This is a genomic window from Sphingomonas metalli (genome assembly GCF_014641735.1).
GTDB lineage: Bacteria > Pseudomonadota > Alphaproteobacteria > Sphingomonadales > Sphingomonadaceae > Sphingomonas > Sphingomonas metalli.
Window position 1 is genome coordinate 979,262 of sequence record NZ_BMIH01000001.1, and the last position, 54,664, is coordinate 1,033,925.

A 54,664-nucleotide genomic window follows, 5' to 3' on the forward strand; every position below is an offset into this window, starting at 1 on the left:
GCGATGCCCGACGTGACGGTGGTGGTCGTGTCGGATCACGGCTTCCACGCGGTGACGACCGACGTCAATCTCGTCCGCCCCTTTGTCGAGGCGGGGCTGGTGACGCTGGACGCCGCGGGCAAGATCACCGGCTGGGAGGCCGAACCCTGGCTGGCGGGCGGCACCGCCGCGATCCGCCTCGCCCGACCCGACGACGCGGCGCTCGTCGCGCGGGTGAAGGCGCTGCTCGACCGGCTGGCGCGCGACCCCGCCTATCACATCGCCGCGGTGCTGGACCGCGCCGCGGTGGCGAAGGCGGGCGGGGCGACCGAGGCGAGCTTCTTCGTCGCGCTGGAGCCCGGCTATGAAACCGGTCGCGACCCGGCCGCGCCGGTGACGCAGCCGTCGAGCTACAAGGGCATGCACGGCTATATGCCCGGCGACCCGGCGATGCGCTCGACCCTGATCGTCGCCGGTCCCGGCATCCGCCACCGCGATCTGGGCGTGGTGGACATGCGCGCCATCGCCCCCTCGATCGCGCGGGTGCTGGGCGCAAACATGCCGAGCGCCATGGTGAAGCCGGTCTTCTGACCCGTTCCGGCGCGGGAGCGTTGATCGCTTCGCTCGCCCGGGCCATCGTCGCCCCTTGGTCGGCAGGGGCGGGCGACATGAGGGATTGGAACGCGGTGGTCGCAGCGGGTCTCGACCTGCCGGGCGTGGAGACGGGGACCGCCTATGGCCGGCCCGCCCTGCGCTTCCGCGGCAAGGTGCTCGCAGCCGCGACCGCGCCGAGCGCCGACAGCTTCGTCCTTCAGGTCGCCGAGGCGGAGAAGGAGATGTTGCTGGAGACCGACCCGGACACCTTCTGGCAGACCGACCATTATCGCGGCTGGCCGGCGGTGCTCGTCCGCTACGGGACGCAGGCCGAAGAGCGGATCGCGACGCTGCTCGCAAGGACGTGGTGGGATCGCGCCACGCTCCGCCAGCGGCAGGACTATGGCGACCGGCCCTGAGCGGGCGGACAACCGACTCCAGTGGCGGGGCGGCGACTTGAGCTTCCCCTCACCCGCCCAGCAACCGGTCGCGGTGCTGGTCCACCACCTCCTCCAGCCAGGTCTGGAAGGCGCGGATGCGTTTCAGCTGGCGGGTGTCGCGATGGGTGACGATCCAGAAGGAACGCAGGATCTGGCGATCCGGCAGGATCGGCACGAGCCCCGGATCGGCGTCGCCGATGAAGCGGGGCAGCACCCCGATCCCGAGGCCGGACGCGATCAGCCGATGCTGGGCGTTGATGCTGGAGCTGCGGATGGTCGCCGTCAGCGCCGGGTCGAGCTCGTCGAGATACCGCAGCTCGGGCGCGTAGAGCAGGTCGGGGACATAGCCGACCAGCGTGTGCGCCGACAGGTCGCCGACCTCGCGGACCGGCGGCCCGGCATAGCCGGCCGCGGCATAGAGGCGCAGCGCATAGTCGGACAGCTTGCGGCTGACCACCGGACCCGATCGCGGACGGGCGAGGAGGACGGCGAGGTCCGCCTCGCGCCGCGAGGGGTTGAGGAAGCCGCTGGTCGCGGCGAGGTCGATCACGAGCTGCGGGTGCCGGGCGTGAAAGCCGGCGAGCAGCGGCGCGACGAACCAGCTGCCGAACCCCTCAGACACGCTGACCCGGAGCAGCCCCGACAGCCCCGTCCCGCCCCCGCCGCCGGGCAGTTCGGCGATCCGCTCGGCGGCGCGCTGCATCGCTTCGACATGGGCGAGCAGTGCCTCGCCCGCCTCGGTCAGGGCATGGCCCTCGCGCGTCTGCTCGAACAGGGTCTGGCCGAGCTGCGCCTCCAATCGCCGGAGGCGCCGACCCATGGTGGAGGCGTCGACGCCCAGCAGTTGCGCAGCGCGGGCGAGCTGGCCTGCATGGGCGATGGCGGCGAAGTCCTGCAGCGCGCTCCACGGCAGGCGAAGACTGGGTTGCATCGATGCAAGGTCCTGTTGCGCAATCGCCTGTTGCCTGCATCGATGCATCGGCGCAATCCTCGCCGCCAAATAGGAGAGGCGAGATGCGGCAGATCGATCATGTGATCGCAGGCGGAGCCGGCGGCGGCGGCAGCGTGCGGACCGGTGAGGTGTTCGATCCCAATAGCGGCGAGATCCAGGCGCATGTCGCGCTCGGCTCGGCGGCCGAGCTCGAGCGCGCCGTCGCGGCGGCGCAGGCGGCGCAGCCCGGCTGGGCCGCCACCAACCCGCAGAGGCGCGCACGCGTGATGTTCCGCTTCAAGGAGCTGGTCGAGCGCGAGATGGATGCGCTGGCGCACCTCCTCTCCTCCGAGCACGGCAAGGTGATCGCCGACGCCAAGGGGGACATTCAGCGCGGGCTGGAGGTGATCGAGTTCGCCTGCGGCATCCCGCATGTGCTGAAGGGCGAGTATACGCAGGGCGCAGGACCCGGCATCGACGTCTATTCGATGCGGCTGCCGGTCGGCATCGGCGCGGGCATCACGCCGTTCAACTTTCCGGCGATGATCCCGATGTGGATGTTCGGCGTCGCCATCGCCTGCGGCAACGCCTTCATCCTCAAGCCGTCCGAGCGCGATCCCTCGGTGCCGGTGCGCCTCGCCGAACTGATGCTGGAGGCGGGCGCGCCCGAGGGCGTGTTGCAGGTCGTGCATGGCGACAAGGAGATGGTCGACGCGATCCTCGACCATCCGGCGATCGGCGCGATCAGCTTCGTCGGCTCGTCCGATATCGCGCACTATGTCTACCGGCGCGGGGTCGAGGCGGGCAAGCGCGTGCAGGCGATGGGCGGAGCCAAGAACCATGGCATCGTCATGCCCGACGCCGATCTGGATCAGGTGGTCGCCGACCTGTCCGGCGCGGCCTTCGGCTCGGCGGGGGAGCGGTGCATGGCGCTGCCGGTGGTGGTGCCGGTGGGGGATGAGACCGCGGACCGGCTGCGCGAGAAGCTGATCCCGGCGATCGCCGCCCTGCGCGTCGGCGTCTCGACCGATGCGGACGCGCATTACGGCCCGGTGGTCAACGCCGCGCACAAGGCCCGCGTCGAACAGTGGATCCAGACCGGCGTCGACGAGGGCGCGGAGCTGGTCGTCGACGGGCGCGGCTTCGCGTTGCAGGGGCATGAGCGGGGCTTCTTCATCGGCCCCAGCCTGTTCGACCGCGTGACGCCGCAGATGCAGAGCTACAAGGAGGAGATTTTCGGCCCCGTCCTCCAAATCGTGCGCGCACCCGATTTCGAGACGGCGCTGCGCCTGCCCAGCGAGCATCAGTACGGCAACGGCGTCGCGATCTTCACCCGCAACGGCCATGCCGCGCGCGAGTTCGCGGCGCGGGTCAATGTCGGCATGGTCGGGATCAACGTGCCGATTCCGGTGCCGGTCGCCTATCACACCTTCGGCGGGTGGAAGCGCTCGGCGTTCGGCGACGTGAACCAGCACGGCACGGAGGGCGTTCGCTTCTGGACCCGGGTGAAGACGGTGACGCAGCGCTGGCCCGATGGCGGCGTGGGCGAGGCCGCCAACGCCTTCGTCATTCCGACCATGGGGTGAAGCCGATGATCCTGCGCCACGTTCCCGTCCTGCTGCCGCTGCTCGCGCTCGCCGCCTGTGGCGGGGGGAGCGACATGCCCGCCAACAACGACAGCGCTCAGGACAGCGCGGTGGTGGAGGAAGCGCCCTCGCAATTGCAGGACGATCCGGCCAACACGGTCGTGCCGCTGGGCAATGTCGCGCAGCCGCAACCGGTCGCCGCCATCCCGCAGGCTTTTCGCGGGCGCTGGGGCCTCGTGCCCAACGACTGCGATCCGAAGCGCGCCGACAACAAGGGGCTGATGACGGTGGAGGCGACGATGCTCCGCTTCTACGAATCGCGGGCCACGGCGTCGAAGGTGGCGGCGACCGACGCGGTGATGACCGCCGATCTCGCCTTCTCGGGCGAGGGGCAGACATGGACGCAGCAGGCCCGCTTCACCTTGCAGAATGACGGGCGCACGCTGGTGCGCGAAGGGGGCGAGGAAGGCACGCTCACCTATAGCAAATGCCCTGCCCTGACGGACCCTGCCGCATGACGAACCAGTTCGACCTGACCGATGATCAGCGCGAGATCCAGGAGCTGGCGCGCCGCTTCACCGCCGACCGCATCACGCCCTTTGCGGGCGAGTGGGACGAGACGCATCATTATCCGGTCGATGTCTGGAAGGCGGCCGGCGCGCTGGGCTTCGGCGCCATCTATGTCAGCGAGGAGTCGGGTGGCATCGCGCTCGGCCGGCTCGAGGCGGCGCTGGTGATGGAAGCGATGGCCTATGGCTGTCCCGCGACCAGCGCCTTCATCTCGATCCACAATATGGCGGCGTGGATGATCGACCGGTTCGGATCGGCCGAGATCAAGCAGCGCCTCCTTCCCGGCCTCGTCACGATGGAGACGATCGGCAGCTACTGCCTGACCGAGCCCGGCTCAGGCTCCGACGCCGCGGCGCTGAAGACGAGTGCGCGGCGCGACGGCGACCATTATGTGCTGAACGGCACCAAGCAGTTCATTTCCGGCGCGGGCTATAACGACCTCTATGTCTGCATGGTGCGGACGGGCGCGGAGAAGAGCCGCGGGATCAGCGCCATCGTGGTCGAGAAGGACACGCCCGGCCTGTCCTTCGGCGCGCCGGAACGGAAGCTCGGCTGGAACGCCAGTCCGACCGCGCAGGTGATCTTCGAGGATTGCCGCGTGCCGGTCGCCAATCTGGTCGGCGGCGAGGGCGAGGGATTCCGGATCGCGATGGCGGGGCTCGACGGCGGACGGCTGAACATCGGCGCCTGCTCGCTGGGCGGGGCGCAGCGATGCCTCGACGAATCGATCCGCTACACCCGGGAGCGCCAGCAGTTCGGCCAGCCGATCGCGGATTTCCAGAACACGCAGTTCACCCTTGCCGACATGGCCACCGATCTGGAGGCGGCACGCGCGCTCCTGTACCTGGCCGCGGCGAAGGTGGGGGCGGATGCGCCGGACAAGTCGCGCTTCTCCGCCATGGCCAAGCGGCTGGCGACGGACAGCGGCTCGTCCATCGTCGACCGGGCGCTGCAGCTGCATGGCGGCTATGGCTATCTGAAGGACTATCCGATCGAGCGCTTCTGGCGCGACCTGCGGGTGCATTCGATCCTGGAGGGGACCAACCAGGTGATGCGGATGATCGTCGGCCGGGAGCTGACGCGGCAGTGAGGGGGGAAGCATTTCAAGATCCTCCCCGCTCGCGGGGAGGGGGACCGCGCCGCGCAGCGGCGTGGTGGAGGGGGATCGCCCCAAGCGAGTCGTGCGTGGAGACCCCCCTCCACCATGCTGCGCATGGTCCCCCTCCCCGTGCCGGGGAGGATCTATGACCGACGAACTCATCGCCACCGTCGAGGGCCACACAGGCCGGCTGCGGCTCAACCGGCCCAGGGCGCTCCACGCGCTCACCGTCGCGATGTGCGAGGGGGTGCTGGCCGCGCTGGAGGACTGGCGCGGCGACGACGGCGTGCGCGCGATCATCCTCGACCATGCCGAGGGCCGCGGCTTCTGCGCGGGTGGGGACATCCGGCTGCTGGCGGAGAGCGGCGCGGGGGATGGCTCGGCGGCGCGGCACTTCTTCGCGACCGAGTACCGGATGAACCACCGGCTGTTCACCTATGCCAAGCCGATCGTCGCGGTGATGGACGGGGTGACGATGGGCGGCGGCGTCGGCATCGCCCTGCCCTGCCGCTATCGCGTCGCGACCGAGAATACGCGGCTGGCGATGCCGGAGACGGGGATCGGCCTGTTCCCCGATGTCGGCGGCGGCTGGTATCTGTCGCGGCTGCCGGGACGGATCGGGCAGTATCTGGCGCTGACCGGGCATCGGCTCGACGGGGCGGAGGCGGCGGCGCTGGAGCTGGCGACGCATTATGTGCCGGCCGCGCGGGTCGAGGCACTGAAGGCGCGGATCGTGGCCGCGCCCGAGGATGTGGCGGCGGCGCTCAATGCGCTGGCGGAGGCGCCGCCCGCGGCACCGATCCTGCAGCATCGCGTGGCGATCGACCGGCTGTTCGCGTCCGACACGCTGGAAGAGGTGTTCGCGGCGCTGGCCGCGGACGGCGGCGAATGGGCGACCGCGCAGCTGGCGACGCTGCGGACCAAGTCGCCGCAGACGATGAAGGTGTCGCTCCGCCTGCTGAAGGACGGCGCGCGGATGGCGAGCTTCGCCGACGAGATGACGCAGGAATATGCCGTCGCGAGCCGGGTGGTGCAGCGCCACGACTTCCTCGAAGGCGTGCGCGCGGTGATCGTCGACAAGGACAATGCGCCGCGCTGGAACCCGGCGACACCCGAGGGGGTGAGCGATCATGTCATCGACCAGATCTTCGCGCCGTTGCCGGAGGACGAGGCGTGGCGGCCGTGATGCAGTCCGTCACCCCGGCGCAGGCCGGGGTCTTTTGCGGCGAGGCGCGCGGCATGTAACGGGGAGACCCCGGCCTGCGCCGGGGTGACGGACAGGAGACGAAGGGCAAGCGCATGAGCTACGAAACCATCATCGTCGAACAGCGCGGGGCGGTGACGCTGGTCACGCTCAACCGGCCCAAGGCGCTCAACGCGCTGAACGGGCAGGTGCTGGACGAGCTGCTCGCCGCCATGGCCGCGTTCGATGCCGATCCTGCGCAAGGCTGTGCGGTGATCACCGGCAGCGAGAAGGCGTTCGCCGCCGGCGCGGACATCAAGGAGATGCAGGCGCAGGGCTTTGCGACCATGTACGGCCACGACTTCTTCGCCGGCTGGGATCGCTTCACCCGCACGCGCAAGCCGATCATCGCGGCGGTCGCGGGCTATGCGCTGGGCGGCGGGTGCGAGCTGGCGATGATGTGCGACTTCATCCTCGCCGCCGATACCGCGAATTTCGGCCAGCCCGAGATCAAGCTCGCCGTCTCGCCGGGCATGGGCGGATCGCAGCGGCTGGCGCGCGCGGTGGGCAAGGCCAAGGCGATGGAAATGTGCCTGACCGGGCGGATGATGGACGCCCAAGAGGCCGAGCGCGCCGGGCTGGTCAGCCGCATCGTCCCTGCCGCCGAGCTGGTCGAGGAGGCGGTGAAAACCGCCGCGACGATCGCCGGCATGGCGCCGCTGGCGGTGCTGGCGAACAAGGAGATGGTCAACACGGCCTTCGAGACGGGGCTGGCCGCGGGCGTCCAGTTCGAGCGCCGGCTGTTCCACGGGCTGTTCGGCACCGAGGACCAGAAGGAAGGCATGGCCGCCTTTGTCGAGAAGCGCGCCGGGGTGTGGACCGGCCGGTAATGCCTGCCGCACGGCCGGCGGCAGACCGGCCGCGGCGACGACGATCGAGAGGATGAACGACCATGGCACGCATCGCCTTTATCGGACTGGGCAATATGGGCGGCGGCATGGCCGCCAATCTGGCGCGGGCGGGGCACGACGTGCGCGCCTTCGACCTCTCCGCCGAGGCGCTGGAGCGGGCGCGCGAGGCGGGTTGCTCGCCGGCGGACAGTGCCGTCGCCGCGGCGGAGGGAGCGGAAGCGGTCGTGACGATGCTGCCGGCGGGGCGACATGTGGCCGAGGTGCATGAGGCGCTGCGCGAGGTGCTGCCGGCGGGAGCGTTGCTGATCGACTGCTCGACGATCGACGTGACCACCGCGCGCGCCGTCGGCGAAGCCGCCGCGGCGCAGGGACTGACGGCCGTCGACGCGCCGGTCTCGGGCGGGATCGCCGCGGCGCAGGCGGGCACGCTGACCTTCATGGTCGGCGGGACGGCGGAGGGCTTCGCCCGCGCACAGCCGATCCTGGCGGCGATGGGCAAGGCGGTGATCCATGCCGGTGGTGCGGGCGCGGGCCAGGCGGCCAAGATCTGCAACAACATGATCCTGGGCGCGACGATGATCGCGACCTGCGAGGCCTTCGCCCTGGCGGAGAGACTGGGGCTGGAGGCGCAGGCCTTCTACGACATCGCCAGCGTCTCGTCGGGGCAGAGCTGGTCGATGACGAGCTATTGCCCGGTGCCGGGCGTGGGGCCGGTGACCCCGGCGGACAACGGCTATCGCGGCGGGTTCGCGAGTGCGCTGATGCTCAAGGACCTGCGGCTGGCGATGGAAGCCGCGGCGGAGGCCGGGGCGGAGGTGCCGATGGGGTCGCGCGCGGCGGAACGCTATGAGGCGTTCGCGGCGGAGCATGGGGGGACGGACTTTTCGGGGATTATCGAGAGCTTTCGGTGAGGGGCGGGTTGGTGGCGGCCCTGCCCCACTTCCGCTCGCCCTGAGCTTGTCGAAGGGCTGCCTTTTTCTCGAGCGGAGCGCTCGCGGCTCGGAGAAGGGCAGTGCTTCGACAGGCTCAGCACGAACGGGAGAGGAGCGGGACGAGACATGCCCGCCCCCGCGCTCCCCCCTACAGCGCTTTCACCGCGACCGTCTTCACCTCCGCCTGCGCCAGCGGGTTGCGCAGCGGCAGGGTGAAGGGCGCCGCCTCGATCTCGAAAATGTCGCCAATCTCGGTGCGGATGCCGTCACTGAATGACAGGGTCGCCGTGCCGAAGAAGTGGACATGGACGTCGCCGGGCCGGCGGAACAAATCGTATTTGAAGTGATGCGCCTCGAGGTTCGAGAGATAGTGCGACATGTTCGCCTCTCCCGACAGGAAGGGCTTTTCCCACAGGGTCTCGCCGCCGCGCAGGATGCGGCTGGTGCCCTCGACATGCTCGGGCGCGGGGCCGACAAGCAGCTCGGGGCCGAGCGCGGCCTGGCGCAGCTTGCTGTGCGCGAGCCAGAGGTAATTGTGCCGCTCGGTCACATGGTCGCTGAACTCGTTGGCGAGGCACAGGCCGAGCCGCCACGGCGTCCCGTCCGGGCCGATGATGTAGATGCCGGCCAGTTCCGGCTCCTCGCCGCCGTCCTGCGCGAAGGCGGGCATGGTCAGCGCGTCGCCGGGGCCGACGGTGCCGGTGCCGTCGCCCTTGTAGAACCATTCGGGCTGCTGGCCGGTCTGCCCGGCCGCGGGCTTGCCGCCCTCGACGCCTTCCAGGAACATGCGCATCGAGTCGGTCTGCGCCTCTGGCGCGGCGGCGGCGGCGTGCATCTTGGCGCGGCCTTCCGCCGAGCCGAGATGGGTGAGGCCCGTGCCGGTCATGATGAGGTGTGCGGGATCGGGATGCGCGATCGGCGCGGCGAGCCGGCCGGCGGCGTGCTCCGCGGCAGGATCGACCGCGTCGCCCCGGCCCGCTGCCTCGACCGCGGCGGCGAGGGTGTGCCCGGCGGCGATCGCGCGGCTGGCGAGGTCGTAGACGGTCTCGACGCCCGGCACGATCCAGGCCGCGTCGCCCTCTGCGGCGATCACCGCGCGGCCGCCATCCTCGCGCCGCTGCTGCAACAGGCGTAGCGCCATCGATCCTCTCCCTCGTCGTTCCGGGCCGCATCTGCGGCGATGATTTGTCCGACTATATCCGGCGGGAGAGCACGTCAACGGCGCTGTATCGCCCTCCCCTCACCCCGCCGCGAGCGCAGCGAGGAGCAGCAGAGCGACGATATTGGTGATCTTGATCATCGGGTTGACCGCGGGACCGGCGGTGTCCTTGTACGGATCGCCGACCGTGTCGCCGGTGACCGCGGCCTTGTGCGCCTCCGACCCCTTGCCGCCGTGATTGCCGTCCTCGATGAACTTCTTGGCATTGTCCCACGCGCCGCCGCCACTGGTCATCGAGATGGCGACGAACAGCCCCGAGACGATCACGCCGAGCAGCATCGCGCCCAGCGCCGCGAAGCCCGAGGCCTGTCCCGCCACCTGCTTGATGACGAAATAGAGGATGATCGGCGAGGCGACCGGGAGCAGCGAGGGCACGATCATCTCGCGGATCGCGGCGCGGGTGACGAGGTCGACGGTGCGGCCGTAATTGGGGCGGCTGGTCCCCTCCATGATGCCCGGATTGTCGCGGAACTGGCCGCGCACCTCCTCCACCACCGCACCCGCCGCGCGGCCGACCGCGGTCATGCCGAAGGCGCCGAACAGATAGGGGAGCAGCGCGCCGAGCAGCAGGCCGACGATCACATAGGGGTTGGACAGGCTGAAATCGACCGTCACGTCCGGGAAATAGGTGCGCAGGTCGGTGGTATAGGCGCCGAACAGCACCAGTGCGGCGAGCGCGGCGGAGCCGATCGCATAGCCCTTGGTCACCGCCTTGGTCGTGTTGCCCACCGCATCAAGCGCGTCGGTGCGGCTGCGCACGTCATCGGGCAGGCCCGCCATCTCGGCGATGCCGCCGGCATTGTCGGTGACCGGTCCGTAAGCATCCAGCGCGACGACCATCCCGGCCAGCGCCAGCATCGCCGTGGCGGCGAAGCCGATGCCGATGATCCCGGCGAGCTGATAGGTCGCGACCACCGCGATCACGATGACGAGCGTCGGCAGCGCGGTCGATTCGAGGCTGATCGCGAGGCCCTGGATCACGTTGGTGCCATGTCCGGTCTCGCTGGCGCGCGCGATCGACTTGACCGGACGATAGGCGGTGCCGGTGTAATATTCGGTGATCCACACGATCAGTCCGGTCACGGCGAGGCCGATCGCCATGCACCAGAACAGATCGGTGCCGGTGAAGCCCGCCGCGGCGGTGGCGGGCGCACCCGCGGTCACCGCATCGGTGGCGGGATCGAGGAAGCCGGCGCCGCCGATCACCGCGTGCATGTCGCCCAGCGTCCAGCTGGTCGCCAGCCAGATCAGCGGCAGCGACAGGATCGCCGAGGTCCAGAAGCCCTTGTAGAGCGCACCCATGATGCTGCCCCGCCCCAGCCGCACCGCGTAGGTTCCGGCGATCGAGGCGAGGATGCACACCCCGCCCACCGCGAGCGGCAGGGTCATCAGCCGCATCAGCTCCTCGCCCGAGGCGCGGATCAGCAGCGCGATCGACACCATCGTCACGCCGAGCGTGACGACATAGGTCTCGAACAGGTCGGCGGCCATGCCCGCGCAGTCGCCGACATTGTCGCCGACATTGTCGGCGATGACCGCGGGGTTGCGGGGATCGTCCTCGGGAATGCCCGCCTCGACCTTGCCGACCAGATCGGCGCCGACATCGGCCGCCTTGGTGAAGATGCCGCCGCCGAGGCGCGCGAAGATCGAGATGAGGCTGGCGCCGAAGGCGAGCGCGGTGAGCGCCTCGACGATCGCGCGGTCGTTGGGCGCGCGGCCGCCCGGGCCCGTCAGGTACCAGAAGAAGCCGGCGATCGCGAGCAGGCCGAGCCCTGCGACCAGCATGCCGGTCACCGCGCCCGAGCGGAAGGCGGTGGTGAGGCCCCCTTGCAGCGAGCCGCGCGCGGCCTCTGCGGTGCGGACGTTGGCGCGGACGGAGATGGTCATGCCGACATAGCCGGCCACGCCCGACAGCACCGCACCGATCACGAACCCGACGGTCGACAGCGTGCCCAATGTTGCCAGCAGGATCACCGCGACGACCACGCCGACGATGGCGATGGTGGTATATTGCCGCCCCAGATAGGCCTTGGCCCCTTCCTGGATGGCGGCGGCGATATCCTGCATCCGGGCATCGCCCGGCGACTGGCGCAACACCTGCGCGCTGGTGAGGATGCCATAGAGGACGGCGATGACGCCGCAGACCATGGCGAGGTAGACCGTCGTCATCCGCTCGCTCTCCTTCTCCTGTCCCGCACGGGCGCCATCATGGGCGTCCCGCGTCGGTCATCGGGGAAGCTACGCGATTCGCGGGCGCTGACAACCCATCCAGATCAACCGTGCTGCCAGCCGAGCCGGGCGGGCAGCGCGACGGGGCGGCCGTCTTCGGTCAGGGACAGGCCCTGCCCTGCCGCGAAGCTGCCGATGCAGGTCGCCGCAACGGGCGGCATCCAGCCGTCGGGCGCGGCGAAGAGCAGCTCGTAATCGTCGCCCGCGGTGGCGGCGGCGAGGCGATCCGGTCGCCAAGCGGCGAGCTCCGCCGAGAGCGGCACGGCGGCGAGGTCGATCGCGACCGCCAGCCCGCTTGCCGCCGCCATGCGGGCGGCATCGATCAGCAGCCCGTCCGATACGTCCATCATCGCATGGACATGGGGGGCGAGCGCCCGCCCCTCGGACAGCCGCGGCAGCGGACGGCGATAGCGGGCGAGCAGCGCCGCCGGTCCCGCCGCGCCCTGCGCGATCGCCAGCCCCGCAGCGGCATCGCCGATCGTGCCGGTGACCCACAAGGCATCGCCCGGCCGCGCCCCCGAGCGGCGCGGCGCGGCGGCATCGCGGCCGAAGGCAGTGACGGTCAGCACGCGCGGCGCGCCGGCGGGCAGGCTGACCGTGTCGCCGCCGATCAGGGGGCAGGCGAAGGCGGCGAGCGCCTCGGCGAGGCCGTCGAGAAAGGCGGCGTCCCAGTGTTGGTCGGTCAGCGGGTGGTTGAGCAGGATCCCCTCGATCAGCGCGCCCTTGGCGGCGAGATCGGAGAGGTTGGTGGCGACCAGCTTCCACGCCACGTCGCCGGGCGGGTCGGCGGGGAGGAAATGGACGCCCTCGACCAGAGTGTCGCTGGTGATGGTGAGGCCGGCGAGGGTCGCGGTGTCGTCGGCGAGGGCGTGCGCGCCGGGATGGAGCGGCAGGGCGCAGAGGCGGTCGAGGAACTCGGCTTCGGTCATGCGCCGGGGCCGCACGGGCCGGGTTGGTGAGGGCGCGAGTGACGCCCCACTGCCGTCATCCCCGCGGAGGCGGGGATCCATATCCTCTGACGGCCCGGGTTATGCGGAAGGCTCCCGCACGTCTGGATCCCCGCCTGCGCGGGGATGACGGAAGGGGTGTGGGAAGGACGTGCCATGGGCGCGGATCGGTTGCGGGACGGCAGTACGTCACCCCCGCCGTTCGCCCGACTGGACCCCGGCCTTCGGCGGGGTGGACAGTAGCGGGAGGTGCAGTCACCTACCGCAACAGCCTCCCCAAGCCCGTTCCCCAGGGCCACCGCCCTCACTCCTCCCGCTTCGCGCCGTCGAGCAGCGCGTGGCGGCGGGCGTCCGCCTCGGCCTCGGCAACCTTCTCCGCCTTCGTCCGGCCGAAGGCGCGGCGGTTGGCGTCCGCCTGCGCGACGCCCGCTGCCTTCGCCTTGGCCTTGCGCGCGCGGTTGAGGTTGACCACCTCGCCCATGGTCAGGCGCGCACGTCCTTCGCGATCGCATCGAGCAGGCCGTTGACGAAGCCCGACTCGCGCTTCTCGTAAAAGGCGTGGGCGACGTCGACATATTCGCTGATCGCCGCCGCGACCGGCACGTCGGGCCGGGCCATCAGCTCATAGGTGCCGGCGCGCAGGATCGCCTTCATCGGCTTGTCGAGCCGCGCCAGCGACCAGCCCGCGGCCAGCCGCTTCTCGATGGCGAGGTCGATCTCCCCCATCCGCGCCTGTGCGCCACGGACCACGTCGTCGAAGAAGTCGACGTCCGCCTCGGCATAATCGGCATCCTCGATCGTCGCGCCGAGCCGGTGATGGTGGAATTCGTGGAGCAGCGTGGGGACAGGCGTGCCCTCCATCTCATGCTGGTAGAGCGCCTGGACGGCGGCGAGGCGCGCGGCGGCGCGGGCCTTGGTGCGGTTGACGTTACGGGACATGGCGCAGCCCATTAGGCGCTTGCGCGGCGCGCGTCATCCCTCCGCCAGCCGCCGCGCCACCGGCACGTCGGCGGGCAAGAGGTCGAGCGCGGCCAGATCGGCCGGCGCGACCCAGCGCACCGCGTCGTGGACGGTCAGGCCGATCTCCCCCGACAGCCAGGTCGCGCGGATCGCGATCAGTTCGATCGCGCCGCCCGGATAGCGGTGGACGACACGGGTCAGCTCCTCCCCCGCCGCGACGGCGATCCCCAGCTCCTCGCGCAGCTCGCGGACCATGCAGTCCGCAGGCGTCTCGCCGGGCTCGAGCTTGCCGCCCGGAAACTCCCACGCCCCCGCCATCGCCTGCCCCTCTGCCCGCCGCGCGACCAGCACGGTGCCGTCGCGCTCGAGGATGGCTGCGGCGACCTGTTTCATGGGGCGGGGGTGGCGTGGGGGTGGGGGTTTGTCAAAAGGGATGCGCGACGAGAGCGGGCAGGTCCTGACGGGAAGTGCTTCTACATCGCCCGAAAGCCCGCTTTCCGCTTCCGCTCACTTGCGGACATCCTGCGTCGGCCCCACACGTCCGCTCATGACCGATGCCGCAAACGTAATTACCGTCGACCACACAGGCTTCGCTGTTTCGTCTTTGGACGCAGCCATCCGGTTCTGGACGGAGGCGCTCGGCTTCACGCTAGAGCGTCAGACGGAGATGGGCGGCGCCTTCCTGCATCAGGTGACTGGTGTCATTGACCCGAATGTAAAGACAGCGATCGTCAAGGCACCCGACGGCTACGCGGTCGAATTGCTGCAATATTCGAACGGCTTCCAGAACGGGAGGGTACCCGACAGCGCGGGATCGATCGGAGCCGCTCACCTGGCTTTGACCGTGAGGGACATTCACGCCGCCATCACCCGCGTCGAAGCGGCAGGATGGAAAGCGAAGGGTAGTCCGCTGCCGATCCCGGGCGGTCCACGGCAGGGAACCTTGGTGGCCTACGTTTCAGGCCCCGATCACGTCACGATAGAGCTCATGCAGCCGCCAGCCCGTTGATAGCCGGCGGCTGCTCCCCACCACTTTCAGCCAGTCCAACCCTTCCATATGCTCCACGCATGACCACCCTCCCCAACATCGTCATCCTCACCGGCGCGGGCATCTCCGCCGAGTCGGGTATCGCCACGTTCCGCGGGCCGGGCGGGTTGTGGGAGGGGCATCGGGTTGAGGACGTCTGTACGCCCGAGGCGTTGGCGCGCGATCCCGAGCTGGTGCATCGCTTCTACGACCTGCGGCGGGCGGCGCTCGCGGACGTGGAGCCGAATGCGGCGCATCGAGCGCTCGCAAAGCTCGATGCGGCGTGGCCGGGGGAGCTGCTGATAGTCACCCAAAATGTCGACGACCTGCACGAACGCGCCGGGGCGCGGCGGCTGGTGCATATGCATGGGGAGCTGGTGTCGGCGCTCTGTGCCGCGTGCGGGGCGCGGGCGCGACACGCCGGGGCCTTGCCGCCGGGCAGCGCCTGCGCGGCGTGCGGGGCGGCGGCACTGCGGCCGGACATCGTGTTCTTCGGCGAGATGCCCTACCGGATGGAGCGGATCGAGGCGGCGCTGGCGGCGGCGGACCTGTTCGTGTCGATCGGCACGTCGGGCGCGGTCTATCCGGCAGCGGGGTTCGTGCAACTCGCGGCGCATTATGGCGCGCACACGCTCGAGCTGAACCTCGATCCCTCGGCCGGCAGCGCGGCGTTCGACGAGAGCCGGCTGGGGCCGGCGGGGGTGCTGGTGCCGGAATGGGTCGCGGGGCTGCTGCAAGAGCTACAATGAACTGAACGCGATGCGCTTCGTTCGAGGGGTCCGGAAAGGAGCCTGCCCCATGAAGAACGCCCTGATCGCCGCCCTGATGGTCGCGACCGTCACTCCCGCCATGACCGTGCCCACCGCCGCCGTCGCCCAGCGCAACGACCGCGGGGATTATCGCTGGCACGGCGACGAGGACAATTGGGACCCGCGCCGCGACTATCGCCGTGGCAATTATCGCGAGCGCCGGCTGACCCGCGAGGACCGGATCTATCGCGGTCAGGACGGGCGCGCCTATTGCCGCCGCAACGACGGTACGACCGGCCTGGTGGTCGGCGGCGTCGGCGGCGCGGTGCTGGGCAATCTCGTCGGGGGCGGCCTGCTCGGCACGCTGGCCGGCGGTGCGGGCGGCGCGCTGCTCGGCCGCTCGGTCGATCGCGGCAACGTCCGCTGCCGCTGACGGGTCCGGGGCCGGGTGGGCGTCAGTCCACCCAGTCCAGCCCTATATCCCTATAGAGCTGGCGGTCCTCGTCCCAGCCCGGCCGCACCTTCACGTGAAGGTAGAGATGGACGGGCCGGTCGAGGATCGTCGCCAGCTCGGCCCGCGCCCGCGCCCCGATCTCGCGGATGCGCGCGCCGCCCTTGCCAAGCACGATCGCGCGCTGGGTCGGGCGCTCGACCAGCACCTGCTGGTGGATCTCCACCGATCCGTCCTCGCGCTCCTTGAACGCCTCGGTCTCGACCGCGCTGGCATAGGGCAGCTCGGCGTGGAGCTGGAGATAGATCTGCTCGCGCGTCACCTCCGCCGCGAGCGCGCGCTCGCTGGCGTCGGACACCTGATCCTCGGGGTAATGCCAGGGGCCCGGCGGCATCGCCCTGGCGAAGGCGGCCTTGAGCTCGGCGAGCCCGTCGCCGGTCTGGGCGGAGACGAACCAGGTTTCGGCGAACGGGATCAGTGCGTTGAGCCGCTCGGCATGGAGCAGCAGCTTCGCCTTGTCGGCGATGTCGACCTTGTTGAGGATCAGGTGACGCGGCTCGGGCCGGTCGCGGATCGCCTCGGCGATGTCGGTGACCTTCGAGCCGAGGCCGCCCTTGGCATCGACCACCAGCGCGAGGATGTCGGCCCCCTCGGTCCCGCCCCAGGCGGCGGAGACCATCGCGCGGTCGAGCCGGCGCTTGGGCTCAAAGATGCCGGGCGTGTCGACCAGCAGGATCTGCGCATCGCCCTCGATCGCGACGCCGAGCAGCTTGGTGCGCGTGGTCTGCGCCTTGGGGCTGACGATCGCGACCTTCTGGCCGACCAGCGCATTGACCAGCGTCGACTTGCCGGCATTGGGGGCACCGACGACGGCGACAAGGCCGCAGCGCTGTTCGGGTGGGGGGGTGGTCATGCTGTTCGGTCCTGTGATTGGGGGAGGGCATCGTCCCCCGTCGTCCGTTCGCTCTTGAGGAAAGCGGCCCTTCGACAGGCTCAGGGCGAACGGAGCTTTGGGCAACCCTCTTGGCCGAACACCTAACCGCTCGCCCCGCGCTTGTCGAAGGGCTGCGCTATGTCCGGGCCCCGCCCCTCACCTGCTCCAGCAGCGCCCTCGCCGCCGCCGTTTCGGCCTCCTGCTTGTTTCCTGCGGTCGCCTCGGCGCGGGCGAAGCTGCCGATCGCGACGGCGACGGTGAAGCGCGGTGCATGGCCGGGGCCGGAACGATCGAGCAGCGTATATTCGGGCGGGCGGCGGCCGGCGGCGGCGGCCCATTCCTGCAGGGCGGACTTGGGATGCTGGGGCGCCTTGCCGCCGCTATGGACGCGGTCGCCCCAGGCGCCGCGGACGAAGCTGCGCACCGCATCGAGCCCCGCCTCGCGATACCAGGCGCCGATCAGCGCCTCCATCACGTCGCCCAGCACATTGTCGCTGTCCGACGCGCCGTCGGCGAGCGCCTGCTTGCCGAGCCGCAGATGGGGTCGGACGCCGAGCGAGCGGGCGACGTCGGCGCAGACCGCTCCGGTCACCAGCGCGTTGAGCCGCTTCGACAGCTGCCCTTCGGGTTCGGCCGGGAACACGTCCCACAGCCATTCGGCCATGACGAGGCCGAGCACCCGGTCGCCGAGGAATTCGAGGCGCTCATAGGTCTCGCCGCCATGGCTGCCATGGGTCAGCGCGCGCACGAAGGGCGAGACGTCCGCGGGCGTACGGCCGAAGGTCTCGGCCAGCCACGCCGCCAGGGGCTGGCTCAGAACCCCTCTCCGATGCGGCTCCCGCGCGCCGCCGACACCCAGGTCCAGGGCTTGAGCCACTCGGCCGAACCGTCGGTCGAGAAGAAGGTGACCATCGCGCGCCCCTCCACCCGGTCGAGCGGGATGAAGCCCATGCCCTCGGGCGGGGCGAAGCGGCTGTCGGCGCTGTCGTCGCGATTGTCGCCCATCAGGAAGACGTTGCCGGCCGGCACGATGTAGACGCCGGTATCGTCCGCCTGCGGAATGTCGCGCTGGTCGAGCACGTCGTAGCTGCGCCCGCCCGGCAGCGTCTCGCGGTAGCGGCGATAGCGGCAGACGGCGCGGCCCGACGCCTCGGTCTGCTGGAATTCCGGATCGCAGTGCCGCGCGTCGAAATTGGGGGAGAGCGGCAGCACGAAGTCGGCGATCCGCTGCTTGGGGATCGCGCGCCCGTTGAGGAAGAGCTGGCCGCCGCGCATCTGCACCGTGTCGCCGGGCAGGCCGATGACGCGCTTGATGACGTCGTGATCGTCGGGCCCGGGCGAGCGGAACACCACCACGTCGCCGCGCGCGGGCGTCGCCCAGCCGATCCGGCCGGGCACGGGGATGAAGCCCCAGGGCAGCGACCAGCGCGAGAAGCCGTAATTCCATTTCGAGACGAACAGATAGTCGCCGATCAGCAGCCGCGGCAGCATCGATTCGGACGGGATCGAGAACGGCGCCAGGATGAAGCTGCGGAAGATCAGCACGATCAGCGCGAGCTTCACGAAGAAGCGCAGCGTCTCGCCGGCTTCGGAGCGGGGGGCGGTCGCGGTGGCGGGCTTGGGATCGGCCATGGCCCAGCGGGTTGGCGCGCCTCCCGGCCCCCGTCAAGCCGGCAACGCGGCGCTTGCACGCGGGAGCCCGTGCGGCGATGGGACGTTAGGGACGCCGCCATGCCGATGGTACCCGACGACTTGGAGACGACAAGATGGCCGACTGGTCCGCGATCGAAGCCCTGCCCGCCCGGCGCCTGACCGAGCTGTTCGATGCCGATACCGACCGGCTCGCCCGGCTGTCGCTCGACGTCGCGGGGATCCATTTCGACTGGTCGAAGACGCATCTGACCGCCGAGGCGATCGCCGCATTCGAGGCGCTGGCCAAGGCGCAGGACCTGGCCGGCAAGCGCGAGGCGATGTTCGGCGGCGAGCATGTCAACGTCACCGAGGACCGGCCGGTCGAGCACACCGCCGAACGCGGCGAGGGCAATCCGGAGAGCGTCGCGCGCGCGCGCCAGTTCCACGCCCGGATGCGCGCGCTGATCGACGCGATCGAGGCGGGCGCGCTGGGCGACATCCGCCACGTGCTGCATATCGGCATCGGCGGCTCGGCATTGGGTCCCGACCTGCTGATCGACGCGCTGGGCCGCGAGGATCGGCGCTACGACGTGGCGATCGTCTCCAATGTCGACGGCGTCGCGCTGGAGGACGTGTTCGCGAAGTTCGATCCCTCCGCGACGCTGCTCGTGATCGCGTCCAAGACCTTCACCACCACCGAGACGATGCTCAATGCCGCCTCGGCGATCGGCTGGATGACCGAGAACGGGGTCGACGATCCCTATGGCCGCGTCGTCGCGCTGACCGCCAATCCCGCCAAGGCGATCGAATGGGGCGTCGACGAGACGCGGGTGCTGCCGTTCAGCGAGGGCGTCGGCGGCCGCTATTCGCTCTGGTCGTCGATCGGCTTCCCGGCGGCGATCGGGCTCGGCTGGTCCGCCTTCGAGGAGCTGCTGGAGGGCGCAGGCGAGATGGATCGCCATTTCCGCCTGTCGGCGCTGCACGAGAATGCGCCGGCGCTCGCCGCCTTCGCCGACCTCTATTATACCCAGGTGCGCCACTGCGAGACGCGCGCGCCCTTCGCCTATGACGAGCGGCTGCGGCTGCTGCCCAGCTATCTGCAACAGCTGGAAATGGAATCGAACGGCAAGTCGGTGACCGCCGACGGCCAGCCGGTGGGACGCCCGACCGCGCCGATCACCTGGGGCGGGGTCGGCACCGACGCCCAGCACGCGGTGTTCCAGCTCCTCCACCAGGGTACGCATCTCGTCCCGGTCGAATTCATCGCGGTGATCGAGGCGGGGGACACGCTGGCCGAGGATCATCACCGCCAGCTGCTGCTCAACGCCTTCGCGCAGGGCGCCGCGCTGATGAAGGGCAAGCAGGCCGAGGATCCGGCGCGCAGCTATCCGGGCGATCGCCCCTCCTCGACCCTGCTGCTCGACACGCTCGACGCGCGCACGCTCGGCGCACTGATCGCGTTCTACGAGCATCGCACCTTCGTCAACGGCGTGCTGCTGGGGATCAACAGCTTCGACCAGTTCGGCGTCGAGCTGGGCAAGGAGATGGCGAAGGCCGCCGATCAGGGCGGGCAGGACTTCGACCCCTCCACCACCGACCTGATCCGTCGCGCCGGCCTCGATTGAGGGCGGCCGCCGCGCTCAGCCGAGCGCGGCGTGGAGCCGGCGGAGCGGTTCGGCCACCCTGTCCCACAGGATCCATCCGGCCATCGCGATCATCGCGAAGGGGATGAGGACCAGCGTGGCATATTGCAGCGCGGAGCCGATCGAACGGCTCCGCTCCGCGGCGGGCCGGACGGTCATCGACGCGGCGAGCGGCGGACGGTGGGCGACCCGACCGACCCGTCCGTCGGCGAGACTGGCGAGATCGACCGGGTCCTGAAGCCGCACCCCGATCCGCTCCCCGGCCCGCCAGCGCACCTGTCCGGCCATCATCAGCGTGCCGCGGCGGATGTCGACGAACGATCCGCGCCGTGGCGGCGGCGCGTCGTGGACGACGATGGTCAGACCCCGCGCCGAGTGGTTGCGGATCGTCACGTCGCAGACCGGCCCCTCTCCCCGCAGCGAGGCAGGCAGCGAGACGGAGCGACGCGCCTCGCGCTGGGCAGAACCGGTCATGGCCATGGCGCGGAGCTAACAGCCTGAAGGTTAAGGCTTTGCCAAACGGGACTTGCCCGCATCCGCCGTGGACGCCATCTCGGCCCGGACCGGCCGCGCACCGCCTGCCGACAGGAACGACGCATGTCCCACTACGACTATGACCTCCTCACCATCGGCGCGGGTTCGGGCGGCACGCGCGCCAGCCGGGTCGCGGCGGCGCATGGCGCGCGCGTGGCGGTGGCGGAGGAATACAGGGTCGGCGGCACCTGCGTGATTCGCGGCTGCGTGCCCAAGAAGCTGCTCGTCTATGGCGCGCATTTCGCCGAGGACCTGCGCGACGCCCAGCATTTTGGCTGGGACGTGCCCTCGCCATGCAGCTTTTCCTGGCCGACCTTGCGCGACAACGTGCTGCGCGAGGTCGACCGGATCAACGGCGCCTATACCCAGACGCTCCAGAACAACGGCGTCGAGATCATCCCGCAGCGCGCCGTCGTCACCGGCCCGAACAGCGTGCGCCTCGCCGACGGGACCGAGCGGACAGCGGAACGCATCCTGATCGCGGTCGGCGCGCATCCGGCGATCCCCGAGATCCCCGGCCACGAACACGGCATCACCAGCAACGAGGTGTTCCACCTGCCCGAGCTGCCGCGCCGCATCCTGATCGCCGGCGGCGGCTATATCGCCAACGAGTTCGCCGGCATCTTCCACCAGTTCGGCAGCCATGTGATCCTGGCGAACCGCAGCCAGGAGCTGCTGCGCGGCTATGACGCGCAGATCCGCGATCGGCTGCTCCAGATCGCCACGATGAAGGGGATCGAGTTCCGCTTCGACGCGGCCTTTCGCGGGATCGACAAGGGCGAGGACGGCTGCCTGACCGTCCATCTCGCAAACCACGAGCCGGTGGTGGTCGACCAGGTCCTGTTCGCGACCGGCCGCCGCCCCAACACCAGCGGGCTGGGGCTGGAGACGGCCGGCGTGGAGATCGATGACCTGGGTGCGGTGAAGGTCGACGAGGATCATCGCTCCACCTGCCCCTCCATCTATGCGATCGGCGACGTCACCAACCGCATCCAGCTGACCCCCGTGGCGATCCGCGAAGGGCAGGCCTTTGCCGACACCGTGTATGGCGGCAAGCCGACGAAGGTCGACTATCGCTGCGTCCCAGCGGCGGTGTTCAGCCATCCGCCCATGGCGGGCGTCGGGCTGACCGAGGCGCAGGCGAAGCAGCAATATGGCTCGGTGAAGGTCTATTCCTCCGACTTCCGCCCGATGAAGAACGTGCTGGCCGGGCGCAACGAGCGCGCGCTCTACAAGATGGTGTGCGACGGGCTGACCGACCGGGTGCTCGGCATCCACATGATCGGGCCCGACGTGCCCGAGATCATCCAGATCTGCGCCGTCGCGGTGAAGGCGGGGCTGACCAAGGCCGATTTCGACGCCACCGTGGCGCTGCATCCGAGCATGGCGGAGGAGCTGGTGCTGCTGCGGTAGGCAGGCCTCCTGCTCCACCCTCCGTTCGCCCTGAGCTTGCCGAAGCACGAACGGAGAGAGGACCGGGTACGAACGGACGGGAGCAGGATGCGAACTACGCCGCCGCGACCCGCGCGCTCCGCCATCCGGCCAGCGCATAGAGCGCGCACCCGGCCCAGATCAGGGCGAAGGCGGCGATGTGGTATGCCCGCAGCGGCTCGCCGAACAGCAGCACCGCCTGCATCAGTTGCAGCGTCGGCGCGAGATACTGGAACAGGCCGAGCGTCGCGTAGCGCAGCCGCTTCGCCGCGGCGGCGAAGAGCAGCAGCGGCACCGCGGTGATCGCGCCCGCCAGGATCAGCAGCAGGTCGGTATGGCCGCTGGTGCCGAACGCGCCGGTGCCGTCCGCCTGCGCCCAGCCGATCACCGCCAGCGCCGGCGCCACCAGGATCAGCGTCTCCACCGTCAGCCCGCCCAGCGCATCGATCGCCGCTACCTTGCGGATCAGCCCGTAGACGCCGAAGCTGAAGGCGAGGAGGAGCGAGATCCACACCGATCCGCCGCCCGATACCGCCATCACCACCACCCCCGCCGCGGCGATGCCGACCGCGGCGAGCTGCACCCGCCCCACCCGCTCGCCCAGCACCAGCATGCCGAGCGCGACGTTGAGCAGCGGGTTGATGAAATAGCCCAGGCTCGCCTCGAGCACATGCTCGTGCCCGACCGCCCAGATATAGGTCAGCCAGTTGATCGCGATCAGCGTCGCGCTGGCGCAGAGCAGGGCCAGCGTGCGCCCCCGCGCCGCCGCCCGGATCGCGCCGACCCGGCGCAGCGCGACGACCAGCACCGCCAGCAGGATCACCGACCACAGGATACGGTGGGCCAGGATCTGCGTCGCGGGCACGCCGTGCAGCAGCTTGAAATAGATCGGCAGCAGGCCCCATGCCGTGTAGGCGCCGACCGCCTGCCACAATCCCTTCGCCTGTTCGCTCATGTCCCCGCCCATCGACGGGTTCATGGCGCGGTGCAACATGCTTGTGGTTGCGGCCGGAAAAGTCCCGCTCAGTCGGCGAAGAGCAGCACCGGCGTCTCCAGATACTTGCGCACCGCCTGTACGTAGCTGGCCGCATCCCAGCCATCGACCACGCGATGGTCGCAGCTGATCGACAGGTTCATCAATTTGGCCCGGACGATCTCGTCACCCCGAAAAACCGGACGCTCGACGATCTTGTTGGGGCCGATGATCGCCACCTCCGGCCGGTTGATCACCGGCGTCGTCGCGATGCCGCCGAGAGGACCCAGCGAGGTGACGGTGATGGTACCGCCGCCCAGCTCCTGCGGGGTCAGCTTCTGCGCGCGCGCCGCCTCTGCCAGGCGAGTGATCTCGGTGGCGAGCTGCCAGACATTCTTGTCCTGCGCGTCGCGGATCACCGGCACCGTCAGCCCGGCTTCGGTCTGGGTCGCCATGCCGAGATGAATGCGGCCCGAGCGGGTCACCACCCCGGCCTCGTCGTCATAGCGGGCGTTGAGCATCGGAAAGTCGGGCAGGGTGCGGCAGATGGCGACGATCAGGAAGGGGAGCATCGTCAGCTTGGGCCGATCGCCGCGATGCGCGTTCAGATCCGCACGCATCGCCTCCAGCGCGGTGACGTCGATCTCGTCGACATAGGTGAAGTGCGGGATGTGGCGCTTGGCCGCCGCCATGTTCTCGGCGATGCGGCGGCGCATGCCGATGACGCGGACCTGCTCGTCGTCGCGGACGCGGTCGGCGGGCGCGCCATAGCCTTGGCCGGCATTGTAGCGCAGGTACGCGTCGAGATCGGCGTGGCGGAGGCGCTCGCCCTCGGCGGGGCGGACCTGCGACAGGTCGATGCCGAGGTCGCGCGCGCGGGCACGGACGGCGGGCGAGGCGAGGATGGGCGTACGCTCCTCCCCACTCTGGGGAGGGGGACCGTCCGCCGCAGGCGGATGGTGGAGGGGCGCTTCCGCGGGCGGAGTCGCCTGTGGCGCTCCCCCTCCACCAGCCTGCGGCTGGTCCCCCTCCCCGCGAGCGGGGAGGATCTGGCTTTCCTCGACGCCGGGATTCTCTGCCTCGAGGACGGTTCCCTCGGTCGCGGGCGATACGGCCTCCTCGCCCTCGGTCTCGATCACCACCAGCGCCGAGCCGATCGGGATCTGGTCGCCGACCTCGCCCGCCAGCTCGACCACCGTGCCGGCGACGGGCGACTCCATCTCGACGGTCGCCTTGTCGGTCATCATGTCGGCGAGGTTCTGGTCCTCTTCGACCCGGTCGCCGATCTTCACGTGCCAGGCGACGATCTCGGCCTCGGCGATGCCTTCGCCGATATCCGGGAGGCGGAAGGTGAAGCGGGCCATCCTCAAACGTCCTTCATGATCTTCTTGAGCGCCTGGCCGATACGGACAGGCCCCGGGAAATACGCCCATTCCAGGCTGTGCGGATACGGCGTGTCGAAGCCCGTCACCCGTTCGATCGGCGCCTCGAGATGGTAGAAGCACCGTTCCTGCACCAGCGCCGACAGTTCCGCGCCGAAGCCGGAGGTGCGCGTCGCCTCGTGCACGATCATGCAGCGGCCGGTCTTCCTCACCGACGCCTCGATCGTCGCGATATCGAGGGGGACGAGGGTGCGCAGGTCGATGATCTCGGCATCGACGCCCTCTTCCTCGACCACCTTGGCGCAGACATGCACCATCGTGCCATAGGCGAGGATCGTCAGCGCCTCGCCTGCCCGCACCACCGCCGCCGTGCCGAGATCGACGCGATAGTGGCCGGTCGGCACGTCGCCGCCGGGATGCTTCGACCAGTTCTCCGCCGGCCGGTCCCAATGGCCGTTGAAGGGGCCGTTATAGATGCGCTTGGGCTCGAGGAAGAGGACGGGGTCGTTGTCCTCGATCGCGGCGATCAGCAGCCCCTTCGCGTCATAGGGCGTCGACGGGATCACCGTCTTCATGCCCGAGACATGGGTGAAGATCCCCTCGGGCGACTGGGAGTGGGTCTGGCCGCCGAAGATGCCGCCGCCATAGGGCGAGCGGATCGTGATCGGTGCGGTGAACTCGCCCGCCGAGCGATAGCGCAGCCGCGCCGCCTCCGACACCAGCTGGTCGAGCGCGGGATAGATATAGTCGGCGAACTGGATCTCCGGCACCGGCCGGAGACCATAGGCTCCCATGCCGATCGCGACGCCCATGATCCCCGTCTCGGTGATCGGCGTGTCGAAGACGCGGGTCTTGCCGTATTTCGCCTGCAGCCCGGCCGTGGCGCGGAACACGCCGCCGAAATAGCCCACATCCTCGCCCATCACGACGACATCGGCGTCGCGCGCCATCATCACGTCGAGCGCGGAGTTGATCGCCTGGATCATGTTCATGCGGGTGGTGGTGTCGGTCATCGTGTCGCTCATGCCTCAAGCTCCTCCCCACTTGTGGGGAGGGGGACCGCCGGCGCAGCCGGTGGTGGAGGGGAGCAGCCACGCGCGATGCGCTCGCGGCGATCCCCCTCCACCAGCCTGCGGCTGGTTCCCCTCCCCGCGAGCGGGGAGGATCTTCCCGCCCGTCACTTGCGCGCCCATGGCCGGCCGCTCGCTTCTTCCTCGGCGAGCATCTGCGCCCGCTGCTCCCTGAGATGCCACGGCATCTCCTCGAACACCCCGTCGAACAGCGAATCGAGCGGCTGGTGCAGACCATGGCCGAGGATGCCGTTCTTCTCGGCCTCCTTCTGCGCCGCCTTCACCTCCTCGGCGAGTTCGCGGTCCTGCGCGGCATGGCGATCCTCGTCCCACTCGCTGATCGCGATCAGGTGATCCTTGAGCCGGCGGATCGGATCGCCCAGCGGCCAGGCGGTCGGCTCGCCGGCGGACCGGTATTGCGACGGATCGTCGGAGGTCGAGTGCCCCTCCGCCCGGTAGGTGAAATGTTCGATCAGCGTCGGCCCGGCATTGGTGCGCGCCCGCTCCGCGGCCCATTGCGTCGCCGCATAGACGGCGAGCGCGTCGTTGCCGTCCACCCGCAGCGAGGCGATGCCATAGCCGATCCCGCGCGCCGCGAAGGTGGTCGATTCCGCCCCGGCAAAGCCCGAGAAGCTGGAGATCGCCCACTGGTTGTTGACGATGTTCATCACCACCGGCGCCCGGTAGACGGCGGCGAAGGTGCAGGCGGAGTGGAAATCGCCCTCCGCCGTCGACCCCTCGCCGCACCACACCGCGGCGATGCGGCTGTCGCCCTTCGCGGCAGAGGCCATCGCCCAGCCCACCGCCTGCGGATATTGCGTGGTGAGATTGCCCGAGATCGAGAAGAAGCCGAACCGCTTTTCCGAATACATGATCGGCAGCTGCTTGCCGCCCAGCTTGTCGCCCGTGTTCGAGTAGATCTGGTTCATCATGTCGACGAGCGGGCAGCCGCGCGCGATCAGCAGCCCCTGCTGGCGATAGGAGGGGAAGCACATATCCTCCGCATCGAGCGCGTGCGCCGCCGCGATCGCCACCGCCTCCTCGCCCAGCGCCTTCATGTAGAAGCTGGTCTTGCCCTGCCGCTGCGCGCGGAACATCCGCTCGTCGAATGCGCGCAGCCGCACCATGTCGCGCAGCATCCGCCGCAGCGTATCGGGCGCCAGCCGCGGGTTCCACGGGCCGACCGCCTGCCCCTGCTCGTCGAGCACGCGCACCATCGTATAGGCGAGTTCGGCGAAGTCGCGGGGCGCCGCGCCGGTATCGGGGCGGCGGGCGGCGCCGGCGGCGGGGATCTCGACCTCCGCGAAGTCGACCGTATCGCCGGGCCGGAAGCGGGGTTCCGGCACGTGCAGCGACAGGCGCGGCATGTTGGGGCGCATGGGCGCGCCGGGATCCTCGGCCACTCTCTCTCCACTTCCGCTGGGGCGAATCCGCGTCCGCCCGTGGTTTCCATCCTTTTCGCGCCGTTGTAATTAAATTTCAAGTCTGAGCGACCGCCGGAGCGGCGGAATCTTGACTTATCCGGCGCCCGCGCTAGGTAGCCCGGTATCGAGGCGTCATGCAGCGTGAACGGATCATCGTATCCGGGCTCCGCCTCGGCTGAACCGCAAGGCTTCCCTTTTCACGCGGGGCGTCAATTTCCCCCGCCGTCCGTGCGCCCGCATCCCGGGCGCCGGCCAACGGCATGTTGGCATAGGATTTCCATGACTTTCTCTACACTCGGCCTGTCCGAGCCGCTGGTCCGCGCGCTCGAAGCCAAGGGCTACGTCACCCCCACCCCGATCCAGGCGCAGGCGATCCCGACGCTGATCGAGGGCCGCGACCTGCTCGGCATCGCGCAGACCGGCACCGGCAAGACCGCCGCCTTCGTCCTCCCCTCGATCCAGCGGCTCGTCGCCGCCGGCAAGCGCGTGCTGCCGACGCATGTGCGGATGCTGGTGCTCGCCCCGACGCGCGAGCTGGCCAGCCAGATCGCCGACAATGCGCGCGGCTACGCCAAATTCTCGAAGCTGAGCGTCGCCACCGTGTTCGGCGGCACCAGCATCAACAAGAACCGGCAGGACGTGTCGCGCGGCGTCGACATCCTCGTCGCGACGCCGGGCCGGCTGATCGATCTGGTCGAGCAGGGCTTCGTCAACCTGTCGATGATCGAGATCCTCGTCCTCGACGAGGCGGACCAGATGCTCGACCTCGGCTTCATCCACGCGCTGAAGCGGATCGTGAAGATGGTGCCGCGCAAGCGCCAGACGCTGTTCTTCTCGGCGACCATGCCGACCTCGATCCGCGATCTGGCCAACCAGTTCCTGACCGATCCGGCCACTGTCTCGGTCGTCCCCGCGGCCACCACGGCGGAGCGGGTCGACCAGGTCGTGACCTTCGTCAACCAGACCGAGAAGCAGGCGCTGCTGACCCTGACGCTGCGCGACGAGGCGATCGACCGCGCGCTGGTCTTCACCCGCACCAAGCATGGCGCCGACCGCGTCGTGAAGCTGCTCGCCGGCAACGGCATCGCCGCGGCCGCGATCCACGGCAACAAGAGCCAGGCGCAGCGCGAGCGGGCGCTGGGCGCGTTCAAGTCGGGCGAGGTGCGCATCCTGGTCGCGACCGATATCGCCGCCCGCGGCATCGACGTGTCGGGCGTCAGCCACGTCATCAACTTCGAGCTGCCGAACGTGCCCGAACAGTATGTCCACCGCATCGGCCGCACCGCGCGCGCCGGGGCGAGCGGCATCGCCATCTCCTTCTGCGCCGATGACGAGCGGCCGTACCTGAAGGATATCGAGAAGGTGACCCGGCAGAAGGTGCCGGTGCGCCCGCTGCCCGAGGACTTCCTGCGTCAGGCGGATGCGATCAAGGCCGCGCGCATCAAGGCGATCGGCGCCGACCCCGCCCCGCGCGAGGATCGTCCGCGTGGCGCCCGCCCGCCGATGAAGCCGCGCGCGACGCACCAGCCGACCGCGACCGGCAGCGCCACGGGTCGCAACTATGCCAATGCCAGCCGGCGCGGACGCGGCGGCCGGGGGCGTGGCGGCAGCGGCGGCGGCCGCGGCGCGGGAGCCTCCGCGGCGCGCTGATCGCCCCTTGCCGAAATGAAACGGCGGATACGGGCACGTCGCTCGCGGGTTAGCGCTTCCTGACCAAGGGAGAGCCGCCATGGACGTGTCCGTCACCCCGATCGCCGAACGCATCGCTCGCGTCCTCGCGGCGGAGCGGATCAGCGCCAATGGCGAGGGCGCGGAGGAGTCCGCCGCCGCCCATATCGACAGCGCCTGGCGCGACCATCTGCCCGAGGCGGTCGCGGTGCTGCGCACCCTGCGCGAGCCGGACGAGACGATGGCGGCCGTCGGCGACGTCGCCGTCTGGGAACGCATGGTGCGGGCGGCGATCGAGGCGTCCAAGCCGCCGACGGTGGTCTTGTAGGGCGCGCGACTCCATCTCGATCGTTGCGTCGGCCCTTCGCCCGTGTAGACGCATGGCATCATGTCCGGTTTCGACGTCGTCCGTTTCGCCGAAGCGCTCCGCCATGGGCATGGGGGGCGGGTCGGGATCGGCTATCATGCGCACGGCACGGAGCCGGACGCGCACTGGGTCGAGCTGGCCCTCCCCTATCATCCCGACCTGATCGGCGATCCGGAGAGCGGCGTCATCGCGTCGGGGCCGATCGCGACGTTGATGGACATGGCAACCAGCATGGCGGTGTGGCGACGGCGTGGGCGGTTCCTGCCGCATGCGACGCTGGACCTGCGCATCGACTATCTGCGTGCCGCACGCCCCTTGCAGACGGTGGTAGGGCGCGGCGAATGCTATCGGCTCGGGCGCTCGATCGCCTTCGTCCGCGGGCAGGCGCATGACGGCGATCCGGACGATCCGGTCGCGCATGTCGCCGGCACCTTCATGCTGATGGATGGCTGGGCATGAGCGCCGCGCCGCTGCCGCCCTATGCCCGGCTGCTGGGGCTGACGCTGGAAGAGGATGCGGACGGGTCACCGGTGCTGGTGATGCCGTTCGGCACGGACGTGCTGGGCCGGCCGGGCTTTCTCCACGGCGGAGCGATCGCGGGGCTGCTGGAGGTCGCGGCGGTGGCGGCGCTGCGGCACGCGCTGGCGGCGGAGGGCGACGCGCGGATCAAGCCGGTCAACGTCACGGTCGACTATCAGCGCGGCGGTCGCGACAGGCCGACCCGCGCGGCGGCGACGATCGCACGGCTGGGAACGCGCATCGCGAATGTCGAGGCGCGCGCGTGGCAGGACGATCCGGCGCGACCGATCGCGACGGCGCGGGTCAATTTCCTGCTGGTGCGGGAGCCGGAGGTGGGTAGGAAAGCGGGAGAGACGCTTTCCTGACCGTTGCTGAGGTTGGGCCTGCGGCCTATTTCTACGTCATGCCGGGCTCGTCCCGGCATCCACCGGTCCGCACATGCTGCGCGCGTTGCCTTCGCGACACGGTGGATCCCGGAACACGTCCGGGATGACGGTTGAAGCCCCCTCACCCCCGCGGCGTCAGGCGCAGCAATCGCCCGCCCGAGCCGCGGCCGCCGTCTTCCAGCACCCAGATCGCGCCGTCGGGTCCCTGCTCGACCTCGCGGATGCGCGCGCCCATCGGCCATTGATCGCCCTTGGCGGCGCGGTCGCCGTCGAGGTCGACGCGGACCAGCGACTGGCTCGATAGGCCGCCGATGAACGCATCGCCCTTCCATTGCGGGAAGAGGTTGCCCGAATAGATCATCAGTCCGCCCGGCGAGATCACCGGATTCCACCAGACCTTGGGCGCCTCATAGCCGTCGCCCGGCCGGTGATCGGGAATGTCGCGGCCGTCATAATGCGAGCCGTTCGAGGCGTTGGGCCAGCCATAGTTACGGCCGGGCAGGATGAGGTTGACCTCGTCGCCCCCCTTCGGCCCCATCTCCTGTTCCCAGAGCCGCCCCTCGGCGTCGAAGGCGATGCCGAGCAGGTTGCGATGGCCATAGGTCCACACCTCCGGCAGGAAGCCGTGCTTGCTCAGCGGATTGCCCGGCGCGGGCTTGCCGTCCTGCGTCAGCCGCAGCACCTTGCCGAGCGAGCCGGACTTGTCCTGCGCCGGCGTGAACTTCTGTCGCTCGCCATTGGTGAAGAAGAGATAGCCGTCGGGCGAGAAGGCGATGCGCCCCGAGTAATGGCCGTCGCCCTCGACCAGCGGGGTCGCGCGGTAGAGCGTCTCGATCTCGCCAAGCCGCATCCCGTTCGCGCCGTCCGGGCGCAGCCGGCCGCGCGCCAGCACCACGCCCTTGCCGCCCTGCCCGGCCGCCGAATAGCTGAAATAGACCCGGCCGGAGGTGCGATAGTCAGGGGCGAGAACGACGTCCATCAACCCACCCTGCCCGGCCGAATCGACCGCGATCGTCGCCACCGTCTGCTGCTGCTTGCCGTCGGCGGAGACGAGCTGCATCCGCCCCTGTTTCTCGGTCACCAGCATCCGGCCGTCGGGCAGGAAGGTCATGGCCCAGGGTGCGTCGAAGTCGGCGACCACCGTCTTCGTGAAGGGCAGCGTATCCGGGGCGGGTGCCGCCTGCTCCCCGGCGGACGCGCTGCCCGCGCAGACGAGAAGGGCGAGCGGCAGGGCGGCGAGAAGACGCTGGTTCATGACAACTCCCGAACGATGATCCTGATGATCGGCAACGCCGCGTACGGGCTTTGGATGCGAGAGGCTTGCCGGATCGCCGCCAGGCGCGTATATCACCCGTGCTTTCTCTACATCGCCAGATGAAGAGGTCGCGGGGCGGGGCCTCGCGGCGCCGGAGCCGCTTGACGTTCGCCCTGCCTTCCACGGAGTTACGCTTGGTCGATATCGCTGCCCTTTCCGCCCTGATCGAGCCCGAGGCGCGTGCGCTCGGCTTCGACCTGGTGCGCGTGAAGATGACGGGCGGCAAGTCGGACCCGACGCTGCAGGTGATGGCCGAGCGGCCCGACACGCGCCAGCTGACGATCGACGATTGTTCGGACCTGTCGCATCGCATCTCCGACCTGCTCGACCGGCTCGAGGCGGAGGGGCGCGACCCGATCCCCGAGGCGTATCGGCTGGAGGTCTCCTCGCCCGGCATCGACCGGCCGCTGACCCGGCTGAAGGATTTCGCCGACTGGCAGGGGCATGAGGCGCGCATCCGCCTGACCGCGCCGCAGGACGGGCGCAAGCAGCTGACCGGCGACCTGGCCGGGGTGGAGGGGTCGCGCATCGCGGTCGCCATGGGCCAGCACGGCACCGTGACGATCGACTTCGCCGAGGTCGCCGACGCCAAGCTGATGATGACCGACCGTCTCATCGCCGCCACCGCGCCCCTTTCCACGGAGGGCGCCGACGAATTCGAAGACATGTCCGACGACACGCTTGCAGAGGATACCCACTGATGGCCACGGCCACCGCCAACCGCGCCGAACTGATCGCGATCGCCAATTCGGTCGCGACCGAGAAGATGATCGACCGCGCCATCGTCATCGAGGCGATGGAGGACGCGATCCAGCGCGCCGCCCGCACCCGCTACGGGCAGGAAATGGACATCCGCGCCAAGCTCGACGCCAATACCGGCGACCTGCGGCTGTGGCGCGTGGTCGAGGTGGTGGAGCTGGTCGACGACCTGTACAAGCAGGTCTCGGTCAAGGACGCGCAGAAGCTCAAGCCCGGTGCCGTGGTCGGCGACTTCCTCGTCGACCCGCTGCCGCCGATCGAGTTCGGCCGCATCCAGGCGCAGGCGTCGAAGCAGGTCATCTTCCAGAAGGTCCGCGACGCCGAGCGCGAGCGGCAATATGAAGAGTTCAAGGACCGCCAGGGCGAGATCATCACCGGCGTCGTCAAGCGCGTCGAGTTCGGCCATATCGTCGTCGACCTGGGCCGCGCCGAGGGCGTGATCCGCCGCGACCAGCAGATCCCGCGCGAGGTGGTGCGCGTCAACGACCGCATCCGGTCGCTGATCCTGAAGGTGGTGCGCGAGAATCGCGGGCCGCAGATCTTCCTCAGCCGTGCGCATCCCGACTTCATGAAGAAGCTGTTCGCGCAGGAAGTGCCGGAGATCTACGACGGCATCATCACCATCCAGGCGGCGGCTCGCGATCCGGGTTCGCGCGCGAAGATCGGCGTGATCAGCCGCGACTCGTCGATCGATCCGGTCGGCGCCTGCGTCGGCATGAAGGGCAGCCGCGTGCAGGCGGTCGTGCAGGAGATGCAGGGCGAGAAGATCGACATCATCCCCTGGTCGCCCGACACCGCGACCTTCGTCGTCAACGCGCTCCAGCCCGCCAGCGTCAGCCGCGTCGTGATCGACGAGGAAGAGGACCGGATCGAGGTGGTCGTGCCCGACGACCAGCTGAGCCTCGCCATCGGCCGCCGCGGCCAGAATGTCCGCCTCGCCAGCCAGCTGACCGGCAAGGCGATCGACATCCTGACCGAGGCCGACGCCAGCGAGAAGCGCCAGAAGGAGTTCGTCGCGAATTCCGAGCTGTTCCAGAACGAGCTCGACGTGGACGAGACGCTGGCGCAGCTGCTGGTCGCCGAGGGCTTCACCAGCCTCGAGGAGGTCGCCTATGTCGAGCTCGACGAGCTGGCGGCGATCGAGGGCTTCGACGAGGATCTGGCGCAGGAGCTGCAGAGCCGCGCGACCGAGGCGCTGGAGCGCCGCGAGCAGGCCAATCGCGACGAGCGCATCGCGCTCGGCGTGTCGGACGACCTGACCACCATGCCCTATCTGACCGAGGCGATGCTGGTCACGCTGGGCAAGGCGGGGATCAAGACGCTCGACGATCTCGCCGATCTGGCGACCGACGAGCTGGTCGAGAAGAAGCGCGCCGAGCCGCGCCGCCGCGGCGACGACGCCCCCAAGCGGGCCGAGCCCAAGGGCGGGATCCTCGCCCAGTACGGCCTGTCGGACGAGCAGGGCAACGAGATCATCATGGCCGCCCGCGCCCACTGGTTCGCCGACGAAGAGACCGGCGACGCCGCAGACGCGGATGCGGACGCGATCGAGGGAGACGCGCATGCGGAACCCTCGCAATGATCGCCCGGATCTAGACCATTGCCGTCATGCCGGGCTCGTCCCGGCATCCACCCGTCCGCTTGCAACCTTGCAAGCGGCGTGTGCGGAGCCGTGGATGCCGGGACTAGCCCGGCATGACGGATGGAAGCGGCGGCAGGCCAAGTCCGACCGCGAGATCGTTCCACCCGGGATTGTCGCGCTCGATCAGGTTCTTCTTCCAGTCGCGCGGCCATCGCTTGATGCGCTTCTCGGCGGCAATGGCTGCCTCCATCGTATCCGCCACATCGAACCAGACGAGGCGGTGGACGGCATGGCGCCTAGTGAAGCCGCAGAAGCTGCCATCGCGATGCTGGAGGATGCGGCCGATCAGGTTCGATGTGACGCCGACGTACAGCGTGCCGTTGAAGCCGCTGGCAAGGATGTACACGCACGGCTGACGCTCCCGCATGGGGGCAGTGCTGCACAGGTCGATACGCAATCGCAACGAACTTTGGCATGCCGGGCTCGTCCCGGCATCCACGGTGCCGCAGGTGCCGCACCGGTCGTGCTGACGGCCCGGTGGATGCCGGGACAAGCCCGGCATGACGGACTGGGGAGGGCCGCCGCATGACCGACCCCGTCCGGTCCTGCATCCTGACCCGCGAGCGGGCGACGCCGCGGCATCTGGTGCGGCTTGCGCTGGCACCGGACGGCACCATCCTGCCCGACGTCCGCGCCAAGGCGCCGGGGCGCGGCGCGTGGATCGGGGTGACGCGCGCCGAGCTCGAGACGGCGATCGCCAAGGGCAAGCTGCGCGGTGCGCTCGCGCGCGCCTTCAAGACCGGCGAGATCGCCATCCCCGACGACCTGCCGGCGCGGATCGCGGCGGCGCTGGAGCGCAACGCGCTCGACCGGCTGGGGCTGGAAGCGCGGGCGGGTACGCTGACCACCGGCACCGATCGGATCGTCACCGCGGCGCGGTCCGGCCAGGTCCGCGCGCTCTACCATGCGGCCGATGCGGGCGAGGATGGCGCGCGCAAACTGGCGCAGGCGTGGCGCGTCGGATCGGACCGCGAGGGATCGGATGTGAGGGGGTTGGCGTTGCCGCTTCCCCGCACCATATTGTCGTTGGCGCTGGGCCGCGAAAATGTGGTACACATCGCGCTGACCGACCGCGCTGCGGCGATGCGGGTGAGCGAGGCGCTCGACCGCTGGCTGCACTTCATCGGATTTGAAACCCTGATCGGCCCCCGGCGGGATACATCGCCGGAAGCCTCTACGGCCCCTTGCGAAACGGCCTCGCAAGGCGCATCGGCGCACCGCCCCGGCATGTCCGGGGACGAGGCGTCACCGGCCGCGACTGTGCACGAGGAATTTGAGTGAGCGATACCGACAACGACAAGCCGAAGCTGGGCATGCGCGCGCCGCTGGGCGTTCGCCGCACCGTCGAGACCGGCAAGGTCAAGCAGAGCTTCAGCCACGGTCGCTCCAACACGGTGATCGTGGAGACGAAGAAGGCCCGCACCTTCCGTCGCCCCGGAGAGGGCGGCCCCGCCGAGTCGCCGGCGCCCGCTCCGGCCGCGGCTGCGCCCCAGCCGGCGCCGCCCGCGCCGGTGCCTGCTCCCGCGCGTCCCGCGCCGTCGAACGAGACGCCGCAGGAGCGCGTCGCCCGCCTCGCCCGCGAGGCCGAGGAGCAGCGCATGCACGCGCTGGAGGATGCCCGCCGTCGCGAGGATGCCGAGCGCGCCCGCGCCGCCGAGGAGGAACGCGCCCGCGCCGCCGCGCCGCCGCCCCCGCCGGCTCCCGAGCCTGCACCCGAACCAGCACCCGCTCCTGTGGCCGAGGCCTCGACGCCTGGCGTCGCGGTGCCGACTCCGGCCGGTCGCGGCTTCCGCCCCGTCGCGCGCCCGGTGCCGCCGCCTGCGCCCGAGCCCGAGGCTGCACCGGCGGTCGCGGCCGAGCCGGTCGCCGCGCCCACGCCGACCCCGGCGCCCGCTCCGGCACCCGCCCCTGCCCCGCAGCGCGCGGCCCCGCCGCCTCCGCCGACGCTGGAGCTGAGCCGCGATCCGTCGATGCCGGCGCCGCGCCGCTTCTCGCCGGTCGCCCGGCCCGAGATCCCGAAGCCGCAGCCCAAGCCGGTGGAGCAGCCCGCTGCCGCCGCGCCCGCCCCCGCCGCTGCGCCGTCCGCGGCGCAGGCGTCGCAGCAGCGCAGCTTCACCTCCGGCGCGGCGACTCCGCGCAACGCACCGCCCAGCCGTCCGCAGCAGCGCGATCGCAAGGGCGACGAGCGTCGCGGCGGCAAGCTGACCGTCAATCGCGCGCTGGGTGATGGCGACGGTGCCCGTGCCCGCTCGCTCGCGGCGCTGAAGCGCGCCCGCGAAAAGGAGAAGCGTTCGTTCGGCGGCCCGCGCGAGGCGCAGCCCAAGCAGGTCCGCGACGTGCAGGTGCCCGAGGCGATCACCGTCCAGGAGCTCGCCAATCGCATGGCCGAGAAGGGCGCGGACCTGGTCAAGGCGCTGTTCAAGATGGGCATGCCCGTCACCGTCAACCAGACGATCGACCAGGACACGGCCGAGCTGCTGGTGACCGAGTTCGGGCACAACATCGTGCGCGTGTCGGACAGCGACGTCGATCTGGGCGCGGATACCAGCGAGGATGCGGCCGAGTCGCTGAAGCCGCGTCCGCCGGTGGTGACGATCATGGGCCATGTCGACCATGGCAAGACCAGCCTGCTCGACGCGCTGCGCGGCACCGACGTGGTGCGCGGCGAGGCGGGTGGCATCACCCAGCATATCGGCGCCTATCAGGTCACGCTGAAGGACAAGTCGAAGATCACCTTCCTCGACACGCCGGGCCATGAGGCGTTCAGCGAGATGCGCGCCCGCGGCGCCAATGTCACCGACATCGTCGTGCTGACCGTGGCCGCGGACGACGGGCTGATGCCGCAGACGATCGAGGCGATCAACCACACGAAGGCGGCCGGCGTGCCGATGATCGTGGCGATCAACAAGATCGACAAGCACGAGGCCAATGCCCAGCGCGTGCGCGAGCGCCTGCTGGAACATGAGGTGATCGTCGAGGAGATGGGCGGCGAGACGCAGGACGTCGAAGTCTCCGCGCTGAAGAAGACCGGGCTCGATCAGCTGGTCGAGAAGATCCAGCTCCAGGCGGAGCTGCTCGAACTGCGCGCCAATCCGGATCGCGCGGCCGAGGGTACGGTGATCGAGGCGAAGCTCGACAAGGGCCGCGGCCCGGTGGCGACGATCCTGGTCAATCGCGGCACGCTGAAGGTCGGCGACGTCTTCGTCGTCGGCGCCGAGTCCGGTCGCGTCCGCGCGCTGGTCGACGACAAGGGTCGGCAGATCAAGGAGGCGCTGCCCTCCATGCCGGTCGAGGTGCTGGGCCTGTCGGGCGTGCCCCAGGCGGGCGACCTGCTCCAGGTTGTCGAGAACGAGGCGCGCGCCCGCGAGGTCGCCGAATATCGTCAGGGCGTGCTGACCCAGAAGCGGACCACGTCTGCCCCGGCCAGCCTGGAGAGCATGTTCTCCGCGCTCAAGGACAAGCAGGCGATCGAGTATCCGCTGGTCGTCAAGGCGGACACGCAGGGGACGGTCGAGGCGATCGTGGGATCGATCAACAAGATCTCCACCGACCTGATCCGTGCGCGCATCCTCCATTCGGGCGTGGGCGGCATCACCGAGAGCGACGTGACCCTGGCGGGCGCCAGCGGCGCGCCGATCATCGGCTTCAACGTCCGCGCCAATGCCAAGGCGCGCGAGATCGCCGACCGGCAGAAGGTGGCGTTGAAATATTACGACGTCATCTACGATCTGGTCGACGAGATCCGGGCGGGCATGGCCGGCGAGCTGGGCCCCGAGGCGTTCGAGACGGTGGTCGGCCGGGCCGAGATCCGCGAGGTCTTCTCCGCGGGCAAGCACGGCAAGGCGGCGGGTCTGCTCGTCACCGACGGCGTCATCCGCAAGGCGCTCAAGGCGCGCATCACGCGCAACGACGTCATCATCTATCAGGGTGAGATCGCGTCGCTGCGTCGCTTCAAGGACGATGTCGCCGAAGTGCGCGCCGGTCTGGAGTGCGGTGTGACGTTCACGCAGAACTTCGTGGACATCAAGCCGGGCGACTATCTCGAAACCTTCGAGGTCGAGATGCGCGAGCGGACGCTCTGATACTTCCCCTCTCCCATCGGGAGAGGGAAGGAGCCGCGCAGCGGCGGGAGGGTGAGGGTGCGATACGGACCACCCTCACCCTCCCACCCGGCTTCGCCGGGCGGGCCCCTCCCTCTCCCGGCGGGAGAGGGGTAAGGAAGCACGAATGAACAAAGACCCCCAGGAAAAATCCGTCCGCACGCTGCGCGTCGGCGAGCAGGTGCGCCACATCCTGTCCGAGATCCTGCAGCGCGGCGACGTCCATGACGACGTGCTGACCCGCCACATGGTATCGGTGACGGAGGTGCGCATGTCCCCCGACCTGCGCCATGCGACCGTCTTCGTGAAGCCGCTGCTCGGCAAGGACGAGGCTGCGGTGCTGAAGGCGCTGCGCACCAACACCGCCTATCTCCAGCGCGAGGTCGCGCACCGCATCAAGATGAAATATGCGGCGAGGCTGAAGTTCCTCGCCGACGAGAGCTTCGACGAGGGCAGTCATATCGACGCACTGCTCCGACAGCCCGACGTGGCGCGCGATCTGGGCGAGGATTAAGTCTCCCTATGGCGATGATCCTCGTCAGCAATGCGACGAACCGGCCGCTGACAGTCTGGATCGAGCCGTGGTGTGACGAACTGGCACTGCCAGTCAGGTCGATGTTGGCGTTGGAAGCGCCCGCCGAGGAAGATGACGTCGCCGAGCTTGAAATCGTGGAGGACCGATTGGTCGTATGGGCGATGGCGCCCGGCATGCTCTTCGCGTCCATCGATGGGGTAAGGCAGGATACCGGAAGTCGCACGATTGCGCTCCCCGCCGAAATGCTTGGCCTACCCGTGAAAAGCTTCGTGCCTTTGGCGTTCAATGGTCATCCCGAAGCACGCGCCGTGGGTGCGTCGCCTCGCCCATCACAAACGGGCCTATCTTTCCGATTGCGTCGATGGACGAAAGCTTTCGCGCCAACGAGGATCCGCTTCGACCGGCGGCGGTAACCAATCGTCACTATCGGCTCCGATTTGCGCCTCCAGCTTCCCGACCGCCGCATCGGGAGTGTTGGCTGCCGCGATCCACGGCGGTGCATCCCTCCAGAACACGCTTGCGGTGACGTCGTCACTGCTAGGTCCGTATTCCAGGAGCCATGCGATCCTGGTCATGCCTTCCAGCATGCAATCGGACTGAGCCACAGCCCACCACCGTCCATTGGAATAGACTCCCTGATAGCGATCCTCGATGACCGCGATGGGGTACAGATCGGGCGCCACTTCGCTGGACATGATTGCGATCCTGCGGTCTGAAGCGGCGATGGCCAAGCTCTATTTCTACTACGCCTCGATGAACGCCGGGAAGTCGACCAACCTCCTTCAGGCCGATTTCAACTATCGCGAGCGGGGGATGGCGACGATGCTGTTCACCGCGGCGATCGACGACCGGTTCGCGGCGGGGACGATCACTTCGCGGATCGGGCTGGAGGCGCCGGCGACGCCGTTCGACGCCGCCACCGATATCGCCGCCTGCGTGCTCGACCGGCATCGCACCGGGCCGATCGCCTGCGTGCTGGTCGACGAGGCGCAGTTCCTCACCGCGGCGCAGGTGGACCAGCTCGCGCGGCTGGCCGACGGGCATGACATTCCCGTCGTCACCTATGGCCTGCGCACCGACTTCCGCGCGGCGCTGTTTGAGGGATCGGCCCGGCTCTTAGCGCTGGCCGACGCGCTCATCGAGATCAAGTCGGTCTGCGTCTGTGGCCGCAAGGCGACGATGAACCTGCGCGTCGATGCGGCGGGCCATGCGATCGCGGAAGGGCAGCAGACCGAGATCGGCGGCAACGACCGCTATGTCGCGCTGTGCCGGCGGCATTTCGGCGAGGCGCTGGGCGGGGCGGCCGCGATCGGCTAGCAGCCCGCGCCATGCATGGCTGGATCATCCTCGACAAACCGCTGGGCCTCGGCTCCACCCAGGCGGTCTCCGCGGTCAAGCGCGCGCTGCGCAGCGGCGGCTATGCCAAGGCCAAGGTCGGCCATGGCGGCACGCTCGATCCGCTGGCGACGGGCGTGCTGCCGATCGCGATCGGCGAGGCGACCAAGCTCGCCGGGCGGATGCTCGACAGCGACAAGGCCTATGCCTTCACCATCCGCTTCGGGGCGCAGACCGACACGCTGGATGCCGAGGGGCAGGTGATCGCGACCAGCGACGTGCGCCCGACCGCGACGGCGCTGGCCGCGGTGCTGCCGCGCTTCACCGGCCCGATCGCACAGGTGCCGCCGGCCTTCTCGGCGCTGAAGGTCGACGGGCAGCGCGCCTATGACCTGGCGCGCGCGGGGGAGAAGGTGGTGCTGAAGACGCGGGACGTGGTGGTGCATAGCCTTGAGGTCCTCCCCATGCCGGGCATGGGGAGGGGGACCGCCGCCGAAGGCGGTGGTGGAGGGGGCAACGGCGCAGCCGGCGCTGACGCACCGGCCCCTCCACCACGCCCTTCGGGCGCGGTCCCCCTCCCCATCCATGATGGGGAGGATCATGATCTGGAGCTTGAAGAAGCCACCCTCGTCGCGTCTGTCTCGAAGGGCACCTATATCCGCAGCCTGGCGCGCGACCTCGCGCTGGCGCTGGGCATGGTCGGCCATGTCACCATGCTGCGCCGGCTGAAGGCGGGGCCGTTCGACCTGGCGCAGGCGATAACGCTGGACAAGCTGGCCGAATTCGGGCAGGCGCGCACCCTTGAACACCTACTCCTGCCGCTGAGGGCGGGGCTGGACGACATCCCGGCTCTTTCCCTCACCCCCGATCAGGCAGGGGCGCTCCGCCAGGGGCGCGTGCTGGTCGGGATCGCCGCCTCCGATGGCGCGGCCCTTGCGACGTACCGGGACACAGCCGTGGCGCTGGTCGCTGTGCGGAACGGCGAGGTCCGCGTCGAGCGCGGTTTCAATCTCTGGAACGATGTCGAGGAACAGACATGACGATTACCGCTGAGCGCAAGACCGAGCTGGTCAAGGAACATGCCCGCCAGGACGGCGACACCGGTTCGCCCGAGGTGCAGGTCGCGATCCTGACCGAGCGGATCCGCAACCTGACCGAGCATTTCAAGGGCCATGCGAAGGACAACCATTCGCGCCGCGGCCTGCTGATGCTGGTCAACAAGCGCCGGTCGCTGCTGGACTATCTCCGCCACAAGGATGGCGAGCGGTATCTGGCTCTCATCGCGAAGCTGGGTCTTCGCAAGTAAGAGCGAAAGGGCGGCCCTCGGGTCGCCCTTTTGTCATCCCGGTGTCATCGCCGGGCGACAGCAAGGGGGCGCCACGATCGGCGCCCGAGAAGGGAACAGGACAATCCGGTCCCGTCCCCGGAGCCACTAACGGCTCTTCTACAGGCCCCGGCCGGGATAGGCCCGCCGGAGTGAAGGAAACAGAATGTTCGATACCAAGAAGGTGGAAATCCAGTGGGGCGGCAAGACGCTGACGCTGGAAACGGGCCGCGTTGCCCGCCAGGCCGACGGCGCGGTGCTCGCGACGCTCGGCGAGACGGTGGTGCTCTGCGCGGTGACCGCCGCCAAGTCGGTGAAGGAGGGGCAGGACTTCTTCCCCCTCACCGTTCACTATCAGGAGAAGTTCTCGGCCGCCGGCCGTATCCCGGGCGGCTTCTTCAAGCGCGAGCGGGGCGCGACCGAGCGGGAGACGCTGGTCAGCCGTCTGATCGATCGTCCGATCCGACCGCTCTTCCCGGAAGGCTTCTACAACGAGATCAACGCGATCTGTCAGGTCCTCTCCTATGACGGCGAGAACGAGCCCGACATTCTCGCCATGGTCGCGGCCTCGGCGGCGCTGACCATTTCCGGCGTGCCCTTCATGGGCCCGATCGGCGCGGCGCGCGTCGGCTACAAGGATGGCGAGTATCAGCTCAACCCGACCGATGCCGAGGTGCTGGAGGGCGATCTCGATCTGGTCGTCGCCGCCACGCACGACGCGGTGATGATGGTCGAGTCCGAGGCCAAGGAGCTGTCGGAAGAGGTGATGCTGGGCGCGGTGATGTTCGCGCACAAGGCCTCGCAGCAGATCATCGACGCGATCATCGACCTCGCCGAACAGTCGGCCAAGGATCCTTGGGAGCTGGCGCCGGTCGAAGACAAGTCGGCCAAGATGGCCAAGCTGAAGAAGGCGATCGGCAAGGACCTGGAGGCGGCGTACAAGCTGACCGACAAGCAGGCCCGCCAGACCGCCGTCAACGCCGCCCGCACCAAGGCGCGCGAGGCGTTCGCCGACCTGAAGGACAGCGATCCGGCCGAGTATCTCGGCACGCTCAAGCTCGTGAAGAAGCTGGAGGCGGACATCGTCCGCGGCGCGATCCTGAAGACCGGCCGCCGCATCGACGGCCGCGACACCAAGACGGTCCGTCCGATCGCCGCGGAGGTCCACTTCCTCCCGCGCGCGCACGGCTCGGCGCTGTTCACCCGTGGCGAGACCCAGACGATCGCCACCACCACGCTGGGCACCCGCGATGCGGAGCAGATGATCGACGGCCTCAACGGCCTGTCGTACCAGCACTTCATGCTGCACTATAACTTCCCGCCCTATTCGGTCGGCGAAGTCGGCCGCTTCGGCGCGCCGGGCCGGCGCGAGGTCGGTCACGGCAAGCTGGCGTGGCGGGCGCTCCACCCGGTCCTGCCGACCAAGGAGGAGTTCCCCTATACGATCCGCGTCACCAGCGACATCACCGAGTCGAACGGCTCGTCGTCGATGGCGACCGTCTGTGGTGGCTCGCTGTCGCTGATGGACGCGGGCGTGCCGATCAAGCGCCCGGTCTCGGGCATCGCGATGGGCCTGATCCTGGAGGGCAAGGACTTCGCCGTCCTGTCCGACATCCTGGGTGACGAGGATCATCTGGGCGACATGGACTTCAAGGTCGCCGGCACCAGCGAGGGCATCACCAGCCTGCAGATGGACATCAAGATCGCCGGCATCACCGAGGAGATCATGAAGGTCGCGCTGGCGCAGGCCAAGGACGGCCGCGCGCACATCCTGGCCGAGATGAACAAGGCGCTGAGCGACACCCGCACCGAACTGTCGGCGCACGCGCCGCGGATCGAGACCTTCACGATCGACAAGTCGAAGATCCGCGAAGTGATCGGCACCGGCGGCAAGGTGATCCGCGAGATCGTCGCCACGACGGGCGCCAAGGTCGACATCGACGACGAGGGCGTGATCAAGGTGTCCTCGTCCGACGGCGCGCAGATCGAGGCCGCGATCAAGTGGATCAAGGGCCTGGTCGAAGAGGCCGAGGTCGGCAAGATCTATGACGGCAAGGTCGTCAATCTGGTCGATTTCGGTGCGTTCGTGAACTTCATGGGCGGCAAGGACGGCCTCGTCCACGTCTCCGAGATCAAGAACGAGCGCGTCGAGAAGGTGTCGGACGTCCTGTCCGAGGGCCAGGCCGTCAAGGTCAAGGTTCTCGAGATCGATCCGCGCGGCAAGGTCCGCCTGTCGATGCGCGTCGTCGATCAGGAGACCGGCGCCGAGCTGGAGGACACCCGCCCCGCCCGCGCCCCGCGCGAGGGTGGTGATCGTGGCCCGCGCGGCGACCGCGGCGACCGTGGCCCGCGTCGCGAGGGCGGCCGTGAGGGTGGCGACCGCGAGGGCGGCCGTGGCCCGCGCCGCGACCGTGGCGATCGCGGTCCCCGTCGCGAGCGCAGCGAAGGCGGCAATGGCGGCGGCAACGACGACGGCCCCGCGCCCGACTTCGCCCCCGCCTTCCTGACCGGCGACCGCGACTGACGCGACGCCGCCGTCACGGCATGACATGAGAAAGGCCCGGGAGCGATCCCGGGCCTTTTTCTTGTCACCGACGATGCGGCGGGCGGGCCTTCCGGCCTCGCCATGCACGGGCGCACGCCGGCCACGGCTTCGCCGCGGCCCGAGGCGCGCCTCGTCGCGCGTGCAATGGAGAAGGTGGAGGGGCTTCTGTTGCCCGGTGCCCTCCGAACCGCTGGAATCCCCTTCTGTTGCCCGGTGGGGTCCGACCGCGCTATCTTGGTGTAACCTTAGGCCGTGAGGCCCTCAGTTACGCCGCAATCGCGAGTGCTTCGTTATCGTTGGCACTTGTGTAATGGGCCGTTGCGGTGGTCCCATTCCGAGCGAAAACAGCGCGTTTCAGCACACGTCGATCCTAGTTCGGCCCCGTCAACGATGCTGAACCGATCGCTGCCTGCTGGAAGCAGGCCGACAGGATTCAGCTCCGATGGTGGAGCCGCCGGGTACCGCCCCCGGGTCCGCTGGGCCTATTGAACGCCGCAGTTTATCGCCATAGCCGGACGAGCCGGCACGGAGCGATATAGTGAGCCATCGCGTTCGCTGCAAACGCCTTTCGCTCGCCATAATAGAGGTTCATAGGGCCAGCATCATGTTGACCCAGCGTTCCCGCTACGCCCTGCGCGCGATGCTGTTCCTCGCCCGGCAGCCCGCGGCGGGGGGCCCTCCCACCCCGATGACCCGGATCGCGCAGGAGGCGAACGTCCCGCGCAAGTTCCTGGAGCTGATCCTCGCCGACCTGCGCGAGGCGGGGCTGGTGCTCAGCCATCGCGGCAAACTGGGCGGCTATGTGCTCGCCCGCGGCGCCCACCTGATCTCGCTGGGCGACATCATCCGGGTGATCGAGGGGCCGCTGGCGCTGGTGCCCTGCGTCAGCCGTACCGCCTATCGCCGCTGCCTGGACTGCAAGAGCGAGGCCGACTGCGCGATCCGCCACGCGATGATGCGGGTGCGCGACGAGACAGCCCGCATCCTCGACGGCACCAGCCTCGCCGATGCGACCGCGGAGGATCTCGCCGCCGCCTGACGCGAAAGAGGCCCCGGCAAAGCTGCCGGGGCCTCCTGCTTGGGACCGATCATCCCGCCGGCGCCGGGCGCCGGAGGGATGTCATGCGGATCAGGCGATCGTCATCGCAGTGCCGCGGCGGCGGTAACGGGCGGCGGCGCCAACCATCCCGAAGCCCACGAACATCAGCGCCCAGGTCGCCGGCTCGGGGATCGCGCTGGTGACGGTGTAGCGACCGACCAGCGAGACCGAGGTGCGCTTGTCCTCGTCGGCGATGAAGAACTGCTGCGGCATGTTGTTGGAACCGGTGGTGAATCCGTCGACGAAGAAGTTGACGGTCTCGTTGCCGACCTTGAACGTCTTGCTCTGCGAGGCGAACGGATTGATCGTGATCCGGTCCGAACAGGGCGTCGCGCTGACATAGGGGCAGTTGGCGGTGGAGCCCTGGTTGGGCGTCTCGTCGATGCCGATCGCGAAGTTGAACACCGGCGACAGCGTGACGCCGTTATAGACGAAGCTGGACGCCAGGTTCAGCCCCACCGAGGTCGCGGCGGTGCCGGCCTCAATCGTCTTGTTGATATAGGTCAGCGTGCCGAGCACGAACTGCTGGTTGGCGCTCACCGTCTGCGCTGCCGCCGACACGAAGTCGAGGCCCGACTGGGCGTTCGCGCTGTTGGCGGGGCGGCCCCAGCGCACCGAATCGTCGTTGTTGCTGATCGAGCTGATCGACGTGCCCTGCACGTTCGAGAAGGTCGAGTTGGTCGTGGCCAGCGTGGCGGCCTGCGCCCCCGACATGGCGATCATCGAGGCGGCGGCGAAAGCAGCAATCTTCAGAACCCGGTTCATGGTAAACCCCCTATTCATCCTATGTGGCCGGGGATTTTTCCGTTCGGAAGCAACCCCGTGCCGATCTGCTATGATGAAATAGGTTCCGGAATCTCTGGTTAACTTCGCGACTCTTTTCCCAATAAGGGAATTAACCTTCTAAGCTTCGCTGCATCCGCGATTTTCTTTACGGACGCCGCCGCAATTCGTCGCGGATCTCCCGCAGCAGCGCGACATCCTGTGGCTCGGGCGCGGCTTCGGGCGCGGCCTTTTCACGCTCGAATGCCGACAGACCGCGATTCACCGTGCGCACCACCAGGAAGATGATGAAGGCGACGATCACAAAGTTGACCAGGACGGTGATGAACTCTCCATAGCCGAGCAACGGCACCCCCGCCTTCTTCAGCGCGGCATAGTCGCTTGATCCGCGCAAGGCGTCCGGCACCGGGCCCATGACCAGGAAGTAGCTGGAAAAGTCGAGCCCGCCGAAGATCTTGCCGATCATCGGCATCAATATGTCGTCGGTCAGCGAGGTCACGATCCGGCCGAACGCGGCACCGACGATCACCGCCACGGCGAGGTCGAGCACGTTGCCACGCATGATGAACGTCTTGAATTCTTTCAGCATGATCCCGTCTCCAGCAATCCTGACGGGCGGAAAGCCTAGCTGCCGATTCACCCTTCGCCAAGCGGCGGCGCTGTCCTATATGGATGACACAGGTTTTCAGGAGCCATGCCACCGATGCGTACCGCGCTTACCCGACCCGCCCTTGGCCTCGGCCTTGCCCTTTCGCTGGCCGGCTGCGGCATCAACTCGATCCCGACCGCGGAGGAGAATGTGAAGGCCAAGTGGGCGGAGGTGCAGAACAACTACCAGCGCCGCGCCGACCTGATCCCCAATCTCGTCTCCACCGTGCGCGCCGCCGGCGCGCAGGAGAAGGACATCCTGACCCAGGTGACCCAGGCCCGCGCGAGCGCCAGCCAGGTCCAGCTGTCGGGCGACCAGCTCACCGATCCGCAGGCGATGGCGAACTTCGCGCGCGCGCAGGGCGCCGTGACGCTCTCGCTGCAGCGACTGCAGGAAGCCTATCCCGAGCTGAAGTCGCAGGGCAATTACACCACGCTGATGAGCCAGCTCGAGGGCACCGAGAACCGGATCGCCATCGCCCGCAACGATTACAACCAGGCGGTGCAGTCCTATAACACCCAGATCCGCACCTTCCCCGATGCGATCGGCGCGCGCATCTTCTATGGCGCCAAGCCGATCACGCCCTTCACCGCGACCACGCCGGGGGCGGAGACCGCGCCCAAGGTCGATTTCGGCAACGCGGGCTGACCGGGCGCTGATCGGCCCTATCGCCATGATCCGCTGGCTCGCGGCGCTGCTCCTCCTGCTCGGCGCGAGCACGGCGGGAGCGCAGACCTTTCCCAAGTTCACCGGGCTGGTGGTCGATACCGCCAATGTCCTGCCGCCTGCGCAGGAAGCGGCGATCACGGCGAAGCTGGAGGCCTTGCAGCGCGACACCAAGCGCCAGCTGGTCGTCGTCACGATACCGACCACCGACGGCTATCCGCTGGAGGATTACGGCTACAAGCTGGGGCGCGACTGGGGTGTAGGCCTGCGCGATGTGAATAACGGGATCGTCCTGTTCGCGGCTGTCAACAATCCGGTGGGCCATCGTGGCCCGCGGATCGAGGTCGGGCGCGGGCTGGAACCGGTGATGACCGATGCGCTGTCCAGCCAGATCGTCTACGGCACGATGCTGCCGCTGATCCGCCAGGGCAAGGTGCCCGAGGCGTTTGATGCCGGCGTCGACCTGATCATCGCGCAGCTGCGGGCCGCGCCTGACGACGCCAAGGCGCGGACGGCGGCGGCGGAAAAGGAATTCGACCGAACCCATACACGCCGGGACGGCAGCGGCGGCGGCGTACCAGTCGCGCTGATCTTCTGGCTGGTCGTTCTGGGCTTCATCGTGCTGCCGATGCTCCTGCGCCGCGGCGGACGCGGGCAGCGCTATAATGCCGGCCCATGGGGCGATCGCCGCGGTGGCGGCAGCGATCCGACCCTGCCGATCGTGCTCTGGTCGATCGCCAACGAGATCGGCCGGTCGCGGTCCGGCGGCTGGGGCGGCGGCGGCGGTGGCGGTTGGGGCGGTGGCTCCGATGGCGGCGGCGGCAGCGACGGCAGCTGGGGCGGCGGCGGCTTCACCGGCGGCGGCGGCGGCGATTTCGGGGGCGGCGGCGCCTCGGGGGACTGGTGATGCGGCTGGGCGATGCGGATCGCGCGGCGATCGCCGCGGCCGTCACCGCGGCGGAAGCGCAGACGGACGGCGAGATCGTGACGATCGTCGCCGGTGAATCGGACGCCTATCACGACGTCGCGCTGCACTGGGCGGTGCTGGCGATGCTGCTGATCCCCGCGATCTTCGCCGCCCTGCCCGCGCTGCCCGACCGCCTCCATGCCCTCGTCGCCGATCCCTGGGGCGAGGCGCCGGGCACCGCGATGCTCTTCACGCTCCTGCTGGTGGCGATGGCGCTTGCCTTCCTGCTCGTTCGGGTCGCCCTGTCGTCGCCCGGCCTTCGCATCGCGCTGACGCCGCGATCGACCCGCGCGCGGCGGGTGCGGCGGCGCGCGCTGCTGCTGTTCCGCACCGCCGCCGAGTCGCGGACACGGGCGGCGACCGCGGTGCTGCTCTACCTGTCGCTGGCGGAACATCGCGCCGAAATCGTCGCCGACGCCGCGATCCACCAGCGGGTGACGCCCGACGTGTGGGGCGAAGCGATGGCGGCGCTGCTACTCGCGCTCAAGGAGGGGCGGCCCGGCGACGGCATGGCCGCCGCAGTCGAGCGGATCGGCGCGGTGCTGGCGGAACACTTCCCGCGCTCGCCCGACGACACCAACGAACTGCCGGACCGGGTGATCGAGCTGTGACCGAGACGATGTGGGAGGGCCGCTATCTGACGGTCCGCAAGCAGGGCAGTTGGGAATATGCCGAGCGGCAGGGTCAGATCGGCGCGGCGGTGATCGTCGCGGTCGACGACCAGGGCCGGCTGGTCATGGTCGAACAGTTTCGCATCCCGATCGGCCGCCGCACGCTCGAACTGCCCGCCGGGCTGGTCGGCGACGAGACCGAGGGCGAATCGCTCGCGACCGCCGCCGCGCGCGAACTGGAGGAAGAGACGGGCTTCCGCCCCGCCGCGATCGAGGATCTCGGGCTCTTCTACTCCTCGCCCGGCATGACGTCCGAAAGCTTCCATATCGTCCGCGCCACCGGTCTGGAGCGGGTGAGCGCCGGTGGCGGCGACGGGCAGGAAGACATCACCGTCCACCTCGTGCCGCTGGCCGAGGTGGCGGACTATATCCGGCAGGCGCGTGAGCGGGGGCTAGGGATCGACGCCAAGACGCTGCTGGTGCTGGACATCGCGACGATGTGAGAGGGGTCCTGATGCAAGGCGATCGCCTGGCGGGATCGTCGCCCCAGCGCAGGCTGGGGCCTCTCGCAGCTCTTGCCGTGCCCCATGGCCGGGAGACCCCGGCCTTCGCCGGGGTGACGGCTTGGCGGGAGAGCACGTCCACGTCCACAGCCGTTCGTGCTGAGCCTGTCGAAGCACTGCCTCCCCGCGCCGCACCCAGCGCGCCGGAACGGCCCTGATCTTACCGGAAATTGTCCGCGTAAGCCTGCAGCTTCAGGGTCTTCTTCGGCGCGGGCACGACGGTGTAGTCATGCCCTTCCTTCTCGCAATGCGCGATCGCCGCGTCCAGCGTGGGGAAGAAGAGGCGGATCTGGTCGCGCGTGTCGCCGCTGCCCGCCCAGCCCGTCAGCGGATCGGCATGTTTGGGCTCGGCCGGCTCGAATTCGAGCTGCCAGAGATCGGTGCGCGCGCGCCCGGACTGCATTGCGTTCTTCGGGCGCTGGAAGATGCGAGCGGTAGCCATGCCGCTCCCTTATCGCGATCCGCGCGCCCGCGCATCCGCATTCTTCGTCCGCAGCGTCGCGGCCGCGCCGGCGGGATCGTCCGGCCAGGGGTGGCGCGGATAGCGGCCGCGCATCTCCTTCGCCACCGCCGCCCAGCTGCCTGCCCAGAAGCCGGGCAGGTCGCGCGTCGTCTGGATCGGGCGGCCGGCGGGGCTGGTCAGCGACAGGACCAGCGGCGTGGTGCCGACCATCGGATGCGTCGCCAGCCCGAACAGCGCCTGCACGCGCAGCTCGACCCGCGGGCCGCCCTCTGCGCCATAGTCGATCGCATGGCTGCTCCCCGCCGGGCTGGTAAAGTGCGAGGGCGCCTCGCGGTCGATCCGGCGCATCGCATCCCAGCCGATCGCGTCGCGCATCGCCTCGATCAGCGCGCCCGGCTCGACCTGCGCCAGCCGCCGCTTGCCCGCGACCAGCGGCGGCAGCCACTCGTCGAGCCGCTCCGCCAGCAAGGCATCGGCGTCGATCCCGGCATAGGCGGCGCGGGTGCGCAGTGCGGCGGCGCGCTCGTCCCACGGCAGCAGCGACAGGCCGTGCGTGCGCACCCCTTCGACCAGCGCTGCGGCGATGGCGGCGGGGTCCGCCTCGCTGTCGGGGCCGCTGCGCAGACGCAGCGCGCCCAGCCGCCGCTCGCGCTTCGCCTCGATGCCGCCGGTCGCGGGGTCGAAGGCGACGATGCGCTGCACGTCGATCGCTTCGCCGAAAAGTTGCTCGATCGTCGCGAGGTCGATCGGCGCGGCCGACAGGATGCGTGCGCCTGCCGCCACGCCCTGCGTCTCCGCCACCGCCAGCCACTCGCTCCGCGCCAGCGACGAGGCGGGGTCGAGGCGGAAGCCGCGCCCGCCGACGCTCGCCCAATGCTCGCCGCTCGCGTCGCGGCGGCGGGCGACCCGATCCGGAAAGCCCAGAGCGACGCAGGCCCCTTCCCCGCCGTCGCCGCCGCCCGGCTCGCCGCCGGCGATGCGGGCCCAGCGCTGCGCCAGATGGCGGGCGGCCATGGCCTTGGAACCGCCTTCGCGTCGCCAGCGGCGGCGGCGCGTCTCCAGATCGGGATCGTCGCCGCCGACGCCCCGCTCGGACAGGAGCACCGCCACCTCCGCCGCGACCGCGCCCAGCCCGCATTCCCCGGCCGCGATCAGCATATGCGCCAGCCGGGGCGCCATCGGCAGGGCGGCGATGCGGCGGCCATGCGCGGTCGGCCGGCCATCGGCGTCGAGCGCGCCGAGCCGCTTGAGCCGCGCACCTGCCTCCGCCACCGCGGCGGCCGGCGGCGGATCGATCCATTGGAGATCGCGCGGATCGCTCACGCCCCACAGCGCCGCGGCGAGGACGAGGCCGGACAGGTCCGCCTCCAGCATCTCGGGCGGATCGAAACGCGGCAGGCCGGCGGTCGCCGCCTCCTCCCACAGGCGATAGGCGACGCCCGGCCCCTGCCGCGCGGCGCGGCCCGCACGCTGCGTGGCGGCGGCCTGGCTGACCCGCTCGGTGGCCAGCCGCGTCATCCCCGCTGCGCGATCGTAGCGGGGGCGGCGCGCGAGCCCTGAATCGACCACGACGCGTATGCCGTCGAGCGTCAGGCTGGTCTCCGCGATCGCGGTCGCCAGCACCAGCTTGCGCGTCGCCGCCGGCTGGATTGCCGCCCGCTGGGCGCCGGGGTCTAGGCTGCCATGGAGCCGGTAGAGCGTGACGTCCGGCGGCAGCGGCCCCACCCGTTCCGCCACCCGCTCGATCTCCGCTACCCCGGGCAGGAAGGCGAGCACCCCGCCCTCCTCCTCCGCCAGCGCGCGACGGATCGCGCCGGCCATCTCGTCCTCGATCCGGCGCTCGGCGGCGCGGCCGATATGGCGCAGCGCCAGCGGCCAGCTGCGCCCCTCGCTCTCGATCACCGGCGCATCGCCCATCAGCGCGGCGAAGCGCCCCCCGTCCAGCGTCGCCGACATTGCGACCAGCCGCAGGTCCGGCCGGAATGCCGCCTGCGCGTCGAGCGCGAAGGCGAGCGCGACGTCGCTGTCGAGGCTGCGCTCATGCACCTCGTCGAACAGCACGGCCGACACGCCCGCCAGCTCCGGATCGGCCTGGATCCGCGCGACGAAGATGCCCTGCGTGACAACCGTCACCCGCGTCGCGGCGGAGCGGCGCGAGTCCATGCGGGTGGCATAGCCGAAAGTGCCGCCCGGCTGCTCGCCGGCGAGCTGCGCCATCCGCTCCGCCGCCGCCCGCGCGGCGAGACGGCGGGGGGAAAGCAGCAGCACCTCGCCGGTGCACCAGTCCTCGCCCAGCAGCGCCGGCGCCATCGCGGTCGTCTTGCCTGCGCCCGGCGGCGCGACCAGCACCGCGTTGGAGCCGGTGCGCAGCGCGGCGAGCAGGTCGGGCAGCACGACGTGGATAGGCAGCGAGGTCACGCCGAGGGCTTTGGCACAGAATGGACGGTGGGTGACAGAGTTTGGAGGCGGGACAAGCTGACTGCGGACGAACCGGATGTCGTATCGAGCCTTGCCCGAAGGTTCCACACCCCCCGGTTCCCTCCGCCCCGCATCCGCGATAGAGACACGGGCGTGAGCGGCTTCCACCATCATCACCACGGCCACAGCCACGATCATGGGCACGATCACGGCCACGGCGCGGGGCACCACGGACATCACCACGGCCATGTCCATGGTCCGGGCGAATATGACCGCGCCTTCGCGATCGGGATCGCGCTCAACCTCCTCTATGTCGTGGCGGAGGCGGGGTTCGGGCTGTGGAACGGCTCGGTCGCGCTGCTCGCCGATGCGGGGCACAACCTGTCCGACGTGCTGGGGCTGGCGGTCGCCTGGGGCGGGGCCTCGCTGGCGCGGCGGCCGGCGACCAAGCGCTTCACCTATGGGCTGAAGGGATCGACGATCCTCGCCGCGCTCGCCAATGCGCTGCTGCTGCTCGTCGCGCTCGGCGCGATCGTGCTGGAGGCGGTGCAGCGGATCGGATCGCCGCCGCCGCTCGCGGGCCTCACCATCTCCGCGGTCGCAGGCGCGGGGATCGCGGTCAACGCCTTCACCGCCTGGCTGTTCGCGCGCGGGCGGCATGGCGACGTCAATATCCGCGGCGCCTATCTCCACATGGCCGCCGATGCATTGGTCTCGGCGGGCGTGGTGGTGGCGGGCGTGGCGATCTGGGCGACGGGGCTCGGCTGGATCGACCCGGTCGTCAGCCTCGTCATCGCCGCGCTGATCTTCTGGCAGACCTGGGGGCTGCTCAAGGAGACGCTGGGCATGGCGCTGGCCGGCGTGCCGCGCGGGATCGACTTCGACGAAGTCTCGGCCGCGCTCGTCGCGCTGCCTGGGGTGGAGCGGCTGCACGACCTGCATATCTGGCCGATGTCGACCACCGAGCCGGTGCTGACCGCGCACCTCTTGATGCCGACCGGCCATCCTGGCGACGCCTTCCTCGCCAAGGCCCAGGCGATGCTGCGCGAGCGGTTCGGGATCGGCCATGCGACGCTGCAGGTGGAGACGGGCGGCGACTGCGCCGCGGGCTGCTGACGATATCGAGGCTTTGGGGGAAAGACGGATGATCGTGCGGACGCTGATGCTCGGCCTGATGCTGGGATTGACGCCCCTCGCCGCGGCGGCAAAGCCGGCCACCGCGCCGTCACCCGCGAATGCGCCGCTGACCATGCCCGACATGCCGCTCCACGATCCCTGGATCGTCGCGGACGCCGCGACCGGCACCTATCATCTCTTCACCACCAATCAGAAGAGCATGACCGGCGACGCGCGGCTCGGGATCATGGCCTATACCAGCCGAGACCTGAAGCACTGGACCCGGCCGCATGTCGTCTTCGCCCTGCCGCCCGGCGGCTGGGCCAATGACGGGGCCTGGGCGCCGGAGGTGCATCGCTGGCGCGGCCGCTGGTACCTGTTCTCGACCTATTACAACGAGGCGGCGAAGCTCCCCAGGCAAGGCGTACGCCAGCCGGTCCGGCGCAGCACCACGCTGGCGGTGGCGGACCGGCTCGACGGGCCCTTCATGCCGGTGCGCGATAACGAACCGCTGGTCGAGGCGGCGCGGATGACGCTCGACGGCTCGCTCTATACCGACCGGCAGGGCAAGCCCTGGCTCGTCTATGCGCATGAATGGGTGCAGATCGGCGATGGCACGATCGAGGCGATGCCGCTCACCGACGCGCTCGCCGCCGCCGGACCGCCGCGCATCCTCTTCCACGCCTCCGACGCGCCCTGGGCCAAGGGCAACCGCCAGCCCGACGGCAGCGCCGACTATGTCACCGACGGGCCGGAGCTGTTCCGCACGAAGACGGGTACGCTGCTGATGCTCTGGTCGAGCTATGATCGCGACGGCTATGTCCAGGGTCTCGCGCGGTCGCGATCGGGTGAGCTCGCCGGCCCCTGGGAGCAGCTTCCCCCGCTGCTCCGCGCCGACAGCGGCCATGGGATGCTGTTCCGCCGCTTCGACGGTGCGCTGACGATGGTCGTCCACCGTCCCTTCGAGAATGCCCGCGGCAAGCTCTATGCAATGCGCGACCTCGGCGACCGGGTGGAACTGGTGCGCGAAATGACGGAGCTGGACGGCGAGACGAAGCCGGTGCCGGCGGCGCGGTAGCGCCTGATCGCTTGGCCAGAACCGTCGCCCCAGCGCAGGCTGGGGCCTCCTGCGGCTCTTGCTGCGCGTCGCAACTGGAAGATCCCAGCCTTTGCTGGGATGACGCCGTGTTCAGTCTGGATGGATCATCGTCTGCGGAATCGCGCGTCACCTGATCAGTAGGCCCGCGCCACCGCGAACTCGACCGCCTCGACCATCGCCGCCTTGGCCGCGCCGTCGGGGAAGCCGGCGATCGCGTCGATCGCCCGCTGGCCGTAATGGCGGGCGCGGGCGAGCGTGTCGTCGACGGCGCGGCTGCGCTGGACCAGCTCGACCGCATGGGCGAAGTCGGCGTCGCTGTCGCGCCGGCCCTCCACCGCGTCCTTCCAGAACTGCCGCTCCTCGGGGGTGCCGCGAGCATGGGCGAGGATGACCGGCAGCGTCATCTTGCCCTCGCGGAAATCGTCGCCCGCATCCTTCCCCATCGTCCCCGCGTCCGAGACATAGTCGATCGCGTCGTCGACCAGCTGGAAGGCGATGCCGAGATTGCGGCCATAGGCGTCGAGCGCGGTCTCCTCCGCCTCGGGCCGTTCGGCCACCACCGCGGCGATGCGGCAGGCGGCGGCGAAGAGCGCGGCGGTCTTGGCGCCGATGATGTCGAGATAGCGGTCCTCGCCCAGGTCGACCCGGCGCGCCGCGGTCAGCTGGTTCACCTCTCCCTCGGCGATCACCGCGCTGGCATTGGACAGGATCTTCAGCACCTTGAGGCTGCCGTCCTCGACCATCAGCTCGAAGCTGCGGCTGAACAGGAAGTCGCCGACCAGGACGCTGGCGGGATTGCCCCAGATGATGTTCGCGGTGCGCCGTCCGCGACGCAGGTCCGATCCGTCGACGACGTCGTCGTGGAGCAGCGTGGCGGTGTGGATGAACTCGACCGCCGCCGCCAG

At 69.7% G+C, this 54,664-nt stretch carries 56 protein-coding genes and 1 other RNA gene (2 of these 57 cut by a window edge); 34 read left to right on the forward strand and 23 right to left on the reverse strand.

Annotated elements, in window-relative coordinates; all coding sequences use genetic code 11:
* Positions 1 to 570, forward strand: partial view of an alkaline phosphatase family protein gene (locus tag IEX18_RS04925; RefSeq protein ID WP_188657557.1) — the 3' portion only. 759 nt of this gene lie to the left of the window's left edge; only the last 570 of its 1,329 coding nucleotides appear in the window; the start codon falls outside the window, past its left edge; its stop codon occupies positions 568 to 570.
* Positions 571 to 647: 77 nt separating this feature from the next.
* Entirely contained in the window at positions 648 to 992 is a 345-nt protein-coding gene (locus IEX18_RS04930) for an MmcQ/YjbR family DNA-binding protein (RefSeq protein WP_188657558.1), read from the forward strand.
* A gap of 49 nt (positions 993 to 1,041) precedes the next feature.
* Here IEX18_RS04930 and IEX18_RS04935 read toward each other — a convergent pair whose 3' ends face one another.
* A complete protein-coding gene (locus tag IEX18_RS04935; RefSeq protein ID WP_188657559.1) occupies positions 1,042 to 1,944 on the reverse strand; it encodes a LysR family transcriptional regulator in 903 nt (300 codons plus the stop codon).
* 83 nt (positions 1,945 to 2,027) lie between these two features.
* On the opposite strand from IEX18_RS04935, the gene IEX18_RS04940 reads away from it, so the two are divergent.
* The 6 genes from IEX18_RS04940 to mmsB all read left to right on the forward strand — a co-directional run bounded on the left by IEX18_RS04940 (position 2,028) and on the right by mmsB (position 8,204).
* Positions 2,028 to 3,530 (forward strand): CoA-acylating methylmalonate-semialdehyde dehydrogenase, encoded by a 1,503-nt coding sequence (locus IEX18_RS04940; RefSeq protein WP_188657560.1) that lies wholly within the window; start codon positions 2,028 to 2,030, stop codon positions 3,528 to 3,530.
* A 5-nt stretch (positions 3,531 to 3,535) separates the two neighbouring features.
* Positions 3,536 to 4,048 carry a hypothetical protein gene (locus IEX18_RS04945; RefSeq protein ID WP_188657561.1) on the forward strand — a complete coding sequence of 171 codons (513 nt, stop codon included), beginning with the start codon at positions 3,536 to 3,538 and terminating at the stop codon, positions 4,046 to 4,048.
* Entirely contained in the window at positions 4,045 to 5,190 is a 1,146-nt protein-coding gene (locus IEX18_RS04950) for an acyl-CoA dehydrogenase family protein (protein WP_188657562.1), read from the forward strand. The genes IEX18_RS04945 and IEX18_RS04950 overlap by 4 nt, the downstream gene beginning before the upstream one ends.
* Positions 5,191 to 5,344: 154 nt before the next feature.
* The gene (locus IEX18_RS04955; RefSeq protein ID WP_188657563.1) at positions 5,345 to 6,385 is read left to right on the forward strand and encodes an enoyl-CoA hydratase/isomerase family protein; all 1,041 of its coding nucleotides are present in this window, start codon (positions 5,345 to 5,347) and stop codon (positions 6,383 to 6,385) included.
* A 113-nt stretch (positions 6,386 to 6,498) separates the two neighbouring features.
* On the forward strand, positions 6,499 to 7,272 hold the full coding sequence (locus tag IEX18_RS04960; RefSeq protein ID WP_188657564.1) for an enoyl-CoA hydratase: 774 nt from the start codon (positions 6,499 to 6,501) through the stop codon (positions 7,270 to 7,272).
* 62 nt (positions 7,273 to 7,334) lie between these two features.
* The gene (mmsB, locus tag IEX18_RS04965; protein WP_188657565.1) at positions 7,335 to 8,204 is read left to right on the forward strand and encodes a 3-hydroxyisobutyrate dehydrogenase; all 870 of its coding nucleotides are present in this window, start codon (positions 7,335 to 7,337) and stop codon (positions 8,202 to 8,204) included.
* Between the two features lie 169 nt (positions 8,205 to 8,373).
* Here mmsB and araD1 read toward each other — a convergent pair whose 3' ends face one another.
* The 6 genes from araD1 to mutT all read right to left on the reverse strand — a co-directional run bounded on the left by araD1 (position 8,374) and on the right by mutT (position 13,973).
* Positions 8,374 to 9,366, reverse strand: a complete 993-nt coding sequence (gene araD1, locus IEX18_RS04970) for an AraD1 family protein (RefSeq protein ID WP_188657566.1) — start codon at positions 9,364 to 9,366, stop codon at positions 8,374 to 8,376.
* A 99-nt stretch (positions 9,367 to 9,465) separates the two neighbouring features.
* On the reverse strand, positions 9,466 to 11,613 hold the full coding sequence (locus IEX18_RS04975; RefSeq protein ID WP_188657567.1) for a sodium-translocating pyrophosphatase: 2,148 nt from the start codon (positions 11,611 to 11,613) through the stop codon (positions 9,466 to 9,468).
* A 104-nt stretch (positions 11,614 to 11,717) separates the two neighbouring features.
* Complete coding sequence (gene thiL / locus IEX18_RS04980) at positions 11,718 to 12,602, reverse strand: thiamine-phosphate kinase (RefSeq protein ID WP_188657568.1); 885 nt, start codon at positions 12,600 to 12,602, stop codon at positions 11,718 to 11,720.
* A 322-nt stretch (positions 12,603 to 12,924) separates the two neighbouring features.
* The gene (locus tag IEX18_RS04985; RefSeq protein ID WP_188657569.1) at positions 12,925 to 13,101 is read right to left on the reverse strand and encodes a DUF4169 family protein; all 177 of its coding nucleotides are present in this window, start codon (positions 13,099 to 13,101) and stop codon (positions 12,925 to 12,927) included.
* 2 nt (positions 13,102 to 13,103) lie between these two features.
* Positions 13,104 to 13,559 carry a transcription antitermination factor NusB gene (nusB, locus tag IEX18_RS04990; protein WP_188657570.1) on the reverse strand — a complete coding sequence of 152 codons (456 nt, stop codon included), beginning with the start codon at positions 13,557 to 13,559 and terminating at the stop codon, positions 13,104 to 13,106.
* Positions 13,560 to 13,592: 33 nt separating this feature from the next.
* Positions 13,593 to 13,973 (reverse strand): 8-oxo-dGTP diphosphatase MutT, encoded by a 381-nt coding sequence (mutT, locus tag IEX18_RS04995; protein ID WP_188657571.1) that lies wholly within the window; start codon positions 13,971 to 13,973, stop codon positions 13,593 to 13,595.
* 154 nt (positions 13,974 to 14,127) lie between these two features.
* On the opposite strand from mutT, the gene IEX18_RS05000 reads away from it, so the two are divergent.
* From IEX18_RS05000 to IEX18_RS05010, 3 genes are read left to right on the forward strand one after another with little or no spacing between them, the layout of a single operon-like run.
* Positions 14,128 to 14,589 (forward strand): VOC family protein, encoded by a 462-nt coding sequence (locus tag IEX18_RS05000; protein WP_188657572.1) that lies wholly within the window; start codon positions 14,128 to 14,130, stop codon positions 14,587 to 14,589.
* Between the two features lie 59 nt (positions 14,590 to 14,648).
* Complete coding sequence (locus IEX18_RS05005; protein WP_188657573.1) at positions 14,649 to 15,356, forward strand: NAD-dependent deacylase; 708 nt, start codon at positions 14,649 to 14,651, stop codon at positions 15,354 to 15,356.
* A gap of 49 nt (positions 15,357 to 15,405) precedes the next feature.
* Positions 15,406 to 15,789: a glycine zipper 2TM domain-containing protein gene (locus IEX18_RS05010; protein WP_188657574.1), complete on the forward strand. Its 384-nt coding sequence runs from the start codon at positions 15,406 to 15,408 to the stop codon at positions 15,787 to 15,789.
* A 22-nt stretch (positions 15,790 to 15,811) separates the two neighbouring features.
* Here IEX18_RS05010 and era read toward each other — a convergent pair whose 3' ends face one another.
* From era to lepB, 3 genes are all read right to left on the reverse strand, one after another.
* Positions 15,812 to 16,720 (reverse strand): GTPase Era, encoded by a 909-nt coding sequence (era, locus tag IEX18_RS05015; RefSeq protein WP_188657575.1) that lies wholly within the window; start codon positions 16,718 to 16,720, stop codon positions 15,812 to 15,814.
* Positions 16,721 to 16,877: 157 nt separating this feature from the next.
* Positions 16,878 to 17,558 carry a ribonuclease III gene (rnc, locus tag IEX18_RS18535; RefSeq protein ID WP_229664406.1) on the reverse strand — a complete coding sequence of 227 codons (681 nt, stop codon included), beginning with the start codon at positions 17,556 to 17,558 and terminating at the stop codon, positions 16,878 to 16,880.
* A complete protein-coding gene (lepB, locus tag IEX18_RS18540; RefSeq protein WP_229664365.1) occupies positions 17,555 to 18,373 on the reverse strand; it encodes a signal peptidase I in 819 nt (272 codons plus the stop codon). Before lepB ends, rnc begins: the two co-directional genes overlap by 4 nt.
* A 134-nt stretch (positions 18,374 to 18,507) precedes the next feature.
* Between lepB and pgi the strand changes: the two genes are divergently transcribed.
* Positions 18,508 to 19,998 (forward strand): glucose-6-phosphate isomerase, encoded by a 1,491-nt coding sequence (gene pgi / locus IEX18_RS05025; RefSeq protein WP_188657576.1) that lies wholly within the window; start codon positions 18,508 to 18,510, stop codon positions 19,996 to 19,998.
* 15 nt (positions 19,999 to 20,013) lie between these two features.
* Here pgi and IEX18_RS05030 read toward each other — a convergent pair whose 3' ends face one another.
* A complete protein-coding gene (locus IEX18_RS05030; protein WP_188657577.1) occupies positions 20,014 to 20,496 on the reverse strand; it encodes a PilZ domain-containing protein in 483 nt (160 codons plus the stop codon).
* A gap of 117 nt (positions 20,497 to 20,613) precedes the next feature.
* Here IEX18_RS05030 and gorA point away from each other — a divergent pair, with 117 nt between their 5' ends.
* Positions 20,614 to 21,963 (forward strand): glutathione-disulfide reductase, encoded by a 1,350-nt coding sequence (gorA, locus tag IEX18_RS05035; protein ID WP_188657578.1) that lies wholly within the window; start codon positions 20,614 to 20,616, stop codon positions 21,961 to 21,963.
* Positions 21,964 to 22,057: 94 nt separating this feature from the next.
* On the opposite strand, the gene rarD is transcribed toward gorA, so the two are convergent.
* From rarD to IEX18_RS05055, 4 genes are all read right to left on the reverse strand, one after another.
* Positions 22,058 to 22,936, reverse strand: a complete 879-nt coding sequence (gene rarD, locus IEX18_RS05040) for an EamA family transporter RarD (protein ID WP_188657579.1) — start codon at positions 22,934 to 22,936, stop codon at positions 22,058 to 22,060.
* A gap of 68 nt (positions 22,937 to 23,004) precedes the next feature.
* Complete coding sequence (locus tag IEX18_RS05045; RefSeq protein WP_188657580.1) at positions 23,005 to 24,318, reverse strand: dihydrolipoamide acetyltransferase family protein; 1,314 nt, start codon at positions 24,316 to 24,318, stop codon at positions 23,005 to 23,007.
* A gap of 2 nt (positions 24,319 to 24,320) precedes the next feature.
* The gene (locus IEX18_RS05050; RefSeq protein WP_188657851.1) at positions 24,321 to 25,328 is read right to left on the reverse strand and encodes an alpha-ketoacid dehydrogenase subunit beta; all 1,008 of its coding nucleotides are present in this window, start codon (positions 25,326 to 25,328) and stop codon (positions 24,321 to 24,323) included.
* 185 nt (positions 25,329 to 25,513) lie between these two features.
* Complete coding sequence (locus IEX18_RS05055) at positions 25,514 to 26,773, reverse strand: 3-methyl-2-oxobutanoate dehydrogenase (2-methylpropanoyl-transferring) subunit alpha (RefSeq protein WP_188657852.1); 1,260 nt, start codon at positions 26,771 to 26,773, stop codon at positions 25,514 to 25,516.
* 336 nt (positions 26,774 to 27,109) lie between these two features.
* Here IEX18_RS05055 and IEX18_RS05060 point away from each other — a divergent pair, with 336 nt between their 5' ends.
* The 4 genes from IEX18_RS05060 to IEX18_RS05075 all read left to right on the forward strand — a co-directional run bounded on the left by IEX18_RS05060 (position 27,110) and on the right by IEX18_RS05075 (position 29,749).
* Positions 27,110 to 28,480 (forward strand): DEAD/DEAH box helicase, encoded by a 1,371-nt coding sequence (locus IEX18_RS05060; protein WP_188657581.1) that lies wholly within the window; start codon positions 27,110 to 27,112, stop codon positions 28,478 to 28,480.
* A gap of 79 nt (positions 28,481 to 28,559) precedes the next feature.
* Positions 28,560 to 28,826 carry a hypothetical protein gene (locus IEX18_RS05065; protein ID WP_188657582.1) on the forward strand — a complete coding sequence of 89 codons (267 nt, stop codon included), beginning with the start codon at positions 28,560 to 28,562 and terminating at the stop codon, positions 28,824 to 28,826.
* 60 nt (positions 28,827 to 28,886) lie between these two features.
* Positions 28,887 to 29,324: a PaaI family thioesterase gene (locus IEX18_RS05070; protein WP_188657583.1), complete on the forward strand. Its 438-nt coding sequence runs from the start codon at positions 28,887 to 28,889 to the stop codon at positions 29,322 to 29,324.
* Positions 29,321 to 29,749: a PaaI family thioesterase gene (locus IEX18_RS05075; RefSeq protein ID WP_188657584.1), complete on the forward strand. Its 429-nt coding sequence runs from the start codon at positions 29,321 to 29,323 to the stop codon at positions 29,747 to 29,749. Before IEX18_RS05070 ends, IEX18_RS05075 begins: the two co-directional genes overlap by 4 nt.
* Positions 29,750 to 29,891: 142 nt before the next feature.
* On the opposite strand, the gene IEX18_RS05080 is transcribed toward IEX18_RS05075, so the two are convergent.
* Entirely contained in the window at positions 29,892 to 31,025 is a 1,134-nt protein-coding gene (locus IEX18_RS05080) for a PQQ-dependent sugar dehydrogenase (protein ID WP_188657585.1), read from the reverse strand.
* Positions 31,026 to 31,219: 194 nt separating this feature from the next.
* Here IEX18_RS05080 and rimP point away from each other — a divergent pair, with 194 nt between their 5' ends.
* A complete protein-coding gene (gene rimP, locus IEX18_RS05085; RefSeq protein ID WP_188657586.1) occupies positions 31,220 to 31,786 on the forward strand; it encodes a ribosome maturation protein RimP in 567 nt (188 codons plus the stop codon).
* Positions 31,786 to 33,426 carry a transcription termination factor NusA gene (gene nusA / locus IEX18_RS05090; RefSeq protein WP_188657587.1) on the forward strand — a complete coding sequence of 547 codons (1,641 nt, stop codon included), beginning with the start codon at positions 31,786 to 31,788 and terminating at the stop codon, positions 33,424 to 33,426. Before rimP ends, nusA begins: the two co-directional genes overlap by 1 nt.
* 103 nt (positions 33,427 to 33,529) lie before the next feature.
* Here nusA and IEX18_RS05095 read toward each other — a convergent pair whose 3' ends face one another.
* Entirely contained in the window at positions 33,530 to 33,853 is a 324-nt protein-coding gene (locus tag IEX18_RS05095) for a GIY-YIG nuclease family protein (protein WP_188657588.1), read from the reverse strand.
* 158 nt (positions 33,854 to 34,011) lie between these two features.
* Between IEX18_RS05095 and IEX18_RS05100 the strand changes: the two genes are divergently transcribed.
* The 8 genes from IEX18_RS05100 (at position 34,012) to pnp (ending at position 43,304) form a co-directional block, all read left to right on the forward strand.
* A complete protein-coding gene (locus tag IEX18_RS05100; protein WP_188657589.1) occupies positions 34,012 to 34,767 on the forward strand; it encodes a DUF448 domain-containing protein in 756 nt (251 codons plus the stop codon).
* A complete protein-coding gene (gene infB, locus IEX18_RS05105) occupies positions 34,764 to 37,568 on the forward strand; it encodes a translation initiation factor IF-2 (RefSeq protein ID WP_188657590.1) in 2,805 nt (934 codons plus the stop codon). The genes IEX18_RS05100 and infB overlap by 4 nt, the downstream gene beginning before the upstream one ends.
* 145 nt (positions 37,569 to 37,713) lie before the next feature.
* Positions 37,714 to 38,100, forward strand: a complete 387-nt coding sequence (gene rbfA, locus IEX18_RS05110; RefSeq protein WP_188657591.1) for a 30S ribosome-binding factor RbfA — start codon at positions 37,714 to 37,716, stop codon at positions 38,098 to 38,100.
* 8 nt (positions 38,101 to 38,108) lie between these two features.
* Complete coding sequence (locus IEX18_RS05115; RefSeq protein ID WP_188657592.1) at positions 38,109 to 38,534, forward strand: hypothetical protein; 426 nt, start codon at positions 38,109 to 38,111, stop codon at positions 38,532 to 38,534.
* A 310-nt stretch (positions 38,535 to 38,844) separates the two neighbouring features.
* Positions 38,845 to 39,438, forward strand: coding sequence for a thymidine kinase (locus IEX18_RS05120; protein ID WP_188657853.1), 594 nt, complete (start codon positions 38,845 to 38,847; stop codon positions 39,436 to 39,438).
* 11 nt (positions 39,439 to 39,449) lie between these two features.
* Positions 39,450 to 40,496: a tRNA pseudouridine(55) synthase TruB gene (truB, locus tag IEX18_RS05125; protein ID WP_188657593.1), complete on the forward strand. Its 1,047-nt coding sequence runs from the start codon at positions 39,450 to 39,452 to the stop codon at positions 40,494 to 40,496.
* Complete coding sequence (gene rpsO, locus IEX18_RS05130; protein WP_188657594.1) at positions 40,493 to 40,762, forward strand: 30S ribosomal protein S15; 270 nt, start codon at positions 40,493 to 40,495, stop codon at positions 40,760 to 40,762. Before truB ends, rpsO begins: the two co-directional genes overlap by 4 nt.
* A 184-nt stretch (positions 40,763 to 40,946) precedes the next feature.
* Positions 40,947 to 43,304 (forward strand): polyribonucleotide nucleotidyltransferase, encoded by a 2,358-nt coding sequence (gene pnp / locus IEX18_RS05135; protein WP_188657595.1) that lies wholly within the window; start codon positions 40,947 to 40,949, stop codon positions 43,302 to 43,304.
* A gap of 212 nt (positions 43,305 to 43,516) precedes the next feature.
* Here the strand turns inward: pnp and ssrA are convergent.
* Positions 43,517 to 43,890, reverse strand: a transfer-messenger RNA (tmRNA) gene (gene ssrA / locus IEX18_RS05140).
* A gap of 39 nt (positions 43,891 to 43,929) precedes the next feature.
* Between ssrA and IEX18_RS05145 the strand changes: the two genes are divergently transcribed.
* Positions 43,930 to 44,364 (forward strand): RrF2 family transcriptional regulator, encoded by a 435-nt coding sequence (locus tag IEX18_RS05145; RefSeq protein ID WP_188657596.1) that lies wholly within the window; start codon positions 43,930 to 43,932, stop codon positions 44,362 to 44,364.
* Between the two features lie 90 nt (positions 44,365 to 44,454).
* Here IEX18_RS05145 and IEX18_RS05150 read toward each other — a convergent pair whose 3' ends face one another.
* On the reverse strand, positions 44,455 to 45,189 hold the full coding sequence (locus tag IEX18_RS05150) for a THxN family PEP-CTERM protein (protein ID WP_188657597.1): 735 nt from the start codon (positions 45,187 to 45,189) through the stop codon (positions 44,455 to 44,457).
* 166 nt (positions 45,190 to 45,355) lie between these two features.
* Positions 45,356 to 45,796, reverse strand: coding sequence for a large conductance mechanosensitive channel protein MscL (gene mscL, locus IEX18_RS05155; protein ID WP_188657598.1), 441 nt, complete (start codon positions 45,794 to 45,796; stop codon positions 45,356 to 45,358).
* Between the two features lie 114 nt (positions 45,797 to 45,910).
* Here mscL and IEX18_RS05160 point away from each other — a divergent pair, with 114 nt between their 5' ends.
* The 4 genes from IEX18_RS05160 to IEX18_RS05175 are packed head-to-tail and all read left to right on the forward strand — an operon-like array spanning position 45,911 to position 48,603.
* Complete coding sequence (locus tag IEX18_RS05160; protein ID WP_229664366.1) at positions 45,911 to 46,504, forward strand: LemA family protein; 594 nt, start codon at positions 45,911 to 45,913, stop codon at positions 46,502 to 46,504.
* Between the two features lie 25 nt (positions 46,505 to 46,529).
* Positions 46,530 to 47,429 (forward strand): TPM domain-containing protein, encoded by a 900-nt coding sequence (locus tag IEX18_RS05165; protein WP_188657600.1) that lies wholly within the window; start codon positions 46,530 to 46,532, stop codon positions 47,427 to 47,429.
* Entirely contained in the window at positions 47,429 to 48,100 is a 672-nt protein-coding gene (locus IEX18_RS05170) for a TPM domain-containing protein (RefSeq protein ID WP_188657601.1), read from the forward strand. The genes IEX18_RS05165 and IEX18_RS05170 overlap by 1 nt, the downstream gene beginning before the upstream one ends.
* Positions 48,097 to 48,603, forward strand: coding sequence for an NUDIX hydrolase (locus IEX18_RS05175; protein ID WP_373284519.1), 507 nt, complete (start codon positions 48,097 to 48,099; stop codon positions 48,601 to 48,603). The genes IEX18_RS05170 and IEX18_RS05175 overlap by 4 nt, the downstream gene beginning before the upstream one ends.
* Positions 48,604 to 48,823: 220 nt before the next feature.
* On the opposite strand, the gene IEX18_RS05180 is transcribed toward IEX18_RS05175, so the two are convergent.
* Positions 48,824 to 49,105 (reverse strand): ETC complex I subunit, encoded by a 282-nt coding sequence (locus IEX18_RS05180; RefSeq protein WP_188657602.1) that lies wholly within the window; start codon positions 49,103 to 49,105, stop codon positions 48,824 to 48,826.
* Between the two features lie 9 nt (positions 49,106 to 49,114).
* Positions 49,115 to 51,544: an ATP-dependent helicase HrpB gene (gene hrpB, locus IEX18_RS05185; RefSeq protein ID WP_229664367.1), complete on the reverse strand. Its 2,430-nt coding sequence runs from the start codon at positions 51,542 to 51,544 to the stop codon at positions 49,115 to 49,117.
* A gap of 153 nt (positions 51,545 to 51,697) precedes the next feature.
* On the opposite strand from hrpB, the gene IEX18_RS05190 reads away from it, so the two are divergent.
* Complete coding sequence (locus IEX18_RS05190; protein ID WP_188657603.1) at positions 51,698 to 52,660, forward strand: cation diffusion facilitator family transporter; 963 nt, start codon at positions 51,698 to 51,700, stop codon at positions 52,658 to 52,660.
* 28 nt (positions 52,661 to 52,688) lie between these two features.
* Positions 52,689 to 53,738: a glycoside hydrolase family 43 protein gene (locus IEX18_RS05195; protein WP_229664368.1), complete on the forward strand. Its 1,050-nt coding sequence runs from the start codon at positions 52,689 to 52,691 to the stop codon at positions 53,736 to 53,738.
* Positions 53,739 to 53,893: 155 nt separating this feature from the next.
* Here IEX18_RS05195 and IEX18_RS05200 read toward each other — a convergent pair whose 3' ends face one another.
* Positions 53,894 to 54,664: the 3' portion of a polyprenyl synthetase family protein gene (locus tag IEX18_RS05200; RefSeq protein WP_188657604.1), read on the reverse strand. It continues 240 nt past the right edge of the window; 771 of the gene's 1,011 nt are visible here — the last part of the coding sequence; its start codon lies beyond the right edge, outside the window; the stop codon is at positions 53,894 to 53,896.

Excerpts from the sequence above, each read along its gene's own strand:
- IEX18_RS04930 (WP_188657558.1), top strand. The coding sequence starts at position 648 with ATGAGGGATTGGAACGCGGTGGTCGCAGCGGGTCTCGACCTGCCGGGC.
- IEX18_RS04935 (WP_188657559.1), bottom strand. The coding sequence starts at position 1,944 with ATGCAACCCAGTCTTCGCCTGCCGTGGAGCGCGCTGCAGGACTTCGCC.
- IEX18_RS04940 (WP_188657560.1), top strand. The coding sequence starts at position 2,028 with ATGCGGCAGATCGATCATGTGATCGCAGGCGGAGCCGGCGGCGGCGGC.
- IEX18_RS04945 (WP_188657561.1), top strand. The coding sequence starts at position 3,536 with ATGATCCTGCGCCACGTTCCCGTCCTGCTGCCGCTGCTCGCGCTCGCC.
- IEX18_RS04950 (WP_188657562.1), top strand. The coding sequence starts at position 4,045 with ATGACGAACCAGTTCGACCTGACCGATGATCAGCGCGAGATCCAGGAG.
- IEX18_RS04955 (WP_188657563.1), top strand. The coding sequence starts at position 5,345 with ATGACCGACGAACTCATCGCCACCGTCGAGGGCCACACAGGCCGGCTG.
- IEX18_RS04960 (WP_188657564.1), top strand. The coding sequence starts at position 6,499 with ATGAGCTACGAAACCATCATCGTCGAACAGCGCGGGGCGGTGACGCTG.
- mmsB (WP_188657565.1), top strand. The coding sequence starts at position 7,335 with ATGGCACGCATCGCCTTTATCGGACTGGGCAATATGGGCGGCGGCATG.
- araD1 (WP_188657566.1), bottom strand. The coding sequence starts at position 9,366 with ATGGCGCTACGCCTGTTGCAGCAGCGGCGCGAGGATGGCGGCCGCGCG.
- IEX18_RS04975 (WP_188657567.1), bottom strand. The coding sequence starts at position 11,613 with ATGACGACGGTCTACCTCGCCATGGTCTGCGGCGTCATCGCCGTCCTC.
- thiL (WP_188657568.1), bottom strand. The coding sequence starts at position 12,602 with ATGACCGAAGCCGAGTTCCTCGACCGCCTCTGCGCCCTGCCGCTCCAT.
- IEX18_RS04985 (WP_188657569.1), bottom strand. The coding sequence starts at position 13,101 with ATGGGCGAGGTGGTCAACCTCAACCGCGCGCGCAAGGCCAAGGCGAAG.
- nusB (WP_188657570.1), bottom strand. The coding sequence starts at position 13,559 with ATGTCCCGTAACGTCAACCGCACCAAGGCCCGCGCCGCCGCGCGCCTC.
- mutT (WP_188657571.1), bottom strand. The coding sequence starts at position 13,973 with ATGAAACAGGTCGCCGCAGCCATCCTCGAGCGCGACGGCACCGTGCTG.
- IEX18_RS05000 (WP_188657572.1), top strand. The coding sequence starts at position 14,128 with ATGACCGATGCCGCAAACGTAATTACCGTCGACCACACAGGCTTCGCT.
- IEX18_RS05005 (WP_188657573.1), top strand. The coding sequence starts at position 14,649 with ATGACCACCCTCCCCAACATCGTCATCCTCACCGGCGCGGGCATCTCC.
- IEX18_RS05010 (WP_188657574.1), top strand. The coding sequence starts at position 15,406 with ATGAAGAACGCCCTGATCGCCGCCCTGATGGTCGCGACCGTCACTCCC.
- era (WP_188657575.1), bottom strand. The coding sequence starts at position 16,720 with ATGACCACCCCCCCACCCGAACAGCGCTGCGGCCTTGTCGCCGTCGTC.
- lepB (WP_229664365.1), bottom strand. The coding sequence starts at position 18,373 with ATGGCCGATCCCAAGCCCGCCACCGCGACCGCCCCCCGCTCCGAAGCC.
- pgi (WP_188657576.1), top strand. The coding sequence starts at position 18,508 with ATGGCCGACTGGTCCGCGATCGAAGCCCTGCCCGCCCGGCGCCTGACC.
- IEX18_RS05030 (WP_188657577.1), bottom strand. The coding sequence starts at position 20,496 with ATGGCCATGACCGGTTCTGCCCAGCGCGAGGCGCGTCGCTCCGTCTCG.
- gorA (WP_188657578.1), top strand. The coding sequence starts at position 20,614 with ATGTCCCACTACGACTATGACCTCCTCACCATCGGCGCGGGTTCGGGC.
- rarD (WP_188657579.1), bottom strand. The coding sequence starts at position 22,936 with ATGAGCGAACAGGCGAAGGGATTGTGGCAGGCGGTCGGCGCCTACACG.
- IEX18_RS05045 (WP_188657580.1), bottom strand. The coding sequence starts at position 24,318 with ATGGCCCGCTTCACCTTCCGCCTCCCGGATATCGGCGAAGGCATCGCC.
- IEX18_RS05050 (WP_188657851.1), bottom strand. The coding sequence starts at position 25,328 with ATGAACATGATCCAGGCGATCAACTCCGCGCTCGACGTGATGATGGCG.
- IEX18_RS05055 (WP_188657852.1), bottom strand. The coding sequence starts at position 26,773 with ATGCCGCGCCTGTCGCTGCACGTGCCGGAACCCCGCTTCCGGCCCGGC.
- IEX18_RS05060 (WP_188657581.1), top strand. The coding sequence starts at position 27,110 with ATGACTTTCTCTACACTCGGCCTGTCCGAGCCGCTGGTCCGCGCGCTC.
- IEX18_RS05065 (WP_188657582.1), top strand. The coding sequence starts at position 28,560 with ATGGACGTGTCCGTCACCCCGATCGCCGAACGCATCGCTCGCGTCCTC.
- IEX18_RS05070 (WP_188657583.1), top strand. The coding sequence starts at position 28,887 with ATGTCCGGTTTCGACGTCGTCCGTTTCGCCGAAGCGCTCCGCCATGGG.
- IEX18_RS05075 (WP_188657584.1), top strand. The coding sequence starts at position 29,321 with ATGAGCGCCGCGCCGCTGCCGCCCTATGCCCGGCTGCTGGGGCTGACG.
- IEX18_RS05080 (WP_188657585.1), bottom strand. The coding sequence starts at position 31,025 with ATGAACCAGCGTCTTCTCGCCGCCCTGCCGCTCGCCCTTCTCGTCTGC.
- nusA (WP_188657587.1), top strand. The coding sequence starts at position 31,786 with ATGGCCACGGCCACCGCCAACCGCGCCGAACTGATCGCGATCGCCAAT.
- IEX18_RS05095 (WP_188657588.1), bottom strand. The coding sequence starts at position 33,853 with ATGCGGGAGCGTCAGCCGTGCGTGTACATCCTTGCCAGCGGCTTCAAC.
- IEX18_RS05100 (WP_188657589.1), top strand. The coding sequence starts at position 34,012 with ATGACCGACCCCGTCCGGTCCTGCATCCTGACCCGCGAGCGGGCGACG.
- rbfA (WP_188657591.1), top strand. The coding sequence starts at position 37,714 with ATGAACAAAGACCCCCAGGAAAAATCCGTCCGCACGCTGCGCGTCGGC.
- IEX18_RS05115 (WP_188657592.1), top strand. The coding sequence starts at position 38,109 with ATGGCGATGATCCTCGTCAGCAATGCGACGAACCGGCCGCTGACAGTC.
- IEX18_RS05120 (WP_188657853.1), top strand. The coding sequence starts at position 38,845 with ATGGCCAAGCTCTATTTCTACTACGCCTCGATGAACGCCGGGAAGTCG.
- truB (WP_188657593.1), top strand. The coding sequence starts at position 39,450 with ATGCATGGCTGGATCATCCTCGACAAACCGCTGGGCCTCGGCTCCACC.
- rpsO (WP_188657594.1), top strand. The coding sequence starts at position 40,493 with ATGACGATTACCGCTGAGCGCAAGACCGAGCTGGTCAAGGAACATGCC.
- pnp (WP_188657595.1), top strand. The coding sequence starts at position 40,947 with ATGTTCGATACCAAGAAGGTGGAAATCCAGTGGGGCGGCAAGACGCTG.
- IEX18_RS05145 (WP_188657596.1), top strand. The coding sequence starts at position 43,930 with ATGTTGACCCAGCGTTCCCGCTACGCCCTGCGCGCGATGCTGTTCCTC.
- IEX18_RS05150 (WP_188657597.1), bottom strand. The coding sequence starts at position 45,189 with ATGAACCGGGTTCTGAAGATTGCTGCTTTCGCCGCCGCCTCGATGATC.
- mscL (WP_188657598.1), bottom strand. The coding sequence starts at position 45,796 with ATGCTGAAAGAATTCAAGACGTTCATCATGCGTGGCAACGTGCTCGAC.
- IEX18_RS05160 (WP_229664366.1), top strand. The coding sequence starts at position 45,911 with ATGCGTACCGCGCTTACCCGACCCGCCCTTGGCCTCGGCCTTGCCCTT.
- IEX18_RS05165 (WP_188657600.1), top strand. The coding sequence starts at position 46,530 with ATGATCCGCTGGCTCGCGGCGCTGCTCCTCCTGCTCGGCGCGAGCACG.
- IEX18_RS05170 (WP_188657601.1), top strand. The coding sequence starts at position 47,429 with ATGCGGCTGGGCGATGCGGATCGCGCGGCGATCGCCGCGGCCGTCACC.
- IEX18_RS05180 (WP_188657602.1), bottom strand. The coding sequence starts at position 49,105 with ATGGCTACCGCTCGCATCTTCCAGCGCCCGAAGAACGCAATGCAGTCC.
- IEX18_RS05195 (WP_229664368.1), top strand. The coding sequence starts at position 52,689 with ATGATCGTGCGGACGCTGATGCTCGGCCTGATGCTGGGATTGACGCCC.